The organism is Puribacter membranae (assembly GCF_055380425.1).
Window position 1 is genome coordinate 1,088,396 of record NZ_AP040167.1, and the last position, 57,671, is coordinate 1,146,066.

Consider the following 57,671-nt stretch of genomic DNA (forward strand, 5'->3'; position numbering starts at 1 on the left):
CGCGGTGATGTGCCAAACACCATTTGGCCATAATCGAGCCGCCGCGTGAAACAATCCCTGTCAAACGATTGGCCGTCATCGGTACATAAGCCAGACGCACACCCGCATGGATGGTGAAATAATCCACCCCCTGCTCGGCTTGCTCAATGAGCGTGTCGCGGAAAATCGCCCATGTCAATTCTTCCGCCTTACCATTCACCTTTTCCAAAGCCTGATAAATCGGAACCGTGCCAATCGGTACGGGGGAGTTACGAATAATCCATTCGCGTGTTTCGTGGATGTGTTTACCCGTGGACAAATCCATCACCGTATCCGCGCCCCAACGAATCGCCCAAGTCATTTTCTCCACTTCCTCGCCAATGGACGAGCTAAGCGCAGAATTACCAATATTGGCATTGACCTTAACTAAAAAATTACGGCCAATAATCATCGGCTCAATTTCGGGATGATTGATATTCGCCGGAATCACCGCTCGGCCGCGTGCGACCTCATCACGCACAAACTCAGGTGTCACCAACGAAGGCAAAGACGCGCCAAAACTCTGCCCTGCATGCTGGCGCCCCATCAGCTGTGCCAATTGCTCACCCTTAGCACCACTTCGGCGTAAGGTTTCCAAATAGACCTCACGCTGCTGATTTTCACGAATCGCGACAAACTCCATCTCCGGTGTAATGATGCCTCGACGCGCATAGTGCATTTGCGTCACATTGCAGCCCGAGCGCGCCCGTCGCGGCGGACGAATCAGGTTAAAACGCAAATGCGCGGTATTCGGATCCGACAAGCGCTCCTGACCATAAGCAGAAGAAGGTTGAGTTAATAATTCACTGTCATTGCGCTCCGCAATCCACGACGCACGCATGGCAGGCAAACCACAGCGAATATCAATCTGTGCCTGCGGGTCGCTATACGGACCGGATGTGTCATACACCGTTACCGGCGGATTGGCCTCAAAGCCGAACGACTCGGGCGTATCCGCCTGCGTAATTTGACGCATCGGCACACGAATATCATCGCGTGAGCCGGTGACATAAATTTTCTGAGAATTGGGGAAAGGTTGAACAGCATTTGCATCGACACGTGCGCTCTGCTCGGAAAAGACATTGGATTTGATACTCATGAAGGCTCCTTAGTATGTTGGCAATAGCCAAGAAGGAGACTTCAATGAAATGTAAAAGTCATGCCCAATCAATCAAAACCCATGAACACAAACCATACTCATTTCAACGCTTCCCTTCGTTGGCATTATCCAAATCAGGTTCGTAGGGTATTTCTCACCCGACCAAACAACGGTCAGGACCCCTAGCGTGAGGTACAACGGCATCATTCTAACACGTTAAAAATTTTATCGGCACTTACTGCTACTCGACACAGACAAAAAACAGCCCGCAAAAACCGAAATGCCGGCCTTTGCGGGCAAAGATAGTGATGAAGTAGCGATCAATAAATCGCAATCAAGACACGCGTACTTTCCCACCCATATTCAACAGCGCATACAAAGCCATCGCGCCAAAAGTCGCCACGCCAATGCCGTTCAAAGTCACGCCACCCAAGTTCACGGTCAAATCACCTGCACCGAGGATCAAGGTCACGGCGGCCACGATCAAATTACGACTTTGTGAGAAATCAACTTTATTATCCACCCAGATTTTCGCACCCGATACCGCGATCAAACCAAACACCACAATCGATACGCCGCCCAACACCGGCCCCGGAATCGTCTGAATCAGCGCACCCATTTTCGGAGAGAAGCCCAACGCAATTGCAAAAACTGCAGCGAAGACAAACACCAGCGTCGAGTAAATACGCGTCACCGCCATAACACCGATATTCTCGGCGTAAGTGGTCACACCCGTACCGCCGACACTGCCCGAAATCATGGTTGCCAAACCGTCGGCCATAAACGCACGTCCCATATACGGATTCATATCATGGCCGGTCATGCCCTGCACCGCACGCAAATGCCCCAAATTCTCCGCCACCAAAATCAGCGCCACCGGTGCGATCACCGAAATTGCCGAAACACTAAAGCTCGGGGATGAAAAATGCGGCAAACCAAACCAAGCGGCATGAGCCACTTTACTAAAATCCACCGGCAAAGCGCCGTGCTCACCGCCCACGCCCCAGCCCAGACCATTGGTCAATACCGCATACAGCACCGTTGCCACAATCACGCCGACCAAAATCAGCAAACGACGCATCAAGCCCGTACCCCAAACCGCCGTCAAGGCAATGACCAATACTGTCAACAGCATATACCACGCATTGGCATTCGAACCTTTCGCGCCGAGTACCGCGACACCGGCCAAGTTCAGCCCGATGACCGCAACCACCGCACCGGTAACGACTGGCGGCATCAGCTTTTCAATCCACTTCGTACCGGCAAATTGCACCAGCAGCCCGATTAAGAAATACACCAAACCACAGACAATAATCGCGCCCAAAGCCACACCGATATTCGCATTCGCACCCGAACCGGCATAGCCGGAGACCGCAATCACACCACCGATGAAAGCAAAACTGGAACCCAAATAGCTCGGCACGCGGCCACGCGTCATGACGTAGAACAACAGCGTACCGATCCCCGACATGAGGATGGCGACATTCGGGTCAAAACCCATCAACAGCGGCGCGAGAATCGTCGCACCAAACATCGCCACAACGTGCTGAACGCCCATTAAAACCGTCTGCGCCATCGGCAAACGCTCATCCGGCGCAATCGTCGTATCATGCGACTGCACCTTTTCGGTGTAGCGCGGGAAATAAGTTTCGGACATGAAAACTCCTTTGATTATCTGAGAAATACTGCTTATCTTATTCTGGTTCATCTGATTCATTAAGCGTCCGCCGCACAACATCAATGCAATCAAAACCCGCTTTTCTTCGCTACTGCTTTGGACTTATAATGACAGGCGCAATTATATGCGCTAACGAGACCGTAAAAATACTGATTTTCATGTTCAAATCAGTCAATGTTCGTTGGCCAGTCAGCCCATCTCTCCACTAAAAACGAGCGCTCTATGAAATCACACCCAGACTTTCCCAATCTTTTCGTCGTTGATCATCCGCTGGTCGCCCACAAACTCTCGCACATGCGCGATCAGGATTCGTCCACGCGCACATTTCGCTCGCTGTTGCGCGAATTGACCCTATTGATGGGCTACGAATTGACCCGCGATTTGCCATTGACCACCAAGCGCATTCAAACCCCCTTGGTCGAAATGGATGCGCCGGTGATTGCCGGTAAAAAAGTTGCGATTGTACCTGTGCTGCGCGCTGGTCTGGGTATGGCCGACGGCTTGTTGGACTTGATTCCGTCAGCGCGTCAGGGTCACATCGGTCTGTACCGCGATGAAAACCACAAACCGGTGGAGTATTTCGTGCGTCTGCCGGACACCGAAGGCCGCTTGTTTATTTTGTGTGACCCCATGCTCGCCACGGGCAACTCTGCGGTGTACGCCGCCGATGTCCTGCTCAAGCGCGGCGTGCCGCCGAGCAATATTCGCTTTTTATCCTTAGTCGCCGCACCCGAAGGCGTGCGCGTATTCCACGATGCGCATCCCGACATTCAAGTCTACGTCGCCTCGCTGGACGACCGTTTGAACGAACACGACTACATTGAACCGGGTTTGGGCGATGCAGGCGACCGAATTTTTGGTACCAAATAATTGTTCAGAACAACCCTTCTCAGAAAGTCCGCGTGATGGAGAAAAAACCATTCAAAGCCATTTTGTTCGATTTGGATGGCACGCTATTACACACCGCGCCCGATTTAACCGTGGCGGTGAACAATCTGCGCATCGAATACGGTTTGCCCGCCCTGCCTACCGATGAAGCCATCGCCATGGTTGGGCGCGGCGCCATCAATCTGGTGCGCCGCGCGTTACGCGAGGTCATCGATCAAACGACCAAACGCGGCGAATCATTCGACATTGATGCCGCCTACGCACGCTTTGCTACACACTACCATGCGGTCAATGGCAGCAATACCGTTGAATACGCGGGCGTCACCAACACGCTGCAACGATTGCACGCGCAAGGCATCCAATTGGCGATCGTGACCAATAAGCCATCCGAGTTTTCCGTACCGCTGGTGCGTCAATTCGGCTGGGACACGTTATTTGAGGCGGTGGTTTGCGGCGACACCACGCCATTTAAAAAGCCCAATCCGGCGCCGTTGGTATTTGCTCTGCAGCAATTGGCCGTTGACGCTGATGAGGCGCTGATGGTCGGTGATTCGATGAATGACGCTTTGGCGGCGCAGGCCGCAGGCTGCGCCTGTACCATTTTGAGCTATGGCTATAATGAAGGCATACCGATGCGCGACGCATTAAACGAACAGCAACTGAGCATCCCTGTATTTGATGAGTTTGCCCACGCGGTTCCAGCGTGAGTGACAACAAGTGAGAGAACCAGCCCGTCACAACTTCCCACGCATAAAATAAAAGGTCAACCGAACGTTGACTTTTTTATGCTAATTGCGCTCAATACAGCGCACGCGCACCTGTCGCAAACACCGCTGCGACAGGCCGCGGAATGAAGATAAGACAATTACTGATTATTTTTTGGTCAGCAGCTTATAAACACCAATTGTCGCTGCAATCGCAAAAATCACCAAAGCAATCACCACATATTGCATTGCGGGTGGCACATACATCCAAAAATCATGCAGAGCTTGCATCCTCAACTCCTTCATCAACCCCGCTCACAAAATGGATTCTACCAAGCGGGTATTGGTAGAATCGGTGTTTCAACACACCTCGGCTCGGGTAAGACGCCCACCGAATCAGGCGATCGCTACCCTAACGAGCTGGACATAATTCATCCACATTCGAGATAATAACCCAAAACCATTATTAAAAAATGGTTTTTAAGCCTAATTATAGGTAAAAGTTAGCAGGAGCTTGATTGACTATGGCATTTTTGTATATTTGCAACAGTTTTTTCAGTTATAACTGAAATACAAAAACATCTAAACGCCTCATGCACAAAAATCAAAAAGCGCCCCATCAGGAGCGCTTTTATCGGTCTCATTCCGCAAAAACTCGTGCTTAGAAACTCGGTTTGCGATTGGCGCGTGGCTTCGCACCATTTGCCGGACGGCCTGTCGGGCGACCGACAGGATGACCGATTGAGCGACCCGCCGAGCGTGTATCAGCAAACGGTTTGGCGAATGCGCGGGACTCGGCCTGCTTGCCACGGTGTTCGCGACGCGGACGATGCTCTTCACCAAAAGCAGGACGGGCGGCGCGCTCATTGCCAAAACTACCGGCTTCCGAGCGAGAGTCCGTACGACCATGACGTACTGCTGCGCGATCACCGCGATCAGCACGAGGTGCATCACCGCGTGGTTTGCCATGACCAAAGCCGCCTCGGAATTCACCACCCTCTGCCGAACGCGGCGCGCCTGAGCGTGCACCGTGACGTGGCGCACCTGAGCGTGAACCGTTTGGACGCGCGCCACCACGACCTTTGCTCGGTTTACCGGCTTTAAAGTCCTCATGCGTAAGCTGCGGCTCCAAACCTTTGATCTGCGTCACATTGATGCGGCTGTTGATGTAGCGTTCGATTTGACGAATTTTAAAGGCATCATTGCGCTGCGCGAACGTGACCGAAATCCCTTCGCGACCCGCACGGCCGGTACGGCCAATACGATGCACATAGTCTTCCGCCTTCATCGGCAAGCCGTAATTGAATACATGCGAAATCGTCGGTACGTCAATCCCACGCGCCGCCACGTCGGTCGCAACCAACACACGCACACGTCCTTTGCGTAAGGATTCGAGGCGGCGGTTGCGCACCATTTGCGGCATCGCGCCGTGCAATGAAGTTGCTGAAATGCCCAATTCGATCAACTCGTCGGCCAAACGCTCGGTTTCGATCTGAGTCGAGGCAAACACCACGGCTTGATCGAGTTCCGGATCAGCGAGCCAGTGCATCAGCATTTTGTGTTGGTGGTGCGAGTTGTCCGCCCATTGCAAATGTTGGGTGATGTTGGTGTGTTTTTCTTGCACGCTGGCCAACATAATTTGTTGCGGTTCGATCATCAGCGCCGCGGCCAACTTGGTTTCGCGCGGGGTAAATGTCGCAGAGAACATCAATGTCTGCTCGCGATGCTCGCACGCATCGGCAATCGCGTTGATCTCATCCGAGAAACCCAAATCGAGCATGCGATCGGCTTCGTCCAACACCAAGGTATGCAACTGCGACAGGTTAATTCCGCCTTGCTGTACCCAGTCCAGCAAACGACCGGGCGTGGCCACGACCAATTGCGCGCCTTTTAAACCTTGTTTTTGTTTGAAATACGAGGTGCCGCCGACGATGGTCGCTACGCGAATACCACGGGTATTTTTGACCAAATTGATCGCGTCCGACGATACCTGCTGCGCCAACTCACGGGTCGGACACAACACCAAGGTCATGGGCGCGTTCGACGGGTTGTTTTTGCCTGAGCCAATCGCATTCACAATCTGCTGCAATGCCGGTAATAAAAACGCTGCTGTTTTACCGCTGCCGGTTTGCGAAGCGACAATCCAGTCGCCCCCTTGCAATGCGGCGGGAACCAAAGCCGCCTGTACCGGTGTCGGCTGGGTGTAGCCCAAGGCGGTGATGCTGGTTAATAAAGATTCGGCCAAGCCCATGTCTGCAAAAGAAATTGGGCTGGTTTCGTGTTGTACTGTAGTCATAAAAATCCATGATGTGCCATGCGCGCGCAAAAATTGAGCCAACCGGCGCACGCAATCGTGGGCAAGCTGTCCAAATAAAAAGCAAAGTTAGAAAAAAGCTAACGCGCTGACGGGGTATAAAAAACATCGACCGTCAGAATAGACACTTCACTGAAATGAAGGAAAGAGCGACAGGATAAAGCTGTAATCGTCGCAAAAGACTGGGGGCGATGAGACAAAAATTGAAATCGATTCATGTGTGATTTCAAAGGTGGCGCATTATGCCACAAAATCAAATACTTGTGTTGAGAAAGCTCGAAACAATTCAAATCCGTCTGTTTTCTGAGAAAAATAGTCAACAATTGAGTGTGCGGCACGCATCCACATGATTCGTCATGCGCACCAATCCACCTATTGACCCATAAGCACAATAGCCTCATCGAGCCGACATCGCGTACAATACGCCTTAGTCAAAAATGAATACAACACAATCAACAATAAAGGAAAGGCGCATGAATCAAAACGCCCGCAAAGACATCAAAACCCTCACCGGCCACGAAATCAACGAGCTGGAACACATCACCATGACCAAGGCGCGCGAGTCGTGGCATATTTTTGGCATCATGTCCGAGTTTGTACACTCCGCCGAGCAGTTGGCGAATATTCGCCCTGCCGTGAGTATTTTCGGTTCCGCGCGCCTGCGTCCCGAAAATGCGTATTACCAAAAAACCGAGGAATTGGCGCGTCTGTTATCGAACGCGGGCTTCAGCGTGATCTCCGGCGGCGGCCCAGGCATTATGGAGGCGGCCAATAAAGGCGCCTTTGGCGGCAAGGGTCAATCAGTCGGGTTGAACATCGTCTTGCCGCACGAACAGATGGGCAATCCGTACCAAGACATTTCGATCAACTTTCGCCACTTTTTCTCGCGCAAAGTCGCATTCGTCAAATACGCCACCGCCTACGTCGTGCTACCGGGTGGCTTTGGTACGATGGACGAGCTATTTGAGGCGCTGACATTGGTGCAAACCGGTAAAAGCCGCCGTATGCCGATTTATCTCTACGGCTCGGAATTTTGGAATGGTCTGTGGGCCTGGGTGCGCGAGCAACTGCTGGGCAAAGGCATGATCAGTGAGCCGGATTTGGATTTGGTACAGATCACCGATGACCCGCAATTCATCGTCAACAGTATCTTTGACTTTTACGAAGAGCGCGGCTTCGCCCCAACCGACATTGAGCGCGCGCAAATGCTGCAACTGTAAGTGCCTTGGCTACGCCCTTGTGCACTCCACTTCATTAAGCGCAAGCCGTCAAAGATTCGAATCAGCCTGCAAACTTTGCTAAAATGCAGGCTGTTTGATTTTGTCCCCACAACCCCACAAAGACACACTATTTATGGCAGTTTTCACCCCCGTCACCCACGAAGAACTCGAACAATGGCTCGCACCGCTCCACTTGGGCGCACTGGTTGCGCACAAAGGCATCGCCAGCGGCATTGAAAACTCCAACTTTTTTGTCACTCTGGCGCGTGATGGCGTACATACCGATTATGTTTTAACGATATTTGAGGTGCTCAAGGCCGAACAACTGCCCTTTTATCTCGAATTGATGCAGCATTTGGCGCAAAAGGGCTTGCCTGTTCCACGCCCGTATGCGGACGAACACGGGGCATTGTTCCGCACGCTTGCGGGCAAACCAGCCAGTTTGGTCTCCAAGCTGGCGGGCAAAGACACCAGCGAACCAAGTCCGGCGCACTGCGCCAGCGTTGGCCGCACATTGGCGCAGATGCATTTGGCAGTGGCGGATTTCAAAGGCACGCAACCGAATCTGCGCGGTTTGAGCTGGTGGCTGGAGATGCAGGCTAAAGTGGCTGAATTCTTGCCCGAGCCGATCGCCGCACTGCTCCACGACGAGATCAAGCTGCAAAACGAATTTGCACAGACCGAGCTGTATCGCGCATTACCCACCGGCGCAGGACACTGCGATTTGTTCGTGGATAATGTGCTGTTTGCCGACGAGAATACACCGGCGTTCATCGATTTTTACTTTGCCGGTGTGGATCGTTTCCTGTTCGATCTGGCCGTGACGGCGAACGACTGGTGCATCAACCGCGCCAGCGGTGAGTTTTTGCCCGAGCAGTTGAGCGCATTATTACAGGCCTACCACTCAGTTAAGCCGTTGACCGAGGCCGATCATACGGCATGGCCGATGATGTTACGCGCGGCGGCCTTGCGTTTTTGGATTTCGCGCCTATATGACTATTATCGAACCCGTTCGGCGCAAATGCTCACACCGAAAGACCCGACCCATTTTGAACGCATTTTGACCCTGCGCCGCGCCATGCACAGCGACAACACCATTTGGATTTGAGAAAGCCCAGCGAATGACCCCGACACCCAAAGACACCGCCATCGTTCCACTCTCCATCATGCGTATGCCGATCTCGCATGCGTTTGTATGGATTAAAAACGCCATCACGCTGATTAAAGCGCAACCGCTGATTATCCTGTTAGCCAGCACGTGGATCATCTTTGTCGAAATGCTGCTCACCGGCATCTTACCAGGCGTGGGCATGGTGCTGTTTTTATTGATTGCACCCGCATTGGCATTTGGCATGGCCGATGTGTGCCAAAGCATCCGCATTCAAGAGAACACCTCACCTTTGGCCATTTTCAGCCCGCTGTTCAATAAAGTACGCAATCGTCTGCTCAGCCTCGGCCTGATTTACGCCACCATACTTTTTGGCGTGTTTCTCATCAGCCAAACCGCCATCGATCAAAACGCGCTCAATGAAACCTTCAAAAATGTACTCGCGCTGCAAGAAATCGACAATCTCGAAACCATGCGCACTCAATCCAAAGAAGTCTGGGCGCAACTGATGGAGCAAAAAGGCTTATTTCTGGCTTTCGGCATGATGATCGCCGGCTCCATGTTGATTCAAACCCTGCTGATGTATTCACCGCTGTTCACCGTTTGGCAAAACGCCCAGGCACCGCAGGCCGTTTGGCTCTCCATTCGCACCATCTTCATCAATATTTTGCCGATTGGCCTGACCATCGTTCTGATTTTCGGCGTATTTGCCACACTCAGCCTGATCATTTCGATCCTCGGAATGCGCACGCCTTCCCTGATGATGTTCATCATCATGGGGCTGTGGGTGCTGTTCAACGCTGTGGTCAACGCCGTTACCTATACCAGCTACTACGACATCATCCGTACCAGCCTGACCAACAGCGTACAAGGCAATATCGACCAAATTTTGGATGGTTCTGCCAAAGACCGCAATGCAGGCTAAAACACCGAAAAACTCAATCAACACAATAAAAATGCAAAATCCGTTAAATCCGTATTGACAAATCAATCAAACGCCCGCATAATGCGCAACTCAAGGCGAATTAGCTCAGTTGGTTAGAGCGACGGAATCATAATCCGCAGGTCCGGGGTTCGAGTCCCTGATTCGCCACCAAACATTAAAAAAGCCGCTTTTACAGCGGCTTTTTTCTCATGGTCGCGAATCGGGAAAATCCTCATGCCCACTCAAGAAATCGCTCAAAACTACCTTCGTGTGACGCAAAACGTCGCCGATGCCTGTGTGGCAGCGCAGCGTTCACCCGAGTCGGTATTGTTACTGGTGGTGAGCAAAACCCATCCGATGGCCAGCGTATTGGCAGCATACAACGCAGGTGCGCGCCATTTCGGTGAAAATTATGCTCAGGAAGGCACGGCGAAAATCGAAGCCTTGGATGAACACTTACCCGAAAATCAAGCCGTCTGGCATTTCATCGGCCCATTACAAAGCAATAAATCCCGCGCCGTCGCGGAATATTTCGACTGGGTACACTCGGTGGACCGTCTGAAAATCGCACAGCGTTTGAATGAACAACGCCCTGTTTCACGCGCGCCGTTGAATATTTGCCTACAAGTGAACATTGACGATGAGGCGAGCAAAAGCGGCTGCTCGCCCGAAGAAGCACCCGCGCTGGCGCTGGCCATTGCAGCCTTGCCCAATCTGCACCTGCGCGGCCTGATGGCCATTCCCAAAGCTATCGATCATGCCGCACCACACGCCGAGCAGTGTGCGCCCTTCGTCGCACTGAGCCAATTATTCAGCCAAATTCAATCGCAGTTACCCACAGCGCAGGCTGCGCATTTCGACACCCTATCCATGGGTATGTCCGATGATTATCAGCAAGCCATCTCATCCGGTAGTACCATGGTGCGCATCGGCACAGCCATTTTTGGCGCACGCGCGTATACTGCGCAGACCTCAACCACTCCAGATCCAAAAGGATAATCCATGCAGATTCCGACGCCTCATATCGCATTTTTGGGTGGTGGCAACATGGCCACCGCCATCATCACCGGCATGATTCAAAAAGGTGGGGTTTTGCCCAAGCAAATTTCCGTGATCGAGCACAACGAAGCACAACGCGACCGCCTGAGTAATGATTTGTCGGTGGTGTGCTACGAAAACACCGCATTTGCCCACGCGCAAATGCCGAGCGCGCCGGACATTTGGGTTCTGGCCGTGAAGCCGCAAAACATGCACGAAGCTTTGCAAGAATTATTACCTGCGCTCAAACCATCGCAGATGCTGTTAAGCATTGCCGCCGGTTTACCAATCGCCACCCTGTCTGCGTGGAGCCATCAGCATGAAAAAATCGTGCGCACCATGCCGAACACACCCGCCTTGGTCGGTCAAGGCATCACCGGCGTATTCGCACCTGCCATCAACGACACCGAGCGCAACTGGGTGAACGAGATTTTGCAATCCATCGGCCAAGTGGTTTGGCTCAACGAGGAGTCACAAATCGACGCCGTCACGGCGATTTCCGGCTCCGGCCCCGCATATGTATTCTACATGATGGAGCAATTAACGCAGGACGCACTGCAATTGGGCTTTGACCCGGCCACTGCCAAACAATTGGTCCAGGCAACCTTTGGCGGCGCCGTCGCATTGGCCGGTGAATCGACCGAGAGCATCGCGACCTTGCGCGAGCGCGTGACCAGCAAAGGCGGCACGACAGCGGCGGCTTTGGCTAAATTCGCCGAATGCGGCTTGGATCAGGCGATTCACGCAGGCGTTGCCGCATGCAAAGCCCGCGCCGAAGAATTGGCAAAAGAATTATCGGCATAACAACCATGGCAAAAAGTAAAAAAACCAAACCATTACCCATCGACAAAATCCTGCAACAGCAAGGCTTCGGCACGCGCGCCTACTGTCGCGCACTGATCGAAACTGGAGAGATACTGGTCAATCATGAGGTCTGCGACGATCCTGACGAACTGTTCGATTTGGATGGTTTGAGTTGGCAAATCGACGGGCAAACGTGGCACTACCGTGAACATGTATACCTGCTGATGAACAAGCCGGCGAACTACGAATGCTCGCAAAAACCACAGCACCACATGAGCGTGCTGTCGCTACTGCCCATACAACTGCGTAATCGCGACGTACAATGCGTCGGGCGACTGGATGTGGACACCACGGGATTATTATTGATTTCAGATGACGGGCAATTCATTCACAAAAACACCTCGCCCAAGAAAAACGTGGATAAAGTCTACCACGCGACCTGCCGCCATCCATTGACCGATGAAATGCTCCATGCATTGACCACAGGGGTTTTACTGCACGACGAGAACGAAACGCTCAAAGCCATTTCCGCGCGCGTATTGGACGCACAGCAGCCGAACGTATTGGAATTGGTGCTACGCGAAGGCAAATACCATCAAGTCAAACGCATGGTCGCCGCTGCGGGTAATCGCGTGGACGAATTGCACCGCGTGCGCGTGGGTGAGTTTGAGTTGCCCAACGACTTGCCCATCGGCGAGTGGATTTATTTAGACTGAAACGGAGCCAAACCCGTTACGTTTCATCTGCCAAACACAACATATCAAACGGCACATCAAACGCATTGGGTAAAAAATCAATCTGCGCCCACGCATCAGCCACACCCACCGTGATCGGTAGTTGCATGCCTTGCGCACGCCAGTTGGCCAATGTGCGGTCGTAAAAACCACCACCATAGCCCAAACGATAGCCCTGCGCATTAAAGCCAACGCATGGCGCGCACAATACGGCCAAATCATCAGGCTGCTCGCACAGTTCGTGTGCTTCGTACATCGGTTCCAAAATACCATACGCGCCGGTTTGCATCGAGGCCAATCCACGATACGGCGCGAATTTCAGCGGTGCTTTGGGCTGCTGCACAATCGGCAAATACACGCGACCGCCGCGCGCACGCCATTCATCCATCAACGCTTGCAGATCAATCTCCGCTCGAAACGCCCAATACAGCGCAATCGCGGCATTCGGCTCAACGCACTCGGTCAACCACGCCCACAACTCCCGCGTTAATTGCTGCGCGCGTCGTTGCCGCTGCTCGGGCGTCAGTGCCATGCGCTGCGCCAAGAGCGTACGGCGCAACGCCGCCTTATTTTCGCCGAGATTGTGTGTTTCAATACCGCTTTGTGCGGTCAAGTGGCAGACCTTGCCACTTTTTATCGGTACAATAGCCATACATTTTAATTATCGTTCAATCATTCCGCGCGTGAGCGACGGACTATTTGGGAGCATACATGTCGAGTTTAAACCAAATTCGCACAGGTGCGGTTGCTTTTACCGTATCGGCCATCCTCAGCAGCGCCACGATGACAGCGCTGGCACAAGAATCCACGCCCGTGGGCAATACCAGCGCTTACGGCTCGTTGACCTTTGGCCCGAATTCGCAAGACGAAACGTTTAAACAACTGCGCATCGCCTCGTTACGCAATGACGCGCCGCGCGCCGCGCAATTGGCCGACCAACTGTCCGGCTACCCGCTGGTATCTTACGTCGAATACTACCGTCTCAAACCACAGTTGTACAACAAAGACGGCACCGGCAATGTAAACGCGCCCGACGATCAAATCCGCGCGTTTATCCAGCGCTACGAAGGCCAAGCATTGGCCGACCGCATGCGCAACGACTATTTGCATGTATTGGGCGCACGTCGCGATTGGGACAATTTTAACCGCTACTATGCCCAATACGAAGTCAAAGACGACACCGCCGTTGAATGCTTTTATCAGCAAGGCAAACTCGATCGCGGCCTGAGCGCCAGCACCATCGCCAGCACGCTCAAACCTCTGCTGAACGACAGCCGCGCAGCCAACAGCAAAGCCTGCCAACAATTAACCGAGTCGCTCGCCGGTCGCGGTTTATCCGAAGAGGACACCAACTACTTCACCGCCCTGTCCGCATACAACAGCAGCGCGCAAGGCTCACGTTTGGCCGGTTACAGCAAAAATGCTGGTTCTGCGGCACGCATGGCCAGCCTGATTAACCAAGCGAACAACGACAGCACCGGTGCACTCGCGGGCACGGTAAACAACGCCAGCTCCGGCATGTCGCCGCAGCAAGGCGCCTTGACCCAAGCCTACTACGGCTACAGCCAAATTCGCCGCGCCAGCTCCGGAGCCGCATCGTTTTATCGCAACGCCTATCAGCAATACCCGAAATTGCAATTGCCCGATGATGTACTCGGCTGGCAAGCGCGCGCCGGTATGCGCGAAGGCAACTGGAGTCTGGTCGGCCAAGCGATTGACAAAATGAGTGATGGCGAGCGCAACACCAGCACATGGCAATACTGGCGTGGTCGCGCCTACGCCGAGCAAGGACAGAAAACCCAGGCATCCATGTTCTACGAACAAGCTGCTAAAAATTACGATTTTTATGGTATTTTGGCGCGTGAAGAGTTGGGACAAGCCATCACCTTGCCACCCAAAGCCACACCGACCGAAGCCGAAGTCGCCGCTGCGAGCAAAACACCCGGATTCGAGCGCGCGCGTAAATTCGCCGACATGGACATGATGCTCGAAATCAGCCGCGAGTGGAATTACCCGTTGCGTAGAATGGATGATCGTCAATTGCTCGCCGCCGCCGAATACGGTCGCCGCGTGGGTTTACTTGACCGCATGATCAACACCTCCGATCGCACCAAAACCCTATACAACTTCAACCAGCGCTATCCGACGCCCTACTTATCTACCTTGCAGCGTCATTCGGCCAACGCAGGGATTCCCGCAGCATGGGCGTACGGCATCATTCGTCAGGAGTCGCGCTTTGTGACGCTGGCCAAATCCTCCGCCAGTGCGCACGGCTTGATGCAAATCATCCCCGAAACTGCTCGGATACTGGCTCGCAAACAAGGCTTAAGCAACTTCCAGTTAAGCGATTTAGGCAATATCGATACCAACGTCCAACTTGGCACCGCCTATTTGGGACAAATCCGTGACCAATTCGGTGGCTCCATGCCGTTGGCCTCCGCCGGTTACAACGCCGGCCCTGGTCGTCCGGCGCAGTGGAAACGCAGCTTGACACAGAATGTCGATGGCGCGGTGTTTGCCGAAACCATCCCATTTTCTGAGACACGCGGCTACGTGAAAAACGTCATGGCCAACACCATCTGGTACTACCTGATGATGAACCAACGTCCGCCGAAATTAAAAGACTTAATGGGAACGGTCACACCGTATTGATATTGATTCATCTGAAAATAAGGGGCGCATCATGCGCCCCTTATTCATATCCGATCACTCCGCGTTTCAACGTTTCTTTAGCATAATCTCCGTCGGATCAGCGAGCGCCTGCCCATTCTGACCATCTGCATTACGGATATACGGAGCGATTGTCTGCCGCGCCGATTGATACGCCGCGTCTTTTTGCAAATCATTCCAGCCCAGCGCCACACCACGCGCGCGCAGGCCATTGATTCTGGAGGCCGCTACTTTACTCTGCGCCCGACGCAGATAAGCTTTCGGCAAACCATTCAACGCCACATCCAGATCATTCGGACGATTGCACACCATCGCCATATCACAGCCCGCATCCAGCGCAGCACGCACCCGCTGTACCACATCGGGGTAAATCATCGCCGCACCCGCCATGCTCAAATCATCGGTGACAATCGCGCCATGAAACTGCAACTGCTCGCGCAGTATACCCAGCCATTTTTTAGAAAATCCCGCTGGAGCAGCCTCTACTTTCGGGTAAATCACATGCGCCGGCATCACCGCGCCCAAATCCTGCGCCAAAGCCGCATACGGCACGGCATCGTCGGCCAAAATCCGCTTTAGGCCGCGCCGATCCACCGGCATATCGACGTGCGAATCTGCCACCACAAAGCCATGTCCGGGGAAGTGTTTGCCACAACCGACCATCCCCGCGCGCAGCATCCCATGCAGCAAAGCTTTTGCCAACGTCGCCACCACATCAGCAGATGGTGCAAACGCCCGATCGCCAATCACCGTGCTGCCACCGTAGTCTAAATCCAGCACCGGCGTATAGCTGTAATCCACGCCCACCGCGCGTAATTCCACCGCCAATACATAGCCCACCTGCGAGGCGACTTTCAACGCACGCAGCGGATTTTTCGCATACAGCTCGCCCAGCGTGCGCATGGATGGCAAATGCGCAAAACCATCGGTTTTAAAACGCTGCACACGCCCACCCTCATGATCCACGCTGATGATGATGTTCGGACGAATGGCGCGAATAGCGCGAATCAATTTCGTTACCTGCGCGCGATTTTTAAAATTACGCCCGAACAAAATCACGCCGCCAGTCATCGGATCCGCCAGACGACGATGATCCTCATCGGTCAAGGTCAACCCCGTCAAATCCACGATCATCGGACCCAAAGCCATATTGCGCTCCGCCATTCTTTTCCCCTATATTTTTTCCGCCACCACAAACGCACACACCATATCCGCCTCATCGGTCATGCTCACGTGGAACGACAGCCCGCGCTCGGCGCACCATGATTTCAGCGGCTCATTGAGCACCGCCTCCGGCTTGCCCGACGGCGCATTGACAAACTCCACTGCGCGCCAACTCATCGGCTGGCGCAGCCCCAAGCCAATCGCCTTGGAAAACGCCTCTTTCGCCGCAAAACGAGTTGAGAGGAACAGCAAACCGCGCTCGCGGTTACGCTCAAATCGGCGCTCAAAAATCGCCCACTCACGCTCGCCCAAAATACGTCGGGCAAAACGCATACCACGCACCTCAAACGCCGCATGAATGCGCGAGACGCGCAACAAATCCGTGCCAATGCCCACAATCATGCTTCGCCCCCACTCTGCGTTTTCACCGATACATCGGCCAACGCCCGCAGCTCGCGTGCCACCTGCCGCGTTAACAATGGCCGATCCAACACATACTGCGCCAACATCGCCTGAAACAACTGCTTGGCCTCATTCTGCGTGCGACTCGCCTGAAAATCACCCGCACGCAAATCCAAAATTGTTTGCCCCGAAACCTGAATCTGCGGATGAATATTCTGCTCGCCAGAGCGCGTCCAACGATGCGCCGCCACATCAAAATCATACAAAGCCATCGGCTCTGCCACATCAACCGAATCGAAATCGGGCGCAAAACCCAATTCACTCAACAACGCCAACTCAAACTGACGCAACACCTGCGCCTGCTCACTCGGCGAATGCGCCTGCAAACTCAACTGCGCCAAGCCCCGTTGATACGCATCAAACAAACCCGCATGCACATCCGCCTGCGCCAGCGCCCGCTGCAAACACTCATTCATATAATAACCGGAAATCAAGGCCGCGCCTTCGAGCATCGGAATGCCCCCCACCCACTCCGCATCCAGCAGCGTGCGCACCGAACCTTTGCCCGAAAAACCGATGGACAAAGTTTGAAACGTCTGAAAAATACTCGCCCGCCAGCGCGTATACGGACGTTTCGCCCCCTTCGCCACGATCAACAAACGCCCGTGACCTCGCGTAAACACATCCAGCACCAAACTCGTCTCCGACAACGGATAACTGTGCAAAATATACGCCGGCTGATGCAAAACCTTCGTCCCGGCGCGGGTGCTGTTACTCACGACCTTATTCAACGCCGCCGAAAGCGGCGCGTCAAGAGAAGAAATCGGAAGGTCGTTGATAGGAGGAGGCATAAATGAAAAGGGTAAAAATACACAGCGCCAATACAGCGAGATCAAGCATCTCATTGCGCTTATGTGTAGTAGCCACGACTTGACCTGACAGACAGTTATTAGGCTGTCGCTAAAACTGACTCGGTTGTCTGAAATGTCCGATTCAGTTGTTTCTCGATAGCGATATGTTTGCTATCTAAAAAAGTTTGCATGGGTGTTTTACCAAAGCAATGCTTCCCTGAGTGGGTTCGTTGCTCGTTGTAATCCAGCACCCATGCGTCCAAGTCGACTTGTAACTCTTCCAAACTGTTGTATATTTTACGCCGAAATGCGGTGGCGTAGAATTCGTTTTGTATGGTTTTGTGGAAACGTTCACAAATGCCATTGGTTTGCGGATGCTTGACCTTGGTACGCGTGTGCTCAATGTCCTCTAAGTCCAAATATAACTGATACTCATGCGTTTCTCGGTTGCCACAGTATTCACTGCCTCGGTCTGTAAGGATGCGTAACAGCGGTATGTCGTGCGCCTCATAGAACGGTATCACACGGTCATTAAGCAAATCAGCCGAAGTAATGGCGTGTTTTTGTTGATACAGTTTGACAATCGCCAGCTTGCAGTAAGTGTCGATGTAGGTTTGTTGATAAATCCGCCCCACGCCTTTAATCGTGCCGACGTAATAGGTGTCTTGCGAACCCAAATAGCCTGGATGTTCGGTTTCGATTTCACCATGCGCTTGTTTCTCTTCGCGAGCACGTTCGAGTGCAAACAGTTGGTCTTCTGTGAGTATGATGCCGTCTTGTGCGATTTTGGCTGATAATGCTTTGAGTCGCTTCTGGAAGGTTTCTAAGTCATGGCGTAACCAAATGGAACGAACGCCACCACCTGAAACAAATACGCCAACTTTGCGTAATTCATTGCTCACTCGGTGCTGTCCATACGCGGGTTTGTCTATGGCGAAGTTGACCACCGCTTCTTCTATTGACGGGTCGATACGGTTCTTGAGTATCGGTTTACGGCGACTGATTTCTTGTAACGCCGCCTCACCTCCGCGCTCATACAAATCTCTAAACCGATAGTAACTGTCTCGACTAAATCCCATCGTCTTGCAGGCTTTTGAGACACTGCCCAAAGTTTGGGCTAAATTGAGCAAACCTAATTTATTTTTGATAATCTTGTGACTTGATTGAGTGTTCATTTCTGACTCCTTTGTTTCCTATATGATAAACAAAACGTCAGATTAAGTCTTAACTAATACAGCTTATGCTCAAGCGAAGATTGTACCGAAAAATACGCTATCCGTGCGACTGCACAATGCCAGTCACACCCACAAATAAAAAATGGTGGGCAAATTAATTTGCCCACCCTACACCCAAACTATCCCAATGCTTAATACGAAGCTCGTCCATCCGTCGCTGTAACGCCAACGAACGCTGTCGTTTCATCGGTCGGTTTGTTGTCTGAGCGTTTGCTTGCAAACGCGAGTTTCAAACCGACCCAATCTTAAGCGTTCATTGCTTTGCGTTACCGCGAACTTGATTTTTTTGACTACTTTTTTGATCAAGCAAAAAAGTAGTCGCCTCGCGGCGGAGAGCGCGACGGTAATACCCCCTAAAAGGGCGGCATCTAAAAGTAGAATCAACACAAGTCCTGCGTTTAGTGCAGGACGCGTGAGTTTGTTAAAGCCATCATACGCGTTTGCGCTGGAGTGAATCCACCGAGCGACATATGAGGACGGTTGTTATTGTAACACCACAGCCACTGTGTCGCCTCGATTTGAGCGTGTTCGAGTGACTCAAATAATGTCTGATTGAGCAATTCATAGCGCATGGTTCGGTTAAAGCGTTCAATGTAGGCGTTCTGCTGTGGGTTTCCAGGTTGGATGTAGAGCAGTTTAATGTCGTGCTTTTGCGCCCATTGTTGGTAGTGGTGGCTGATGAATTCAGGGCCGTTGTCCGAGCGTATCGCTTGAGGTTTACCACGCCATTCAATGAGTTGGTCGAGATAGCGCGTCAGCGTGGTTGCGGGGATTGAGAAGTTGATTTCTGCCAACAACCCTTCTCGGTTGTGGTCGTCAATGACGTTGCATGAGCGGATGCTGCGCCCATCCTCGAGGTTGTCGTGGGTGAAGTCGATTGACCACGTCACATCCATTGCGTCGGGCACTTCGAGTGGTTGCGGTGTTTCTCGGTCAAGGCGTTTGTTGGGAATCAGGCGCAAGTTGAGCCCGAGTTTGCAGTAAATGCGGTAGATGCGTTTGTGGTTGTATTTCCAGCCCAAGACGTTGCGGATGTGCAGGTAGCATAATCGAAAGCCCCATGTGTTTTGTCCTTTGGTGGTGGTCAACTCGATCAGTTTAGCGGCTATCATGGCGTTGGCTTGCGCGCGCGTTGGGATGTGGCGAAAGCGTTTTTCTGAGATACTCATGAGTTCGCAGGACGCACGGATGCTGATGTTTTTATCGTTGTGCAGTTGTTGCGCCATCTCTTTACGAGATGACGCGCTTACTTTTTTGCAAGGCACTCCTTGAGGATGTCGGTGTGCAGCTGGGATTCGGCATAGAGTTTTTTCAGGCGCGTGTTCTCGGCTTCTAAGGCTTTGAGGCGGCTCATGAGGTTTGCGTCCATGCCTGCGTATTTGCTGCGCCATTTGTAGAAGGTGGCACTGCTGATGCCATGCTCACGACACAGTGCGGGTACGGGTACGCCTGACTCGGCTTGTTTTAGAATGCTGGCGATTTGGCTGTCGCTGAATTTGGATACTTTCATGTAAAACTCCTTTGGGTTAGTTTAAAGGGTTCTACTTTTAGGTGCTGGCTTTTTTAGGGGGTATTACCCGACCAACAAAACCTCTCGATAACACCAAAATTTCCTACTCTACACTCGGGGGATTATGTTCCTTATAATGCTTCAATAAGTCTTCATTTCCTGAGAGTACCTCTAACATCATCTGCATCATGATTATGGGACCCGGAGTAATTTTGTCTACATCAATATCTTTTCCATCAAAATCAGGGTTGGTGGGAATCTCAAACTCCACTATCCACCACACTTCAATTTTTCTCAGCAGATCGAACAGCTTTTGAAAGTTATCTTCAATTTTAAAATTTATACCTTGTAAAACTAATTTAGGTAAATTATGAGCAAGAGAGTTTCTAAGCTTCTTAAGAGCTTCAAATGATTCGAGATCTATTTGATTAATGGCACCTCGAGTCCGCAACCAACTAAGTGATGCATACAAAACACTATTATTTAATGAAAGTACTTTTAATTTATATTCACTGCCAATTATCTCTCCATCTTCAATATTCCAACCAACCATATAAAACGAACGAATTCGATCAATAATTGATTCTTTCAGAATCTCATAGGCAGTAAGAGGGAGGCAGAAATTAGCCGCTCTTGCATTACTTTAGGAGAAAGAAACCGTTCCCATTGCGTATAGACGGGCTCTTTGTCCATTATCACATACCCAATAAGCTATTCAACTTCACTCATACCCCAAATTCCGCAAACTCGCCTCATTATCCGCCCAGCCCGAGCGCACTTTGACAAACACTTCGAGAAACACTTTGCAGCCGAACAGTTTTTCCATATCCTGCCGCGATTCGGAGGCGATGCGTTTCATGCGTTCGCCGTCTTTACCAATGATCATGGCTTTGTGCGCGTCGCGCTCAACCAAAACTGCGGCGGCGATGCGGTAGAGGTTTTTTTCCTCGGTAAATAGTTCGATGGTGACGGTGCAGCCATACGGCACTTCGTCCCCCGACAGGCGGAAGATTTTTTCACGGATGATTTCGGTCGCCAAAAAGCGGGTTGGACGATCGGTGATGTCGTCTTCATCGAAAAACGGCGGGTTTTCGGGCAGCAGTGGTTTGATTTCGTCCAGCAGCACTTGCGTTTGCACGCCTTTTTTCGCGCTCACGGGAATGATATGTTTGAAGTTGAAGCGCTCGGAGATTTTTTGTAAAAACGGTAGTAAATCGTTTTTCTTTTCAATTTGATCGACTTTGTTCACGACCAAAATCACGGGGGTGGCTTCGGGCAAAATTTTGAGAACAGCTTCATCCTGCGGCGTGAATTTCATTGCTTCGATCACCCAAACCACGGCATCGACTTCGCCAAGTGCCTGCGAGACGTTGCGGTTCAGCACGCGATTGAGCGCGCCGCCGTGCTTGGTCTGAAAGCCGGGCGTGTCGACGAAGATGTATTGGGTGTTGTCTTGCGTGAGTACGCCGTTGATGCGGTGACGCGTGGTTTGAGCTTTTTTCGAGGTGATGGAGACTTTTTGCCCGATCAATGCGTTCATCAGCGTAGACTTGCCCACGTTGGGGCGCCCAATGATGGCGACAAAGCCGGTGCGAAAGTCGTCGGGGAATTCGGTCATATCGTTTTGAATGTCTTCTGACATGGTTGTTTCCTAAAGAATTGGGGATGTTAGATGGTTCGTGCGCGTTCTGCGGCAGCACACCGAAAAGAATGGTTTATTTTAGCCGTTTTTAGCTGCTTATGAACGTTTCGCCGATTTTGTGCCAGTCGGTGTGCCATCGTTCAGTTGTGCCATCGCCAAGCTGGCGGCGTGCTGTTCGGCCAATCGGCGGGTGCTGCCTTCGCCTTGTGTGCGAATCTGCAATGCGGGGATTTCGCATGAGACGGTAAATAGTTGCTCATGCGCCGCACCGTCAATCGCGACAATCTCGTATTTGGGCGTGGGCAGTTTTTGCCCCTGCAAACGCTCTTGCAACTGGGTTTTGGCATCTTTACCCGCAGTATTGGGATCGAGTTCGCGCAAAATCGGCGTGAACAATCGGGTCACGACTGCCTGCGCGGTAGCAAAATCGGCGTCGCAAAAAATCGCACCGAAAATGGCTTCGACCGCATCGGCAAGGATGGAGGGACGCTCCAAGCCGCCGCTTTTGAGTTCGCCTTCACCGAGGAAAATATAGCGTTGTAATTGTAGCTCTTGCGCGATCATCACCAAGGTTTCTTGTCGCACCAGATGCGCGCGGATGCGTGAGAGTTCGCCCTCTTTGAGCTGGGCGAACTGGTGATACAGGCAGTAGGCAATGGTGCAGTTGAGCACGCCATCACCTAAAAACTCCAGCCGTTCGTTGTGCTCGGCCGCGTAGCTGCGGTGGGTCAAGGCCTGTTGCAGGAGTTTTTTTTGCTTGAAGCGATAGCCCAGTTGCTCTTGCAATCGGTCTATCGGTGAGGTGCTGGTTCTCATATTGTCTGTTATTGAATCGAGTGACCGATGCGCGACATATGACCAAAGTTCATCCAAACAAAGTAGGCTTTGCCAATGATGTTTTGCTCGGGTACAAAGCCCCAGTAGCGGCTGTCGGTGCTGTTGTCACGATTATCGCCCATCATGAAATACTGACCTTGCGGTACTTTGCATTCAATGCCGGTGTTGTTCGGCAGATAAGTACAGGCCGAAGTATTGCCCGCGAAGGGGAACTGTTTGAGTTCGTTCGCATTGATCACCGGCTGCTTTTCGATGGTCAAAATATCGTGCGTCACCGCGCCTTCTTCGGACGCCTTGGACAGGATCAGACTCAAAATCGGCTGATTGCTATTCGGATAGGTCGGGTATTCGGCTGCCGGAATGTCGCCGGCTTTCGGGGTCAAATGGTAGGTTTGACCGTTGACCGTCAAAACTTTGTTTTCATAACGAATCACGTCGCCCGGCTCACCCACCACGCGCTTGATGTAGCTTTGCGATTTGTCCGGTGGAAATTGAAACACGACAACTTCACCTTTTTTCGGGTGATTCATCGGCACCACCACGTCGTTGGTGATCGGCATGCGCAGGCCGTAGGTGTATTTATTGACCAAAATGAAGTCGCCCACGTACAGATTCGGCAACATCGAGCCGGACGGAATGCGAAACGGCTCGACCACGAACGAGCGCAGTACGAACACCAAGGCAATCACACCGAACAAACCCGCGGTGTATTCGAGCCACGCGGGGCGTGCCAAAGCGGCGCGGACTGCATCGTCATATCCACCCGTCGCTTGGGCGCGGATCGCATCGGCGGCTTCACGACGTTTCGGTGCGAAAATGAATTTATCGAGCAGCCAAAAAATACCCGTAACAATAAACAGTACCAACAATAATGTGCCAAACCACATATTTGATTTCTCCCTTAGTCATCCACTCGTAGAATTGCCAAGAATGCTTCCTGCGGCACCTCGACCGAGCCGACTTGTTTCATGCGTTTTTTACCGGCTTTTTGTTTCTCTAACAATTTTTTCTTACGCGTGATGTCGCCGCCGTAACATTTGGCCAACACGTTTTTACGCATGGCTTTGACGTTTTCACGCGCAATGATCTGCGCACCAATCGCGGCCTGAATCGCCACATCGTACATCTGACGCGGGATCAATTCGCGCATTTTCGCCGCGACCTGACGACCGCGTGAAGCGGCGTTTGAGCGGTGAACGATGATGGAGAGTGCATCGACTTTTTCGCTGTTGATCAGCATATCGACCTTGACCACGTCTGCCGGACGGTATTCTTTGAACTCGTAATCCATCGATGCGTAGCCGCGCGAGGTGGATTTGAGTTTGTCAAAAAAGTCCATCACCACTTCGGCCATCGGCATCTCGTAGGTCAATTTCACCTGACGACTGTGGTAAGTCATGTCAATCTGCACGCCGCGTTTTTGCGTACACAGTGTGATCACACTGCCAACGTATTCCTGCGGCATGAATAAATGCACAGTGACAATCGGCTCGCGAATCTCGTTGATTTTCGACGGGTCGGGCATTTTCGATGGGTTTTCCATCTGTACCATCGTACCATCGCGCATTTCCACCTCATATACCACCGACGGTGCGGTGGTAATCAGGTCCATGTCAAATTCGCGCTCCAAGCGCTCCTGCACGATTTCCATGTGCAATAAACCGAGGAAACCGCAGCGGAAACCGAAGCCCAAAGCCTGCGATACTTCCGGCTCGTATTGCAAGGATGCGTCGTTGAGTTTCAATTTTTCCAGCGAGTCGCGCAAGGCGTCGTACTCGGACGATTCCACAGGGAACAAGCCTGCAAACACCTGCGGCTGAATTTCCTTAAAGCCGGGCAACGGTTTGTCCGCCGCCGGTTTGGCCTGCGAATTCACATGCGTGATGGTGTCACCCACTTTCGCAGCGGACAACTCTTTCAGGCCGGTAATGATGAAGCCCACTTGTCCGGCGGACAACTGCGGCAGATTTTTCGATTTCGGCGTGAAAACACCCAAATGCTCAACGCCGTGCTGCGCACCGGTCGCCATCATTTGAATTTTGTCTTTCGCTTTGAGCGTGCCATTGACCACGCGCACCAGCATGACTACGCCAACGTAGTTATCAAACCAGGAGTCAATAATCAAACACTGCAACGGCGCATTCGGATCGCCCTTCGGCGGCGGCACGCGCTCGATCAGGCGCTCCAACACCTCGTCCACGCCCAAGCCCGTTTTCGCCGAACACAACACCGCATCCTGCGCCTCAATGCCGATCACATCCTCAATCTCGGCAATCGCATTGGCTGGCTCGGCTGCGGGCAAGTCGATTTTATTCAGCACCGGCACAACCTCGACACCCAGCTCAATCGCGGTGTAGCAGTTCGCCACTGTTTGCGCTTCCACACCTTGCGACGCGTCCACCACCAACAGCGCGCCTTCGCACGCAGACAGCGAGCGCGACACTTCATACGAGAAGTCAACGTGTCCTGGGGTGTCAATCAGATTCAGATTGTAAATTTCACCATTTTTCGCTTTGTATTCGAGTGCGGCGGTTTGCGCCTTGATCGTAATCCCGCGCTCACGTTCAATATCCATCGAGTCCAGCACCTGCGATTCCATCTCGCGCTCGGACAAACCACCACACATGTGAATGATGCGGTCGGCCAAGGTCGATTTACCGTGGTCAATGTGGGCGATGATTGAGAAATTACGTATATTTTTCATGTAAATAACTTAAATAAATCCGATTCGAACCGCTCTCAAGACATAGCGGTGACAAAGTTTAATTAAAACGCGTTATTTTACTTGAAAGCGCAAGTTTTCGGGTGGCTTTCGGGCTTTTGCCCTCGAGCACGCACTCAGGACTCCAGTTCATCATCACCCAAAAAACCATCCCGTCGGAAGGTCAACACCAAAGTGTCTCGATGACCATGCTCATCGACCGGCTGAATCGGCGTGGACTCATGGATCACTTTTGCATCGTCCATCCACAGCAACGACCACGGCTCGGTCAAGGTAAACCGCTGCCCCTTTGGCCCGTCCGCCTCAAATACGCGGGTTTCAGCGCCCTTAATCCCAACGCGATCGAGCAAAAATACCATGACGAAATCAACCCCATCGCGGTGCGCGCCCTCAGGCGTTGGACGACCAATGCCGTCCGTGGTATCAATGCGAAACTGATGCGCCTCAATGTACCATTGATCCGCCCCCTCGCCAACTGGCGCAACCTCCGAGCACATCTGCGCCGCGCTCTGAATCAAACGTTGCCATGCCGGATGCGCAACCACGCCCTGCTCCATCGGCTCGAACCAACGCCGCATACCGCCGTGCAAAGCGTTGTACTCCACCGGCTGATAATGCGCGCGATGTTCGGTTTGCGACACTGCGCCATCACGCACGACAAAGCACGAATGCCGCCGCAAGCGATAACGTCCGCCGTCTTTGAGGTATTCATCGCGACACAGACGATCCCACGCAGGCGTGAGCGCGGCGAGCGCCTCCATAGGCACATCCACCGCCGCGCACACATCGGCCGCCCCCATCACCACCATCCCTTGCGCACGCATGGTTACAACACATTGATCAACAGGGATAACAGGTGGGGCAATCAGTAGGGACATGATGAAAATATTCAGGGTTGGGATAAAAACACATCGAGCAATTCAAAAAACCGTTCGATTTCGGATCGCGTATTGTAGTGCAAAAAGCCCAAACGATTCACGCCTCCTTGCTCCATCAACCCCAAAAGCGTGACCAAACCCTGCGCATAAAAATGCCCATCGCCGACGCACACATCGTATTGACCACAAAACTCACTGAATGCGCGCGGCGAACGCCCCGCAATCTGAAAAGCAAACGTCGGCGTGCGCCCCTGCACTTCGCGCCGTCCATACAAAGTAATCTGCGGATAAGCCGCCAGACGCTCCAAGAAATACGCCGACAAATCCTGCTCGTGCTGATGCATCCAAGCAAAACTGGCAACCAGCCGCTCGCGCAGCGTGGCCGTCGCAGCTGCATGCCCGGCCAATCCGACCATCGCAGCCATATCTGCCAAATATTCGACCGTTGCGCTCAACGCAGCCAAACCCTCAAAGCTCTGCGTGCCCTGCTCCCACTGATGCGGATTCACGCACGCGGCCGGCTCCACCTTATACGGCTGTAAACGCTCCAAATGCTCGGTTTTTGCGTACAAAGCCGCCACATGCGGCCCCGTGAATTTATACGCAGAAATCGCCAAAAAGTCGCAATCCAACGCCTGAACATCCACCAAATGATGCGGCGCGTAATGCACCGCATCCACGAAAGTCAATGCACCCACGCTTTTGGCCAAGGCAACCACGCGCGCCACATCCACAATCTGACCGCTGACATTCGAGGCATGAGTCACCGCGATCAATCGCGTACGCGCATTGAGCAAACGCGCCAAATGCGCATAATCCAAATCCAAGGTTTCGGGATCCAGGCGCACCTGATGCACCGTCACACCGCGATCCTGCGCGGCTCGCTGCCACGAGGACACATTGGAATAATGATCCAGCGCACTGACAATAATTTCATCGCCCGCCTGCCACGTTTGACTCAGCGCCCGCGAAAAACCAAACATCAAATTGGTCGCAGTCGGACCAAAGACGATATTCTCAGCCTGCGCATTAAGTAAAGCCGCCACCGACTCGCGTGCCTGCTGCATCACCGCGACGGTTTGCTGACTGGAAAAATACGGCGCGCCCAAATTCGCGTTATAGCGGGACAAATAGCCCGTCATCGCATCCAGCATCCGTTGCGTCACCTGCGCCCCACCGGGCGCATCAAAAAAAACCGGCGTGCGTCCGGAAGGGGCTATTTGTGACAAAGCAGGCAGCAGCGCACGCACGCGCGCTACCTGCGTCAAACTATCGTGAACGATCATAAAACTCCCTTATTCCGTTATTCCGGCTGACGTGCGGTCACAACGAACAAATCATAATTACCCGGGCGATCCGCGCGCGTGGCATGAATGTCGTTGGCATCGTGCCAAAACAGCGCGTCATTGAGCACAATGTACTCACCCTCTTGGAAACGGCGCTCGATAAAAGCCGGACTGTCTTTGGCCTGATGCACGCGGATTTCGCCGCCATTGAGGTCTTCATAATTGATCATGAACATCCCAATGCGATTAAAGCCATCCTGATGCACGCCCTCCGGTGCGACCTCGGCCATGCCGTTGGGTTGTGCAAAAATACGCAGTTGATGAATTTCGATTTCCACGCCCTCGGCCAGCTTCGCCTGCGCACAAAAGTGCGCCATCATTTCCTGAAAACCGGTACTGGCGCAGCATGCGTCCTCCATATCCTCGTACTCACGCACCACGCCGCCTTGAAAATGATTAGGGTCTTAGGAAGCAAACGCATTAAAATAAGCGCTAAGCTCTTGAGACCAAATGAAAAACAAGTACTTCAACCATTCAAAAATTAGCGAAGCAAAGTTTCGTCAGATTTTAAGGTATTTTGCTCTAGATTTAACAGCAACCGAATGTGCCGCATTAAGCGGTATATCCGTCCGTTCAATCAACAGCATATACCTCAAGATTCGTCGTCGCTTGGCGATTGTTTGCCAGCAAGCCTCACCGCTTAAAGGCGAATTAGAAGCCGACGAATCTTACTTTGGTCCGCATCGAGTACGTGGTAAACGCGGACGAGGAGCTTCAGGTAAAACCATCGTGTTTGGCTTACTCAAACGCGATGGAAACATCTACACTGAGATTGTGCCGAATGCTTCAAAAGCCAGTCTGCAAGCCATTATCCGCGGAAAAGCAGATATTAATAGTATCATTCACACCGATGGCTGGCGTGGTTATGATGGCTTGGTGGACATCGGCTTTGATAAACACTTTCGGGTCAATCACGGTGCAGATGAGTTTGTGAATGGTTCTAATCATGTAAATGGGATAGAATCATTCTGGAGTTATGCCAAACGTCGTTTGATGCAGTTTAACGGCGTTCCGAAAAACACTTTTTTACTACACTTGAAGGAAACTGAATTTAGGTTTAATCACCGTAAGACTGATTTATATAAAGTCATTCTTAAGTTACTTCGTGATCAACCTTTGTAGCATTCTGCTTCCTAAGACCCATGATTAATATCCTCCGACTGCGCAAAAGCTCGCTTGGGTAAGCGACGCACGCTGCCGTTTTCATAGACAAACGCACTGAAACGACGTTTGCGAAAGCCGCCGTCTTGATACGAATTTTCGGGAAGATTGTTGAAAAATGGCGCCAGATCAGCCAGCGCTGGCGCGGATAAAGCGCCCATGGACAAATAAAATGGATTGTGTGTTGGTGCATTCACATGCAACATGGTTGTCTCCTTCACTTGTGGTAAAGTGTAGTAGCCACGACTTGACCTGACAGACAGTTATTAGGCTGTCGCTAAAACTGACTCGGTTGTCTGAAATGTCCGATTCAGTTGTTTCTCGATAGCGATATGTTTGCTATCTAAAAAAGTTTGCATGGGTGTTTTACCAAAGCAATGCTTCCCTGAGTGGGTTCGTTGCTCGTTGTAATCCAGCACCCATGCGTCCAAGTCGACTTGTAACTCTTCCAAACTGTTGTATATTTTACGCCGAAATGCGGTGGCGTAGAATTCGTTTTGTATGGTTTTGTGGAAACGTTCACAAATGCCATTGGTTTGCGGATGCTTGACCTTGGTACGCGTGTGCTCAATGTCCTCTAAGTCCAAATATAACTGATACTCATGCGTTTCTCGGTTGCCACAGTATTCACTGCCTCGGTCTGTAAGGATGCGTAACAGCGGTATGTCGTGCGCCTCATAGAACGGTATCACACGGTCATTAAGCAAATCAGCCGAAGTAATGGCGTGTTTTTGTTGATACAGTTTGACAATCGCCAGCTTGCAGTAAGTGTCGATGTAGGTTTGTTGATAAATCCGCCCCACGCCTTTAATCGTGCCGACGTAATAGGTGTCTTGCGAACCCAAATAGCCTGGATGTTCGGTTTCGATTTCACCATGCGCTTGTTTCTCTTCGCGAGCACGTTCGAGTGCAAACAGTTGGTCTTCTGTGAGTATGATGCCGTCTTGTGCGATTTTGGCTGATAATGCTTTGAGTCGCTTCTGGAAGGTTTCTAAGTCATGGCGTAACCAAATGGAACGAACGCCACCACCTGAAACAAATACGCCAACTTTGCGTAATTCATTGCTCACTCGGTGCTGTCCATACGCGGGTTTGTCTATGGCGAAGTTGACCACCGCTTCTTCTATTGACGGGTCGATACGGTTCTTGAGTATCGGTTTACGGCGACTGATTTCTTGTAACGCCGCCTCACCTCCGCGCTCATACAAATCTCTAAACCGATAGTAACTGTCTCGACTAAATCCCATCGTCTTGCAGGCTTTTGAGACACTGCCCAAAGTTTGGGCTAAATTGAGCAAACCTAATTTATTTTTGATAATCTTGTGACTTGATTGAGTGTTCATTTCTGACTCCTTTGTTTCCTATATGATAAACAAAACGTCAGATTAAGTCTTAACTAATACAGGTAAAGACTGTCAAGTACTTTTCGGATAGAAAAGCCTTCACTTCGTTTTGATCGGGCAAAGCCACGGGGTTACCGTGACTGTTGCCCACCGATTGAACTTTTTTGAGCTCAATGGAGCATTACGATAAAAGCACTTACACAAACTTGCAACAAAAATTCTTATTTTTAAAAGAAAAAGACAACCGCTGATCCATTCCGTTAGATACAGCTATTTGAACCACGCCCGCACTTTTTGCGCCTGCGCGCGGACTTCAGCGATTTTGGCTGCGGTGGCTGGCGCAGCATTACATTTTTGAAATGCAGTGCTGTCAATTTTTTCGCAGAAGGTATTCCAATCAAAGTAAGTCACGCGCGAGCCATGATTGACCCAATCAACCCGCATCCCCGAATACATCAGAAGCTCACCTTTTGCCCCCCACTCCAGATCATCGACATGACCCACACATTGATTCGGGTCAGGATAACGACGCAGATAGCGAACCAGCTGCTGATCCACCCACAAAATCTGATACACCACATCATTGGAAAAGCACCCTTGCCCCTTACTTTCAGACTGTCGTCCTTCAATATTAATCAAGGTAATGTGCCGACCCTCCTTGCGCTGTTCAAACATCTGCGCTCTGTAAATATCCACCTGAGCCAGCGCGCTCGGATAAGGTTTTTTCAGCTCTTTCGCCGGCAGGTCAAATACATTCTGCGGATTAAAAATTTGAAAATACAAGGCATACGGATGCCGAGTTCGAAAGGTATAACGCCCTTTGGCCTCATCCCAGCCGACGCACTCGACGGGCAGCGATAAATTGCACCCAGGCATACCCGTAAACGAGCGCCCTTGCACATGCATCGTTCCTGTTAATAAATAAGCACCGCCATTCAAAACCACAGGAAAATGCGCACTTCCCTCACCCTCTGCACCCAAGGCAGCGGAAAACTCCAGCGTAAACGGATCACGCTCTCTGTTTAATTGAGTCCGCACAATCACGTGCTCTAACTGCGAAAATCCCCGTTCAGGAGAACGCTTAGGTAAAGCAAAATGCAGCACCTCACCCTCACGCCGTACCGCCGAGGCAGGTAAAGTAACGTTCTCTGTATCGGACTGAAGGCATGGGGTTGATAAAAATCCGCAGCGGCTCCAACTGGAATTCAACCCCATCGTCGTGGTTTTAGGATAATAAAGCGCTAACACACGCCACTCCTGCGCCAGCAAATCCTGTTTTTGTGCCGCAGACAGATCGCCGCTGGCGCTGTGCAAATCCATGGCAAACTCAATCATGTCATCCGCAGCCATCGCCGCGCCGCAGCCAAAACCTAAAAATCCACACAAAAACCAGCCAAACCACCGCGTCCTCATTTGGGTACTCCTTATATTGGGTTCGATGCTGTCATCGTTGTTTCATCGTTATTTCATTGTTGTTTTATGGCTTAACCCGACCACCTCATTATAAAGCCAGAATGATTATCATAATTTTTTACGCCTGCCCTTGAAATAATCACATTCAGCCATCATAATTAGCACTCAGAGGGTGAGAGTGCTAATTTCTCTCTGAAAACAGCACCACCCCAAGTTTTTTCAGCTTTATCTATTTGATTTTAAACCTATTTTGAGGATTAAGGAGCTTTCCATGAACATTCGTCCGTTACACGACCGAGTGATTGTTAAACGAGTTGAAGCCGAGCGCACCACAGCGTCTGGCATCGTAATTCCTGACAGCGCGACCGAAAAACCGGATCAAGGCGAAGTTTTGGCCGTCGGTCCAGGCAAACGCAATGACCAAGGCGTGCAAGTTGCTTTGGACGTCCAAGTAGGCGACCGCGTGTTGTTCGGCAAATACGCCGGCCAAACCGTAAAAGTGGACGGTAACGAAGTGCTCGTGATGCGCGAAGAAGACATCATGGGTGTGATCCAAAACTAATCGAAAAGTACGTACACAAGTACAACTACTTTTTATAGTCAAACATTTACGAAGGAAAAGTTATGCCAGCTAAACAAGTATTATTCGGTGATGCAGCCCGTGCAAAAATGGTTGAAGGCGTGAACGTCTTGGCCGATGCAGTAAAAGTAACCTTAGGCCCTAAAGGCCGTAACGTGGTTTTGGAACGCAGCTTCGGCGGCCCTACCGTGACCAAAGACGGTGTGTCTGTGGCCAAAGAAGTGGAATTGAAAGACAAATTCCAAAACATGGGCGCGCAAATGGTGAAAGAAGTGGCGTCACGCACCGCGGATAACGCCGGTGACGGAACCACTACTGCAACCGTATTGGCACAATCCGTCGTACGCGAAGGCATGAAATACGTTGCCGCCGGTATGAACCCAATGGATCTGAAACGCGGTATCGACAAAGCGGTTGCCGCTGCGATCGAAGAATTGCGCAAAATCTCTAAACCGACCTCTTCTAACAAAGAAATCGCTCAAGTCGCAACTATTTCTGCGAACTCAGACGAATCCATCGGCACCATCATCGCCGAAGCCATGGACAAAGTGGGCAAAGAAGGCGTGATTACCGTTGAAGACGGCAAATCATTGCAAAACGAATTGGACGTGGTTGAAGGGATGCAGTTTGATCGTGGCTACTTGTCACCGTACTTCATCAACAACGCGGAAAAACAAGTGGTTGAAATGGACAACCCATTTGTTTTGTTGTTCGACAAAAAAATCTCCAACATCCGTGACCTGTTGCCAGCGTTGGAACAAGTGGCCAAATCAGGCCGTCCACTGTTGATCATCGCCGAAGACGTTGACGGCGAAGCATTGGCGACTCTGGTTGTGAACAACATCCGTGGTATCCTGAAAACTGCCGCTGTAAAAGCCCCTGGCTTTGGCGACCGTCGTAAAGCCATGCTCGAAGACATCGCAATTTTGACCGGCGGTACCGTGATCGCTGAGGAAACCGGTTTGACTTTGGAACAAGTGACTTTGGAGCACTTGGGTCAAGCCAAACGCGTAGAAATCGCCAAAGAAAACACCACCATCATTGATGGCGCAGGTGTGTCTGCCAACATCGAAGCGCGTGTGAAACAAATCCGTGCACAATACGAAGAGTCTACCTCTGACTACGACCGCGAAAAATTGCAAGAACGCGTGGCCAAATTGGCCGGCGGTGTTGCGGTGATCAAAGTCGGCGCTGCTACCGAAGTTGAAATGAAAGAGAAAAAAGCCCGCGTAGAAGACGCATTGCACGCAACCCGTGCGGCTGTGGAAGAAGGCATTGTGCCGGGCGGTGGCGTTGCATTGCTGCGCGCGCGTGCGGCCATCGCTGGTTTGGCTGGCGCCAATGCTGAGCAAAACGCCGGTATCCAAATCGTACTGCGTGCGATGGAAGAGCCATTGCGTCAAATCGTGTTGAACGCCGGTGACGAGCCAAGCGTGATCGTCAACAAAGTGATGAGCAACACCGGTAACTACGGTTACAACGCTGCAACTGGCGAATACGGTGATCTGGTTGAGCAAGGCGTTTTGGATCCAACCAAAGTGACCCGCACTGCGTTGCAAAACGCCGCATCGGTTGCCGGTTTGGTCTTGACCACCGACTGCATGATCGCTGAAATTCCAGAAGAAAAACCAGCAATGCCTGATATGGGTGGCATGGGCGGTATGGGTGGTATGGGCGGCATGATGTAATTGCCCAACCGCTTAACTTAGCAATACAAAATCCCCAGCCCTTGGCTGGGGATTTTTCATGCATCAATCTGACGGTAAATCCTCATTAATATTCGGATAATCTCCATGTTTACTTCATGAAATGAATATAAGCATTTGAGAAATAAGATAATTTCGCCCGCTCACAGCACAATCAATAGAATTAAACTACAATGTCAACCCAGCACACTCCGAGTGTGTTGTTGCTCATGACGCTGAACCGTCAACGACACTCGTCATGATGGTAAAACCCAGCAGAATCCATTGATAAGGAGATTTATATGAAAAAAGTATTACTGACTTCCGTTGTGATCGGCGCGCTGGCTCTGCAAGGTTGTGCAACAGGTAACATGAACCCTCCTGGTTCCGCTGCTTCCGCAGGCATTGGCGCATTGGCCGGTGCAGCTGCAGGCGCCATCATCGGCTCAACCACGGGCAGTGATAAAGTCGGTCGTGATGCAGCCATCGGGGCGGCAGTCGGTGCATTGGGCGGCTATGTTTGGAATAACCAAATGGAAAAACAACGCGCGGCGATGGAAACCGCCACCGCCGGCACAGGTATTGATGTGACCCGCACGGCGGACAATCAATTGAAACTCGACATTCCGGCCGACGCAGGCTTCGCGGTCAATCAAGCGAATATTCAGCCGCGTTTGCAAACGGTATTGAATACCTTTGCGACCACGCTCAACACGAACAACACCACGACCGTACGCATTGTTGGTCACACCGATAACACTGGCTCGGACGCGATTAACTATCCGCTGTCACAACGCCGCGCCGACAGCACCAAAAACTACTTGGTTGCCAAAGGCGTGAACGCTGGCCGCATCAGCACCGAAGGTAAAGGCTCGGTTCAACCGGTCGCCAGCAATGCGACTGAAGCAGGCCGTGCGCAAAACCGTCGTGTGGAAGTGTTTGTCGGTCAGCCTGCCGCACAGTAATTCAAATGTTGATTGATTTTCAACCCCGCCTCTGGCGGGGTTGTTTTTTATCGAACGAGCATTCTTTTTCAATAAAATCTTAAAAAATAAAAAATAACTCTATAAAAAAGCCATAAAAATATATTTTTTAACAAAATTTACATAAAAATAACAAACACATTTCATCCATAAATGGTAAATTAGCGCCCTGCTTCGGTTCATTTAATCTCATATTGCCCATCATTGAATTCAATGCACCAAAATTGATCCTTCAAAAGCAGTACTCCGTTATTAAAATAAAACCATAATTGCCGTTTCATCCACAAAGGAGAAATACATGCAGACACTGCACAATATTATTAACGCCATCAACGATGTCCTTTGGGGCTATGTATTGATTTATCTGCTGCTCGCGGTGGGAATCTATTTCACCGTGCGCTTTGGCTTCGTACAGTTTCGTGCACTCAAACGCGCGACACAGGTCACATTCGCCAAACCCGAAGACCCGAATCAGATCAGTTCGTTCCAAGCATTTGCCACCGGTTTGGCCAGTCGCGTCGGCACGGGCAATATCGCGGGTGTCGCCACGGCCATCAGCATTGGCGGGCCGGGCGCGGTCTTTTGGATGTGGGTGACGGCATGGCTGGGCATGGCCTCGGCCTTTGTCGAAGCGACATTGGCACAAATTTTTAAAGTCAAAAATGACGACGGTACCTATCGCGGTGGCCCAGCCTACTACATTCAGCAAGGCTTAGGCTCGCGTCCATTGGGCATTGCCTTTGCCCTGAGTTTGTTGCTGGCCTTTGGTTTGGTGTTTAACGCCGTACAAAGCAATTCAATCAGCGATGCGCTATACAACGGCTTTGGTCTGGACAAAACCTTGACCGGCATCATCACCGTTACCTTATCCGGCGTGGTGATCTTCGGCGGGGTTAAACGGATTGGTCGCGTCGCGGAAATTTTGGTTCCGGTCATGGCTATTGCCTATTTGCTAATTGCCTTTTATGCCTTGATCGTAAATTTTTCGCACCTGCCGGGCGTGATCAGCACAATTTTGAGCCACGCGTTCACCGGTGAAGCCGCTCTTGGTGGTGCCGCCGGTTCAGGTATTAAAAAAGCGATGGAGATGGGCATCAAACGCGGTCTGTTCTCGAACGAAGCCGGTATGGGTTCCGCGCCCAACGCGGCCGCATCCGCCTCCACACCGCACCCTGTGAATCAAGGTCTGTTGCAAATGCTCGGTGTATTCATCGACACCATCGTGATCTGTACCGCCACCGCATTCATCATTTTGCTCTCTGATGCCTATGTACCGGGCACCGGTGCGAAAGGCGCGGCTCTGACCCAAGCGGCAGTTGACTACCACATGGGTGGTAACGGCGGCGCAGGCTTTATGGGCATCGCGGTATTCCTGTTCGCCTTCACCTCGATCATTGGTAACTACGCCTATGCCGAGAGCAACATCAAATTCATCAAGGAGAACAAAACCGTGGTGATGATTTTCCGCCTGATGGTGCTGGGCATGGTGATGTTCGGCGCGACCGGCAGCTTGCCACTGGTCTGGGATATGGCTGATGCGTCCATGGGTTTTATGGCGCTGATTAACTTGGTTGCGATTTTACTGCTGTCCAAATACGCCATTGCCGCATGGAAAGATTACAGCGCGCAGCTCAAATCCGGCTCGGATAATCCTGTGTTCAAAAGCCGTACCATCAGCGGTTTGAGCGATAAACTGGATAATGATTGCTGGAAGTAATCGCAGTATCTACCATACAAAAAGAGGCGTTTAAAACGCCTCTTTTTTATGCCTATCAGTCAGTTTAACCCACCCAGCGGCGCGCGTTTTGGAACAACTGCATCCACGGCGAGGTGTTCAAATTTGCCCAATCCTGCGGTTTCCATGAGAAGAGTTCGTTACGGAACACGCGCTCAGGATGCGGCATCATAATCAACACGCGACCATCGGTGGTGGTAAAGCCATTCAATCCCAGCGGCGCGCCGTTTGGATTTTGCGGATAGACTTCGGTCGCTTGATGCGCCGCATCTACATAGCGCAAAGCCACTTTATTCTGCGCCTGCACCGCGGTCAAATCCGCCGCATCGGCATAGCTCGCGCGCCCTTCGCCGTGGGAAATCACCACCGGCAGCACACTTCCCGCCATACCCTGCAATAAAATCGACGGTGATTCGGTGATCTCGACCTGCACCAAACGCGCCTCGTACTGCTCCGAGGTGTTGCGCACGAATTTCGGCCAATGTTCCGCCCCCGGAATGATGCCTTTCAGATTGCTCATCATTTGGCAGCCATTGCACACGCCCAAGCTGAAGGTATCGGGACGCGCGAAATACTCGGCGAACTGATCGCGCAGCGCATCGTGATACAAAATGGTTTTCGCCCAGCCTTCGCCCGCACCCAGCACGTCACCATAGGAGAAGCCGCCACACGCCGCCAATCCTTTAAAGTCCTGCAAATGCACGCGCCCCGCGAGCAAATCGCTCATGTGCACGTCCACCGCTTCAAAACCGGCCGCCGTGAATGCCGCCGCCATCTCGACGTGACCATTCACGCCCTGTTCGCGCAAAACGGCGACTTTCGGCTTCGCACTCATCGCCAAATACGGCGCAGAAACGGCCGCATCCGGTGTGAAGGTTAATTTCGGGGTCAAGGCCTGTGGCGCGCGTCCGTACTCCTGCTCAACACAGGCCGGATTGTCACGCAGCTTGGCAATATGGAACGAAGTTTCCTGCCATGCGGCATGCATCACGCCCAGCGGCAGTTGCAGTTTCGCCTCGCCGTCTTGCCACACCGAGAATTCCGCTTTTTCCTGCGCCACATCCATCACCTGACCGACGATATGGCTGTGTGCGCCCAAACCATGCGCGCGCAAAATATCCATCACCGCGGTGGTGTCGTCTTTGCGAATTTGTAGAACCATGCCCAACTCTTCGTTGAACAAGGCTTTCATCAACGCCTCATCACGCTGAACCGCGATTTGCACGCCATTGATTTTGAAATCGCCTGCATCAGCGGAGTTTGGATCAACGGTCAACAGGTCGACATTCAACGCCACCGAAGTTTGTGCGGCAAACGCCATTTCCGCCGCCGCTGCGAACAAGCCCCCGTCCGATTTATCGTGATAGGCCAAGACATGACCCGCCGCGCGCAAAGCCTGCAAAGCGGCAAACGCATTTTTCAGCATCTGCGCATCGTCCAAATCCGGCACATCATTCGCCGCGCCGACCTGCCCGCTCACCTGCGCGAGAATCGACTGCGCCATGCGCTGTTTGCCCGCCGCGATATCAATGAGTAACAAGCGCGTGGTTTCATCGGACTTTTGCAACTGCGGCGTGAGCGTCGCGTTCACATCTGTTACGGGTGCAAAAGCGGTCACAATCAACGACACTGGCGATTTCACGGTTTTGCTCGCGCCCGCGTCCGACCAAGTGGTTTTCATCGACAACGAATCTTTACCAACCGGAATCGAAATGCCCAATTCAGGACACAGCTCCATACCCACGGCTTTGACCGTGTCGTACAGCTTCGCGTCTTCACCCGCCACGCCACAAGCCGCCATCCAGTTGGCCGAGAGTTTGATTTGGCTGATTTTCTCAATCGGCGCAGCAGCGATATTGGTAATCGCTTCGGCAATCGCCATGCGTCCCGACGCAGGCGCATCCAGCACCGCCAGCGGCGTACGCTCACCCATGGCCATCGCTTCACCGAGCGTACCCGCGTAGTCGCGCAGCGACACGGCGCAGTCGGCCACCGGAATCTGATACGGCCCGACCATCTGATCGCGCGCGGTCAAGCCACCGACGGTACGATCACCAATGGTAATCAGGAAGTTTTTATTCGCCACGGTTGGATGGCGCAATACGTTCAGCGCGACCTCGTTCAAATCCAAACCGACCACATCCACCGGCGTGCTGTTCTGCGTCACGCGCTGTACATCACGGGTCATTTTGGGTGGTTTGCCGAGCAAAACTTCCATCGGCATTTGCACGGGATCTTGCGGATTGACCACGCCCTCGCGTGTGTCCAAAACTTGCAATTGCCGCTCGGCGGTGGCCGTGCCAATAACCGCAAACGGGCAGCGCTCACGTTCGCACATCTGCGCAAACAAATCCAAATGCTGCGGCAAAATCGCCAGCACATAGCGCTCCTGCGCCTCATTGCTCCAGATTTCACGTGGCGACAGGCCGGATTCTTCCAACTGAACTTTCGCCAAATCAAAAATCGCACCTTTTTTCGCGCCATCAACAATCTCAGGGAAGGCATTGGAAATACCGCCCGCGCCGACATCGTGGATCGACAGAATCGGGTTGTCCGCGCCGAGTTGCCAGCAGCGGTCGATGACCTCTTGCGCACGGCGTTGGATTTCAGGGTTGCCGCGTTGCACCGAATCAAAATCGAGCTTCGCGCTGTTCGCACCCGCGTTCATGGACGAAGCCGCGCCACCGCCGAGACCGATTTTCATGCCCGGGCCACCGAGTTGAATCAGCAATGCACCTTCGGGCAAATCGCGCTTGCCAACGTGCTGCGCATCAATATTGCCCATACCGCCCGCGATCATGATGGGCTTGTGATAGCCGTAGACCTCATCGCCGACCTGCTGCTCAAATGTGCGGAAATAGCCGGTCAGATTCGGACGGCCGAATTCATTGTTAAACGCCGCGCCGCCAATCGGCCCAGCCAACATGATTTGCAACGGACTGGCGGTGTGCTCCGGCTTGCCATATTTTTGCTCCCACGGACGTGGCGCGTCGGGCAAATGCAGATGGGACACAGTAAAACCGGTCAAGCCGGATTTCGGCTTACTGCCCTGTCCGGTCGCGCCCTCGTCGCGAATTTCCCCGCCCGAACCCGTCGCCGCTCCGGCGAACGGTTCAATCGCGGTCGGGTGATTGTGCGTTTCCACCTTCATCAAGGTATGGGTCAACGCGGTATTGCTGCGGTACACACCGTTCGCGTCGGGGTAAAAACGTTCCACCACCGCGCCCTGCATCACCGCCGCATTGTCGTCATACGCCACCACGTCGCCCTCAGGGTGTAGCTGGTGTGTGTTGCGAATCATTTTGAACAGGCTCATCGGCTGCTGTTCGCAATCAATGATGAAGTCCGCGTTAAAAATTTTGTGGCGGCAATGCTCCGAGTTCGCCTGCGCGAACATCATCAATTCCACATCGGTCGGGTCGCGCTGAACTTTTTGGTACGCATCGACCAGATAATCCATTTCATCCTCGGACAGCGCCAAACCCAATTCAACATTGGCCTCAGCCAGCGCCGATTTACCGTTTTTCAACAGAGGAATCGTTTGCAACGGCTGATTTGGCAATTCGAGGAACAACTCATGCCCGTCATACTCGCCCGCGAACCACGACTCAGTCATGCGGTCGTGCATGCTCTGCGCCACTGCCGCCAGCTCATCTGCACTCAAGGCTTTTTTGCCACCGAGCAAACCCTTGCCCAGTACCAAGCCATACTCAATCCCGCGCTCGATGCGACGAATGTGCGTCAGACCCGCGTTGTGTGCAATGTCCGTGGCTTTACTCGCCCACGGCGAAATCGTGCCGATGCGCGGCACCACGGTCAAGCTCACCTCGTCAAATGCGTTGCTTTGGTGCGCTTCACCATACGCCAGCAAGCCGTGCAAAATGGTCAAGTCCTCTTCAGACAAAGCCGCATCCGACCACACATAGTGGACAAAACGTGACTGAATATCCTCGATTTGCGGGAACTGCGGTGCGATTTTACCCAGCAGATTGGACACACGAAAACCAGAGAGCGCACGCGAACCGTGCAAAAGCGTAATCACAGACATGAGATTTCCTAAGAAATACGGGTGAAAGGGCAATTTGAATAGTCGTTATTATACGTTTTGTGAGGGCTTATCGCCTTGATTTTTTTGAGTAAAAGCGAGCAAACCCCGAAATGCACCCTAGAAAACGCAATCCGTATTTTTGAGGTATTCACCGGTTATCTGGTTTTAACTGTAGGGTGTGCAAAAATTGATTTGTGCGCCATTATTTTTTGAAACATGGGGCGGGCAATCGAGTTTACCCACCCTACCTTCTGGATAGAAGAGTTACGTTTATCGTAAGAAGGGAGCTTTATTATTGCCACACCACTGCAGCAAACCTTGTTGAACAATTTGTGTGCTAGAAAGAGTACCTTCTATCACCGAGAATACCCCAAAAAGTGCCTGAATTGAATCAATACCTTTTACACGATAGGTTGAGTCATTCAGTTCGGCGATGCCTGAAATACTGTAACTACACGACCATGCACTGTCATTATCTTCAACTGGCTTTCCGATCAGTATCGTAGCTACTGCGACAAGCTCTCCGCGATCATTACATATATCTAAATCACGCGACAAAAAACAATTATCCCGATTTAATTTCGTATTGTTCATTGTAAAAACCCTCAGTTTATTAAGATTTTTATGGTTCCTCTATGCGTCAAAACGTTAGCGCCGCACGCAAAGGCTCGGCCAAGTGCGGCGGCTGGACTTTACCTAAAGCAATACGCTCACATTGCTGAAACCGCGCAAATTCATGGATTGCCTCGACAAACGCATTGAGTAGCGCATCTTCTTCCAGCTCATGCCACTCAAAATACAGGGCTTTGACTTCCAAACAGCGTTCTTTTCGATGCGCCTTGCAATCAACCCGCCCGACAAACGCATCGCGGTAGAGTAACGGCAGGCAGAAGTAACCATATTGACGTTTGGCTTCCGGCACATAGCACTCAATTTGATAATCGTAGTCAAACAAAGTCTTAAGCCGATCGCGTTGAATCACACTGTTATCAAATGGCGAGAGTATGCGCATGCGGTTGCTCACTTTGGGCAGCGGACGCTCAAACGCTCCTGTCGGCGCAATCAACACCTCGCCACTGCTCAATTGTATCTGTTCCACTGTGCGCTGCGCCAAGCGCTCATTAACCGAATGTTTGATTGCCTCACGCAGCGCTGTTCTGCGCCGCAGATAGCTCAAACCTTTGAGTGAAATCACGCCATGACAGCGCAGTTGCTGATCAATCATGTGTTCGGCAAATTCGGCCATAGTGGGCATACGGGTGTCCACATCCGCAGGCAATACACGCTCGGTCAAATCATAGACTTTTTGGAATCCCTCACGACGACTGACCATCAAGTCACCTTCCATGTACAACTGCTCCAGCGCTTTTTTGGCTGGCTTCCAGTCCCACCAACCACTGCTTTTGGAACGACTGCTCTCAACGTCTCGCGAGCGAATCGGGCCGTCGGAACGAATACGCGCCAATAATTCATGCATCAATTGCGTATTACGGGTTCGATACCAATGGGTTTGACCACTTTTGATCGCCTGTTTGTATGGCAAGGAAAAACGAAAATCCGTCATGGGCAAAAATGCCGCCGCATGCGCCCAATACTCAAAAACATCACCCTCCTGCAAGACCTGATTGATCATGCCAACGTCAAAATCGGGCACGCGCGAGTACAACACATGGTGATGCGCGCGCTCGACCACCGATATGGTGTCAATCTGCACATAGCCGATGTGCTGGATCGCTTGACGCACGCCCACTAAGCCGCGACCGTAGGGCTGTTTTTGGAGCAAACCCTGTGCCGATAAAGCCAAACGGCGCAAACGTTTCATATCCTGTGGGCTTTTAACTTGAATCATGATCGCGCTCGCCTCAATACAATGAATGCATGATCGGAATCACTCAATGCGCCGCTTCCCAGTTATCGCCCACGCCCACTTCAGCCACCAGCGGCACGGAGAGTTGCGCGACATTGGCCATGCATTCGGGGATCAGTTTTTTGAGCAATTCGACCTCGGCTTCCGGCACTTCGAGCACGAGTTCATCATGCACCTGCATGATGAGTTTCGCGCCGAGTTTGCGCTCGTCCAATTCACGCTGCACGCGCACCATGGCGAGTTTAATCAGATCGGCAGACGTACCCTGCATCGGCGCATTGATCGCGGCGCGTTCAGCGCCTTGGCGTTTGCCCGCATTGCGATTGTGAATATCGGGCAGATACAGGCGGCGGCCAAAATGCGTCTGCACATAGCCATGCTCGCGCGCGAACTGTTTGGTGGTTTCCATGAATTGCAGCACGGATGGGTACTGGATGAAGTATTGATCCATATACTGCTGCGCAGCGGTGCGTGAAATACCGAGGTTATTCGCCAAGCCAAACGCGCTCATGCCGTAAATCAGGCCGAAGTTAATCACTTTGGCCATGCGCCGCTGGTCAAACGAAACGTCTTTCAGCTCAACGCCAAAAATCTGCGCGGCGGTACGCGCGTGTACGTCGTCGCCATCTCGAAATGCGTCCAGCAGCCCGGGGTCTTGCGACAAATGCGCGAGGATGCGCAGTTCGATCTGCGAGTAGTCGGCCGACATCATGACACTATTCGGCGGCGCGATAAAGGCGGTGCGGATTTTACGCCCCAGCTCGGTGCGCACAGGGATGTTTTGCAAATTCGGTTCGTTCGAGGACAAGCGTCCGGTCACTGCGACCGCTTGCGCATAATTGGTATGCACCCGCCCCGTGCTCGGCTCGATCATGCTCGGCAGCGTGTCGGTGTAGGTGGATTTGAGTTTGGACAGGCCGCGGTATTCGAGCATGGCTTTGGGCAGCGGATAGTCCTCGGCGAGTTTTTGCAGCACTTCTTCGTCGGTGCTCGGCGCGCCTTTACTGGTTTTTTTCACCACGGGCATGCCGAGTTTTTCGAAGAATATTTCGCCGATTTGTTTCGGACTGTTGAGGTTAAACGGCTGTCCGGCCAATTCGTGTGCGGTGTGTTCCAATGCCAACAATGCCTGTCCCAGATGGTGCGACTGCGCATGCAATTCGTTCACATCGAGTAACACACCGTTGCGCTCCATGCGGTACAGCACCTCGGCGGTAGGCAGCTCGATGGTTTCGTACACGGTTTTCAATCCCGCATCCGCCGCGATCTGCGGGTACATAATGGCGTGCAGTGCAATGCACAGAGCCGCATCCTCAACCGCGTAGCGTGCGGCTTTGTCAATCTCTACCTGCGCAAACGGAATCTGGCTCGCGCCTTTGCCACACATATCCTCATACGACAGACTGGAGACGTGCATATAGCGCGCGGCAATCGCATCCAGACGATGCTGCGCCGTGGAGTCGAGCACATAGGATTCGAGCAGCGTGTCGTGTACCACGCCGTTGAGCACAATGCCGTGATTGGCAAACACATGACGGTCGTATTTCAAATGCTGGCCGATTTTGTGCTGATCGGGATTTTCCAGCCACGGCTTGAGTTTCGCCAAAACAGTATCCAAATCCAACTGCGCCACCGATTGCATGCCCTCATGCGCCACCGGCACGTACCAACCCGCATCGCCCGTGACCGCAAATGATAGGCCGACCAAGCGCGCTTTGAATGAATTGAGCGAAGTGGTTTCGGTATCGAGCGCGACCAAATCGGCTTGAGTAATCTGTGTCAGCAATTCATCGAGCAGCTCGGGCGTATTCACAATCGTGACCTGAGCGTGAAACGGCGTCAATTCAGCAGGTTCGCTTGGCTCGCTGGGTTTTGTTGGCAATGTTTGTGTCGCTTTGCCGGATGGTGTAGATGGTGCGGATGACTCAGATGGCTCGGCGAATAAATCATCGTGGTGCGTGTTGTTTTTGACCTCATTCGATACAGGCGCATCCTCCAACTCTTTCAACCACGTTCTGAATCCCGAGCGCGTGTAAATCGCTTTGAGCGCGGCGGTGTCCGCGCCGTTGTAGCGCACATTTTGCCAATCGGGCAAGGACGGCGATAAATCCAAATCGCGCACCACGGTCACGAGGCGTTTGGCCTGTGGAATCCAGTCCAGCGCCGCGCGCAGATTTTCGCCGACTTTGCCTTTGACGGTGTCCGCTTGCGCAATGATATTGTCCAAAGTGCCGTATTCGGTAAGCCATTTCACCGCAGTTTTCGGACCAACTTTGTCCACGCCGGGGACGTTATCCACCGAGTCGCCCACCAACGTCAGGTAGTCAATCATGCGCTCCGGCGGCACACCGAATTTCGCCGTCACGCCCGCCTCGTCCAGCGCGTCGCCGCTCATGGTATTGAACCACAGCACTTCGGCGTTGACCAACTGGGTCAAATCCTTGTCCCCCGTCGCCATCACCGTGCGCCAGCCCGCCTGCTGCGCGCGCTCGGCCAATGTGCCGATCACATCATCGGCCTCTACACCGTCCTGAATCACCACCGGCCAACCCAGCGCACGCACCGCCTGCTCGATCGGCTCAATTTGCGCCACCAAATCATCGGGCATTTTCGCGCGATTCGCTTTGTATTCAGGGTACCAATCGTCGCGGAAGGTTTTGCCTTTCGCATCAAAGACGCACACGGCGTGCTCGGTCGGCACGATGTGGCGCAGGCGTTTGAGCATCGCAATCATGCCGTACAGCGCGCCGGTCGGCTCGCCCGTCGGGCTGCGCAAATCGGGCAGGCCGTGATAAGCGCGGTATAAAAAGCTCGAACCATCCACCACCAGCAAGGTGTTTTGCGGATGATCCAAAAATTTATTCAAGGTACTCATAAGCGTGCTCACATCAGTCTGAAAATAGCGAAGAATACCGAATGATACCGTAAAGCAGATGGATGCTTGCGCTATAATTGCCTCAGTTTTTAGCCCAAAGGTTTGAGGAAACCCTATGAACGAAGCCGAACTCGCCGCACTGAATCAGCGTTTTGCCATCGCACACGCACACACACAATTGCACATCGAAAACGGCCTCGGCGAGCTGCCGATCATTCACCTGCACAATGCGCATGCAACTGCGAAAATCAGCCTCTACGGTGGGCAAATACTATCCTACCGCCCCCACGATACGACCCATGAATTGATGTTTCTCAGCGACAAAGCCTTTTATCAAAAAGGCAAAGCCATTCGCGGCGGTGCTCCGCTGTGCTGGCCATGGTTCGGTGCTGATCCTGAAAACCAAGGCCGTCCATCGCACGGATTCGCGCGCACCCGCCTGTGGCAACTGCACACAACCGAATCATTGAGTGATGGCGCAACGCGCGTGGTACTCGGATTGAATGATAGCCCCGACACATTGACGCTCTGGCCGCATCGGTTCGCGCTCGAATTGGAGATTATTATCGGTAAAACGCTCAAACTCACCCTCAGCACGCACAATCTGAGCGAGCAGCCGATGAGCATTTCACAAGCGATTCACAGCTATTTCGCAGTCGGTGACATCGCGCGGACGGAGGTCGTTGGTTTGGAACAACTGCGCTATATCGACAAATCCAAAGCCGGACAAAACACCCTACGCACGCAAGACGGAAGCATTCAAGTTGAGCAAGAAGTGGATCGCATTTATCTCAATAGTTCAGGTGAAGTTCAGATACACGATCACGCATGGCAACGGCGCATCCGGATTCGCAGCACAGGCAGCCAATCAACCGTGGTATGGAATCCGTGGATAGAGATTGCCGCGCAGATGGCCGATTTAAATGACGACGATTACCAACGCTTTATTTGCGTCGAAACCGCCAATGTCGCAGACAATACCATCAAAATCGCCGCACAAGATCAGCACCGCATGGGGGTCGAATACACGATTGAACCACTGTCATGAAAGCATAAAACCACTTCTCTTCGAAGTGGTTTTATCATCCCTATTAGACGGCGTCTCATATTTTGTCTCATCTCGCCCAAATAAAAACGGCTCACATCGCTGTGAGCCGTATCAATTCTGGTGGCCTGGGGCAGAATCGAACTGCCGACACGCGGATTTTCAATCCGCTGCTCTACCAACTGAGCTACCTGGCCAAACACTTGTTTTTCTTTTGAAAAATCAAGAATTGAAATTATACAAGGCGTTTTGAATTTGGTCAATCATTCCGTTGAAATTTTTTATCAAAGAATGATTGACCGTACATCAACATCATCGTTAAGCCAAAGCACTGTTGCGATTCATCGCCGCAACAAAGGCGAGGAAGGACGCAGTGACAATGTTCGAATGCAAGCCCACACCGTAAGTCGGCGCTTGGTCCGGATGCGCAACCTGCACATAACACACGGCCTCTTGCGACGTATTACCCACTTCTGGGTGAATGTCGTGTTGCGAGTATTGCGTCACGGAGAATTTCGTACCCAATGCTTGGTTCAACGCAGAGGCGAACGCGGATAACGGTCCATTGCCTTGACCCGTGATAACTTTTTCTTCGCCATTAACCACGATGGTGGCGGAAATGGTTTCCACGCCGTCTTGGTGTTCAATGCTGTGTTTGACGTAACGCACTTTATCCGATGGCTCCACGAAGGTTTTGTTAAACACGCCATAGATTTGTTCGCTGGTCAATTCTTTACCCGTTTCGTCGGCCAAAACCTGTACCGCACGCGCGACTTCAACCTGCAACAAACGCGGCAGTTCAAAGCCGTAATCGCGCTCAAGCAGGTAGGCCATGCCGCCTTTGCCTGACTGCGCGTTCACACGAATCACTGCGTCGTAACCACGACCGAGGTCAGCCGGGTCAATCGGCAAATACGGTACTTCCCACATCACCGTTTCGTTACCGGCTGTGCTTTGGCGCTCTTTCTGACGGGTCAGACCTTTTTTAATTGCGTCTTGGTGCGAGCCAGAGAAGGCGGTGAACACGAGTTCACCCGCCCACGGATGACGCGGGCTGACCGGCAGTTGTGTGCATTCCTCGACCACTTGCACCACTTCCATAATGTTGGAGAAGTCCACGCCTGGGTGAATGCCTTGCGACCAGAGGTTGACCGCGAGATTGGCCAAGCAGACGTTGCCCGTGCGCTCACCGTTACCAAACAAACAGCCTTCCACGCGGTCGGCGCCTGCGAGCATACCCAATTCGGCGCACGCCGTACCTGTACCACGGTCATTGTGCGGGTGCAGACTGATCAACACGCTGTCGCGATTCGGCAGGTTTTTGTGAAAGTATTCCACTTGGTCGGCGTAAACGTTCGGGGTAGAAACTTCGATGGTCGCCGGCAAGTTGAAAATCATTTTGTTTTGCGGTGTCGCGCCCCAGCGCTCCATCACCGCCGCGCAAATTTCCACCGCGAAATCAGCCTCGGTCATGCTGAAAGTTTCCGGTGAATATTCGAGCTTCCACTCGGTTTGCGGGTATTGCTTGACCGCAGCCTTGATGTCGTCCACTGCTTTGAGCGCGAGATCAATGGTTTCTTGGCGATTTTTGCCAAATACTACTTCGCGGAACAACGGGCTGGTCGCGTTGTACACATGCACAATCGCGGTTTTCGCGCCTGCCATAGCTTCAACGGTGCGATTAATCAGATCGGTACGACCTTGGGTCAATGCCTGAATCGTCACACCCTCAGGGATGCGGTTCTCTTCGATCAGGCGGCGCACGAAGTCAAATTCGATTTGCGATGCAGACGGGAAACCGATTTCGATTTCTTTATAACCCAGACGCACCAGCAAATCCCACAAACGCAATTTTTTATCAATGTCCATCGGGTCGATCAAGGCTTGATTGCCGTCGCGCAAATCGGTAGACAACCAGATCGGCGGATGGGTCAATGTATTGTTCGGCCACTGGCGATTCTCCAGTTTAATTTGCGGATATGGGCGGTACTTCTTTGCCGGGTCTAAAGTTCGAAATGTGTCGTTCATTTTGCACCTGTCTCTTTAATTAACTAAAAAATATTGCAAACACCATAACAAAAAACCTCGGCACAGCGTTTGCTGAAAATTTGCCGAGGTTTGATAAACTTTGGATACTGAACAATTCTAAATAAATTCCTGTATCCTCAATTCGTACGCGCAAACAACGGCTGGCATCTTAGCAACAAAGAAGCCAGCAATCGCAACGAGAAGAGGGGAGTGAAAAATTCAGTCATGCGCAAGACTATAGCCTAAAAAATTTTATCCGTCAAACAAGAATATGTAGTATTTATGATGAAATATCGCTATCGAGACAATAGAGAAAATCAATCTCACACATGTTCACGCAAGGTCGGATACGCCGCTTTCAAATACACCACCATGGAAATCACGGTCAATGCGGCGGCAATGTAGATCAACCAAGTGCCCACCAGACGGGTATCTATGCCAAAAAATACACTGTTGAACAACAGCATCGGCAAAGCAACCATCTGCACCGCTGTTTTCCATTTGCCCAACTGATTCACCGCCACCGCCGTGCGTGCGCCGATGCTGGCCATCCATTCGCGCAAGGCGGAAATGGTGATCTCACGACCAATGATAATCAATGCAATCAGGCCATGCACACGCTGATCGTGCACCAGTACAATCAAACACGCCGCGACCAACAATTTATCCGCGACCGGATCGAGAAACGCACCAAACGCACTGGTTTGGTTCCACTTGCGCGCCAAATAACCGTCCAACCAATCGGTCACGGCGGCAACCACAAACAGCACCGTCGCCAGCACATCGCGCATCATGGCGTAGTCACTGAAAGGCGCGTAATAAATCGCCACCAGTAAAGGAATCGCGATCACCCGCGCCCACGTGAGAATAATAGGAACATTCATTGACATAAATGGCAAACTTTCTAATTGAAATATCAATCATTAAAAATAAAATTGGATAACTGAATTTTAATCGCTTCGTCCGTCATCGTGTAGCTGTTTGTAGATTTCTTGTGCTAATTTTTCGGAAATTCCGTCAACTTGCGCCAAATCCTGCACACTGGCGTTTTTGACACCGGCCAAACCGCCAAAACGTTTGAGCAAGGCCGAGCGGCGTTTCGCCCCCACGCCTTCAACCTCTTCGAGCCGCGACACATTGCGCGCTTTCGCGCGCGCCGCGCGCATTCCCGTGATCGCAAAACGATGCGCCTCATCACGAATCTGCGCGATCAACATCAACGCGGGCGACAGCTTGCCAAGTTTCACCTCGGCTCGCCCGTCGGCAAAAACCAAAGTTTCCAAGCCGACGCGCCGCCCTTCACCTTTGGCCACACCGACCAAAACACTCAAATCTAGCCCCAAACCTTCGAATACCTCACGCGCCACGGACAACTGCCCCTTACCGCCATCGACCAGCACTACATCCGGCATGTGTTTGGCAAACTCGTCATTATCCTCGCTTTGCAGCAACGCAATTTTTTCGTAGCGTCGCTGTAGCACCTGTTTCATCGCAGCGTAATCATCGCCGGCGGTGATGTTTTTGATGTTGTAGCGGCGGTATTCATTATTCTGCATGGCGTGGTTGTGATAAACCACGCAGGCGGCTTGTGCCGCCTCGCCCGAGGTGTGGCTGATGTCGAAACACTCCACACGAAAATCGGATTTTTCTTCGTCGGATTCCAGTGCCATCTGCAAAACTTTGAGTAAATCCTCGGTACGCGCCTTGGCGCTGGCGGATTCTTGCAGGCGGCGCAACAGTGCCAATTGCGCATTATTGAGCGCCATTTCCAGCCAAATTTTGCGCTGTCCGCGCGGCTGTTTGACCCAAATCAATTGCCGCTCAATGCTTTCATGCAGCAATTCGCGCACACTCGCCGACGGTAAAATCGCGCTGATGATCACGCGCGGCGCGGCACTGCTCAGATAATGTTGGCTGATGAAGGCGTCCAATACATCCTGCTCGCTGCAGTCCTGCGTGTGCTGTGGGAAAAAGGCTTTGTCGCCCAAATGCCGCCCGCCACGCACCATCGCCAAATTGACGCAGTAGCGCGCATCTGACTGTGCCACGGCGATGATGTCGGCGTCGGTGTCATCGCCGGTAGATTCCACGGCCTGCTGCTTCATCATGTTGGACAACGCCGCAATTTTGTCGCGGTACAGCGCGGCGGATTCAAAGTTCAATTCGCCCGCCGCCGTTTGCATTTTTGCCTGCAAATCATGCAGTACCTCATCCGACTCGCCCCGCAAAAATTTCACGCTGTCGGCCACGTCTTCGGCATAGCGTTTCGCGTCAATCAACCCGACGCACGGCGCGCTGCATCGATCGATTTGATACAGCATACATGGGCGCGAGCGGTTGCGATACACAGTTTCGTCGCAGGTACGCAGGCGAAACACCTTTTGTAGCAATTTGATGCTTTCTTTAACCGCGTAGCCATTGGGAAACGGCCCGAAATACTGATGCACCTTGTCCACTGCACCACGGTAATAAACCATGCGCGGGAATTCGTGCCGCGTCATTTTGAGAAACGGATAGGATTTATCGTCACGAAACAGAATGTTGTAGCGCGGTGTCAGCGTTTTGATCAAATTGTTTTCAAGCAGCAAGGCTTCGGTCTCGGTACGCGTGACCGTGACCTCAACGCGCACCACCTTTTGCAGCATCAGCGCGATGCGTGGCGACAGTCCGGTACGGTTTTGAAAATAGCTCGAAACACGCTTTTTCAAATCCTTGGCTTTACCCACATACAAAACCTCACCATTCGCACCGATGTGACGATACACGCCGGGCAAATGCGGCAAAGAGGCCAGCAATTCACTCGGATCAAACGCCTGAGCCACGCTCGCTGACTCGGTGGATGATGCCTTGGCTTGTTCGTTTTCTGTCATACAATCATCATTCAAAGTAGGAGGCACATTATTTGGCTCACGCTTGGAAATCATTCATGCGCCAACGGCGTTTTACGCCCGTAACCCCATTCCAAACCGTTTCTATATACTTAAGGAAGCACGGAACAACCCAAACCAGTCTGCGTTCTGAGCAAAAACATTCAGAACGCGGCGCAGGATAGGGGTCGTAGTCGCTCTACGACAGCCCCTATTCTGCAACAAAGTTCTGGGTGTTTTTGCCAGAACCCTTCGGGCTGAAGATGGGCGCGTGATTAGCTTTGTTGTGACGCTTGTCTATGAAATGACCATAGACTGCGCCCCACGCCTCGTTACTCATCACGCCCATCGCCAGCGCAGACGGTAGGGGTTATTCCGTGCTTCCTTATGTAACCGCTTTCACAGCCATCATGGAAAACCTCGGTTCAGCTCAAAATCTTTTGTGTTTTGAGCAACAAACCCCCGTATTTCCGCGCAAATCCCATCCGAAGAGGAATTTCCTCAGTTAAAATGGCGACAAATTACAAATTTGTGACAAATATGAATGCGTCATCAAATCAACCTGCGTTTTTCTAACGTTTCACTTTACTCAACGAACTATCTACGAATAAAGGTTTTACCATGTTTAATCGTTTTATGCCGAAAGAAGGTAAATTCTTCACGCTCTTTAACCAACATGCCTCATTGATGACCGCCACTGCCAAAGAAATGGTGACATTGTTTCAGGACATCGAGAACGCCGAAGTACACATCCAAAGCATCCGTGAAAAAGAGAAAAAAGCGGATCGTTTGACTTACGAAACAGTCGATTTATTACACAAAACCTTCATCACGCCACTGGATCGCGACGTCATTCTCAAACTCGTGACCAACCTGGACGACGTTATCGACATGATGGAAGACGTCTCCGAGTGCGTTTCATTGTATCACGTCACCCAAACTTCCGAAAACGCCCAAAAGCTCTGCGAAATCATTCTCGCCTGCTGCGAACGCCTTGAACTGGCCGTTAACTATTTGGAAGACACCAAGAACACCACTGAAGTCATCCGTCTGGCCTCTGAAATCGAGCGCCTCGAATCAGAAGCCGATCGCGTCATGCGCACCGCACTCTCGCGTCTGTTCCGCGAGGAAACCGACGCCATCAGCGTGGTCAAATACAAAGCGATTTATGAATTGCTCGAATCCATCACCGACAAATGCGAAGACGTCAGCAATATCCTGCAAGGAATCATGGTTGAAAACGCGTAAGCGCCTCCATCCGTTTTCACTCAACCATTTTTCAGAGGTTAACTATGTCTAACTCGCTACACATCGGACTGGGCATGATGATTTTTCTCATCGCTCTGGCACTGATATTCGACTTCATGAACGGTTTTCACGACTCGGCCAACTCGATTGCCACCGTCGTTTCCACCGGCGTTCTAAAGCCGCACCACGCAGTCATCATGGCTGCCACATTCAACTTCATCGCGTTTTACGTTTTACCCCACAAAGTGGCCGCCACCATTGGTAAAGGCATCATCCAAACCTCGGTGGTGGATCAATATGTCATTCTCGGCGCGCTCATGGGTGCCATCATATGGAATGTCATCACCTGGTATTACGGCATCCCATCCTCTTCATCACATGCCTTGATGGGCGGTTTGATTGGCTCGGCAGTGGCCAAAAGCGGCTTTAGCGTGCTCATCGCCGACAAAATTTTACAAACCGTTTTGTTTATTTTCTTATCACCGGCCTTGGGGCTGTTACTGGGTTCAACCTTGATGCTGATTGTGTCGTGGCTGTTTTTCCGAACGGCACCGGCCAAAGTGGATCGCTGGTTCCGTCGTTTGCAACTGTTCTCTGCGGCCATGTACAGCTTGGGGCACGGCGGTAACGACGCGCAAAAAACCATGGGCATCATCTGGCTGATTTTATTGGCGGGCGGCGCCTTGACCGTCAACGATCCTCTGCCGCTGTGGGTCGGCTACTCGTGTTTCGGCGCGATTGCCTTTGGTACTATGTTCGGTGGCTGGCGTATCGTTAAAACCATGGGACAAAAACTGGCCAAACTCAAGCCGGTCAGTGGCTTCTGTGCGGAAACCGGCGGTGCGATCACCCTGTTTACCGCCACCGCCATGGGCGTTCCGGTCTCCACCACCCACACCATCACCGGTGCGATTTTGGGTGCAGGCTCCACCATGAAGGCGTCATCTGTGCGTTGGGGTTTGGCAGGCAATATCGTTTGGGCATGGATTTTGACCATCCCCGCGTCCGCTTTTATCGCCGCGATTTCCTGGGCGATTGCCGCGAAATTCTTGGGCTGAAATACCCGTCAAAATATAAAAAGCAAGTCGTACCGACTTGCTTTTTTATTGCCAAAATCACGCTTCCATCAGCATTTTTGCTGACGCACCATCTCAAATAGACACACGGCTGTCGCCGCCGCCACGTTCAAGGATTCGCCCAGAGCCATCGGAATGGTCACACGCGCATCGGCCTGCGCCAGTAATGCCTCGCTCAATCCCGCGCCTTCATTGCCCATCAGCCATGCGATGGAGCGGTTCAGATCATGCACATAAATGCTTTGCGTTGTATGCGAGCTGGTGGCGCACACATGGATATGGGCTTGTTTGAGTTGCGCAACCGCCGCCCGCAAATCAATGCGTTCGCGAATCGTTAAACCAAAATGCGCCCCCACACCGGCGCGCAGCACTTTGGCCGAATACGGATTGACGCAATGCTCACTCAGCCAAATTTCGCTCAGACCCGCAGCCGCACAACTGCGAATGATGGAACCCATATTGCCGGGGTCTTGAATACCGTCGAGCAACATCACATTACCGGTCACAGCCTCAGTCGGTAGCGCAAACTGTTGCGGTCTACTCACCTCAAAAATCAAGGAGACGCCCTGCTCCAAACTGCTGATGTCGCGAAATACCGCGTTGGCCAATTCAATCACCGGAGCGCCTTGTACCGACACCACACGCAGCAATTGCTGCACCTCTGTATTATCCAGCGCCGAGCTGCCGACCCAGACGCGTGCGATTGAACTGGCTCCAGCCTCTGCGCTTTGATGCTTGAGCAATAGTTGGCAGGCATGCACGCCCTCGACCGCCATCAAGGTGTCCGTGCGTTTGGGCTGATGAATCAGACGTTTGAGTGCTTTGACTTGCGGATTGTCTTTGGATGAAATCAACATATTATTTGCTCTTAAATTGCAAGGTGCGCACCGGCGCGAAACTCATACGATGCTCCGGCGTCACGCCGTGACGTTGCAAGGCCTGCAAATGCACCGCCGTCGGATAGCCTTTGTGCTGATCAAAACCATATTCAGGATAAAGCGCATGCAGCCGCAGACAATCGGTGTCACGCGCCACTTTCGCCAGAATCGAGGCGGCGGAAATACACGCTTCCTTAGCATCGCCTTTGATCATCGCCTGACCGGCATAACGCGCTGCCGACAGACCTTTCGGATAATGATTACCATCCACCCAAACCCAGTCGGGCTGGATATTCAGACCTTTGACGGCGCGCGTCATCGCCAGCATACTGGCCTGTAAAATATTCAATTCGTCAATTTCCGCGACGCTGGCACTGGCCACCGACCACGCGGCCGACTGCGCGCGAATCTGATCCGCCAAATACGCGCGCCGTTTCGCACTCAGTTTTTTTGAGTCAGCCAAACCTGCAATCGGCTCATTCAGAACCACTGCTGCGGCAAACACGGCTCCGGCCAACGGGCCGCGCCCTGCTTCGTCCACGCCGCAAATGACGCGTGTTTGCCCGACTGAGTCCCATTCAGAAACCACCACCGAAAACAGTTCACTCTGCATCACGCCATCCATCACGCTTGCGTTGAGCGACTTTGGCGACGCACGGTTTCGATTGCCTGCGCGCACAGATTCGGCGTATCAGCGATCAGCGAATGGTGCAAATCGAGCAAGCGCTCGTGAATCGTCGCGTTCACCGCGTAGCGATTGACCTCGTGCAACAACGCATCGGCCAAATGCTCGGCGGTCGCGTCGTCTTGCAAAATTTCGGGGATGAAGGATTCTTGCATGAGGATATTCGGCAAGCCAATCCACGGCTGCAAGGCCACTTTCGGGTAAATTTGCGCCGACAACCATGACGTTTTGTACGAAATAATCGATGGTTTTTTGTACAAAGCAACTTCCAAACTGGCCGTGCCACTGGCCACGATGGTCGCATCCGCCGCCTCCATCACACTGCGCGCCTGCCCGTCAAACCAGCGTATCGATAGATTCGGCGCGCATTCGCGAGCAATTCGCTCCAACTCAGGACGCAAATTGGTATGCGCCACCGGGACCAAACACTGCACCTCCTGCGCCGTACCCGCACGCTGCGCAATCAACTGAGCGGCTTTGAAAAAATTCGGCGCGTTGTAGCTGACTTCCGATGCGCGCGAACCAGGCAATAACGCCAGACAAAAACTTTCTTGAGACACATTCAACAAATCACGTGCCGCAGCGGTATCAGCCTGCAACGGAATTTGCTTGGCAAACGGGTGACCGACATAGGTTGCGGGAATACCCGCCTCATCATAAATTTTTTGCTCGAACGGAAAAATCAGCAGCATATGATCGACCGCTTGGCGAATTTTTTCAATGCGTTTCGGACGCCATGCCCAAATGGACGGGCTGACATAGTGCATAGTGGGTACGCCTTTGGCGCGCACCGTTTTTTCTACGCCCAAATTGAAATCCGGCGCGTCAATGCCGATAAACACATCTGGACGCTGGCTCACCACGCGCTCAATCAATTCGCTTCGCATCTTCAGAATTCGAGGCAAATGGCGAATCGGCTCAAAGTAGCCGCGCACCGCCAAAGACTGCGATGGCCACCATGACTGCGCGCCCTGCTTTTGCATGGCCTCGCCCACAATGCCCGCGCTGTTGACCTGCGCGTAGTTGGCCTGCGCGCCTTGCAGCAGCACCGCCGCCAACTGATCGCCCGAAGACTCACCCGCCACCAAAACCAAGTTCACCGTTTCTGCGTACATGACACCCATTCATTCAATATCAAAAATTCGGCGGGCACTGCCCGCCATATTCATCATTTCTCGCCACGCCCACGATCGGCCGCTTTTTTTGACTCAGCCTATGTTTTAACTCAGCCAATGCGTTGAGCCATCACCCTCATCGGGTAATTCCACGATCGGAAATGCGTAAAAAATCAGACATCACACGCATCACCGCCGCATTGTCGGGGTCGGCCAGCGCTGCCGCATCAATGGCTTCAACCGCCTGCTCGGTGGTTAAATCTTGACGAAATACCATTTTATACGCACGTTTGATCGCAGAAATTTGCTCCGGCGTATAGCCACGGCGTTTCAGACCTTCCGAGTTAATGCCAAAGGCTGCACTCGGACTGCCGCCGATCATGACATACGGCGCCACATCCTTGAGCAAAATACTGCCGCCGCCCACCATTGCATGTGCGCCAATTTTTACAAACTGATGTACGCCGGTCATGCCACCAATGATCGCCCAATCCTGCACATAAACATGACCTGCCAATTGCGCATTACTGGCCAAAATGGTGTGGTTGCCCACACGGCAATCGTGCGCCAGGTGCACATAGCCCATGATCCAGTTGTCATTGCCAACAATGGTGACGCCTTCATCCTGAGCCGTGCCCAAGTGAAAACTGCAAAACTCGCGAATCGTATTGCGATCGCCAATCACCAATCGGGTCGGCTCGCCCGCGTATTTTTTATCCTGCGGTACACCACCGAGTAGAATGTGATGGCCGATGACGTTATCCGTGCCAATCGTGGTGTGTCCCTCGATGATCGTATGCGAGCCAATCTGCGTTCCTGCACCGATGACCACATTCGGTCCGATCACGCTGTACGCACCAACGCTCACACCCTCGGCCAATTGTGCTTTCGGGTCAACCAATGCGGTTGCATGGATTTGTGTGCTCATAATTAACCGTTTATTTTTAATTAAATGTTAGCTATTGGATGCAGGCGCTTCAATTCGGTAGGTACAAATCAAATCGGCTTCTGCCGCAACCACGCCGTCTACTTTCGCGCACGTCGAAAAATACGCGAAGCTACGCGCCACTTTGGTCAAGCGCGATTCCAACACCAATTGATCGCCCGGCTCAACCTGACGCTTGAAGCGGACATTGTTCATACCCACGAAATAGTACATGGCATCCGGATGCAATTCGTTCACCCAAAGCAATGCAGACGCCTGCGCCAATGCCTCCATGATCAGAACGCCCGGCATCACCGGCCGTTTCGG

Annotated in this window: 48 protein-coding genes, 2 tRNA genes, 2 pseudogenes and 1 riboswitch (2 of these 53 running past the window's edge); of the genes and pseudogenes, 18 read left to right on the forward strand and 34 right to left on the reverse strand. The window is 52.2% G+C overall.

Annotated features, from left to right (window positions below):
* Positions 1-1,117: the 5' portion of a phosphomethylpyrimidine synthase ThiC gene (gene thiC / locus ACZ41M_RS05365; RefSeq protein ID WP_464729947.1), read on the reverse strand. It extends 800 nt beyond the left edge of the window; only the first 1,117 of its 1,917 coding nucleotides appear in the window; the start codon lies at positions 1,115-1,117; its stop codon lies off the left edge, out of view.
* 94 nt (positions 1,118-1,211) lie between these two features.
* Positions 1,212-1,311: riboswitch (TPP riboswitch) on the reverse strand.
* Positions 1,312-1,451: 140 nt separating this feature from the next.
* Positions 1,452-2,774, reverse strand: coding sequence for a solute carrier family 23 protein (locus ACZ41M_RS05370; RefSeq protein WP_464729946.1), 1,323 nt, complete (start codon positions 2,772-2,774; stop codon positions 1,452-1,454).
* A gap of 243 nt (positions 2,775-3,017) precedes the next feature.
* Between ACZ41M_RS05370 and upp the strand changes: the two genes are divergently transcribed.
* Entirely contained in the window at positions 3,018-3,665 is a 648-nt protein-coding gene (gene upp / locus ACZ41M_RS05375; protein WP_464729945.1) for a uracil phosphoribosyltransferase, read from the forward strand.
* Between the two features lie 35 nt (positions 3,666-3,700).
* Complete coding sequence (gene gph, locus ACZ41M_RS05380; protein ID WP_464729944.1) at positions 3,701-4,390, forward strand: phosphoglycolate phosphatase; 690 nt, start codon at positions 3,701-3,703, stop codon at positions 4,388-4,390.
* A gap of 165 nt (positions 4,391-4,555) precedes the next feature.
* Here gph and ACZ41M_RS05385 read toward each other — a convergent pair whose 3' ends face one another.
* The gene (locus tag ACZ41M_RS05385; protein ID WP_464729943.1) at positions 4,556-4,678 is read right to left on the reverse strand and encodes a hypothetical protein; all 123 of its coding nucleotides are present in this window, start codon (positions 4,676-4,678) and stop codon (positions 4,556-4,558) included.
* 370 nt (positions 4,679-5,048) lie between these two features.
* Positions 5,049-6,683 (reverse strand): DEAD/DEAH box helicase, encoded by a 1,635-nt coding sequence (locus ACZ41M_RS05390; protein ID WP_464729942.1) that lies wholly within the window; start codon positions 6,681-6,683, stop codon positions 5,049-5,051.
* A gap of 491 nt (positions 6,684-7,174) precedes the next feature.
* Between ACZ41M_RS05390 and ACZ41M_RS05395 the strand changes: the two genes are divergently transcribed.
* From ACZ41M_RS05395 to ACZ41M_RS05425, 7 genes are all read left to right on the forward strand, one after another.
* A complete protein-coding gene (locus ACZ41M_RS05395) occupies positions 7,175-7,921 on the forward strand; it encodes an LOG family protein (RefSeq protein ID WP_464729941.1) in 747 nt (248 codons plus the stop codon).
* 133 nt (positions 7,922-8,054) lie between these two features.
* Positions 8,055-9,029, forward strand: a complete 975-nt coding sequence (locus tag ACZ41M_RS05400; protein ID WP_464729940.1) for a homoserine kinase — start codon at positions 8,055-8,057, stop codon at positions 9,027-9,029.
* Between the two features lie 13 nt (positions 9,030-9,042).
* Positions 9,043-9,954: a BPSS1780 family membrane protein gene (locus ACZ41M_RS05405; protein ID WP_464729939.1), complete on the forward strand. Its 912-nt coding sequence runs from the start codon at positions 9,043-9,045 to the stop codon at positions 9,952-9,954.
* Between the two features lie 94 nt (positions 9,955-10,048).
* Positions 10,049-10,125, forward strand: a tRNA-Met gene (locus tag ACZ41M_RS05410).
* Positions 10,126-10,188: 63 nt separating this feature from the next.
* Positions 10,189-10,953: a YggS family pyridoxal phosphate-dependent enzyme gene (locus ACZ41M_RS05415; RefSeq protein ID WP_464729938.1), complete on the forward strand. Its 765-nt coding sequence runs from the start codon at positions 10,189-10,191 to the stop codon at positions 10,951-10,953.
* A 3-nt stretch (positions 10,954-10,956) separates the two neighbouring features.
* Positions 10,957-11,796: a pyrroline-5-carboxylate reductase gene (proC, locus tag ACZ41M_RS05420; RefSeq protein WP_464729937.1), complete on the forward strand. Its 840-nt coding sequence runs from the start codon at positions 10,957-10,959 to the stop codon at positions 11,794-11,796.
* Between the two features lie 5 nt (positions 11,797-11,801).
* Positions 11,802-12,512 carry a pseudouridine synthase gene (locus tag ACZ41M_RS05425; protein ID WP_464729936.1) on the forward strand — a complete coding sequence of 237 codons (711 nt, stop codon included), beginning with the start codon at positions 11,802-11,804 and terminating at the stop codon, positions 12,510-12,512.
* 16 nt (positions 12,513-12,528) lie between these two features.
* Here the strand turns inward: ACZ41M_RS05425 and ACZ41M_RS05430 are convergent, their stop codons facing one another.
* On the reverse strand, positions 12,529-13,143 hold the full coding sequence (locus ACZ41M_RS05430; RefSeq protein ID WP_464729935.1) for a 5-formyltetrahydrofolate cyclo-ligase: 615 nt from the start codon (positions 13,141-13,143) through the stop codon (positions 12,529-12,531).
* Positions 13,144-13,241: 98 nt separating this feature from the next.
* On the opposite strand from ACZ41M_RS05430, the gene ACZ41M_RS05435 reads away from it, so the two are divergent.
* A complete protein-coding gene (locus ACZ41M_RS05435; protein ID WP_464729934.1) occupies positions 13,242-15,182 on the forward strand; it encodes a lytic transglycosylase domain-containing protein in 1,941 nt (646 codons plus the stop codon).
* A 66-nt stretch (positions 15,183-15,248) separates the two neighbouring features.
* On the opposite strand, the gene nagZ is transcribed toward ACZ41M_RS05435, so the two are convergent.
* The 13 genes and pseudogenes from nagZ to ACZ41M_RS05500 form a co-directional block, all read right to left on the reverse strand.
* Entirely contained in the window at positions 15,249-16,364 is a 1,116-nt protein-coding gene (gene nagZ / locus ACZ41M_RS05440) for a beta-N-acetylhexosaminidase (protein WP_464729933.1), read from the reverse strand.
* 9 nt (positions 16,365-16,373) lie between these two features.
* A complete protein-coding gene (acpS, locus tag ACZ41M_RS05445) occupies positions 16,374-16,766 on the reverse strand; it encodes a holo-ACP synthase (RefSeq protein WP_464729932.1) in 393 nt (130 codons plus the stop codon).
* Positions 16,763-17,545, reverse strand: coding sequence for a DNA repair protein RecO (recO, locus tag ACZ41M_RS05450; protein WP_464729931.1), 783 nt, complete (start codon positions 17,543-17,545; stop codon positions 16,763-16,765). The genes acpS and recO overlap by 4 nt, the downstream gene beginning before the upstream one ends.
* A gap of 170 nt (positions 17,546-17,715) precedes the next feature.
* The gene (locus ACZ41M_RS05455) at positions 17,716-18,792 is read right to left on the reverse strand and encodes an IS481 family transposase (RefSeq protein WP_464729930.1); all 1,077 of its coding nucleotides are present in this window, start codon (positions 18,790-18,792) and stop codon (positions 17,716-17,718) included.
* A gap of 458 nt (positions 18,793-19,250) precedes the next feature.
* Positions 19,251-20,362, reverse strand: a pseudogene (locus ACZ41M_RS05460) (IS3 family transposase).
* Between the two features lie 103 nt (positions 20,363-20,465).
* Positions 20,466-20,915 carry a hypothetical protein gene (locus ACZ41M_RS05465; protein WP_464729929.1) on the reverse strand — a complete coding sequence of 150 codons (450 nt, stop codon included), beginning with the start codon at positions 20,913-20,915 and terminating at the stop codon, positions 20,466-20,468.
* Positions 20,916-21,083: 168 nt separating this feature from the next.
* A complete protein-coding gene (era, locus tag ACZ41M_RS05470) occupies positions 21,084-22,004 on the reverse strand; it encodes a GTPase Era (protein WP_464729928.1) in 921 nt (306 codons plus the stop codon).
* Between the two features lie 96 nt (positions 22,005-22,100).
* Entirely contained in the window at positions 22,101-22,820 is a 720-nt protein-coding gene (gene rnc / locus ACZ41M_RS05475) for a ribonuclease III (RefSeq protein WP_464729927.1), read from the reverse strand.
* Positions 22,821-22,828: 8 nt separating this feature from the next.
* Positions 22,829-23,728, reverse strand: a complete 900-nt coding sequence (gene lepB, locus ACZ41M_RS05480) for a signal peptidase I (RefSeq protein ID WP_464729926.1) — start codon at positions 23,726-23,728, stop codon at positions 22,829-22,831.
* Positions 23,729-23,742: 14 nt separating this feature from the next.
* Positions 23,743-25,545, reverse strand: a complete 1,803-nt coding sequence (gene lepA, locus ACZ41M_RS05485) for a translation elongation factor 4 (RefSeq protein ID WP_464729925.1) — start codon at positions 25,543-25,545, stop codon at positions 23,743-23,745.
* A gap of 134 nt (positions 25,546-25,679) precedes the next feature.
* Entirely contained in the window at positions 25,680-26,387 is a 708-nt protein-coding gene (locus tag ACZ41M_RS05490) for a 2OG-Fe dioxygenase family protein (protein ID WP_464737484.1), read from the reverse strand.
* A gap of 65 nt (positions 26,388-26,452) precedes the next feature.
* A complete protein-coding gene (locus ACZ41M_RS05495) occupies positions 26,453-27,727 on the reverse strand; it encodes a cysteine desulfurase-like protein (protein WP_464732117.1) in 1,275 nt (424 codons plus the stop codon).
* A gap of 17 nt (positions 27,728-27,744) precedes the next feature.
* Positions 27,745-28,173, reverse strand: a pseudogene (locus ACZ41M_RS05500) (2OG-Fe dioxygenase family protein); the annotation flags it as partial.
* A gap of 64 nt (positions 28,174-28,237) precedes the next feature.
* Here ACZ41M_RS05500 and ACZ41M_RS05505 point away from each other — a divergent pair.
* Positions 28,238-28,909 (forward strand): IS1595 family transposase, encoded by a 672-nt coding sequence (locus ACZ41M_RS05505; protein WP_464729991.1) that lies wholly within the window; start codon positions 28,238-28,240, stop codon positions 28,907-28,909.
* Positions 28,910-28,920: 11 nt separating this feature from the next.
* Here the strand turns inward: ACZ41M_RS05505 and ACZ41M_RS05510 are convergent, their stop codons facing one another.
* The 3 genes from ACZ41M_RS05510 to ACZ41M_RS05520 form a co-directional block, all read right to left on the reverse strand.
* Entirely contained in the window at positions 28,921-29,154 is a 234-nt protein-coding gene (locus ACZ41M_RS05510) for a 2OG-Fe dioxygenase family protein (protein ID WP_464732116.1), read from the reverse strand.
* A gap of 60 nt (positions 29,155-29,214) precedes the next feature.
* Positions 29,215-30,291: an IS481 family transposase gene (locus tag ACZ41M_RS05515; RefSeq protein ID WP_464729930.1), complete on the reverse strand. Its 1,077-nt coding sequence runs from the start codon at positions 30,289-30,291 to the stop codon at positions 29,215-29,217.
* Positions 30,292-30,561: 270 nt separating this feature from the next.
* Positions 30,562-31,704, reverse strand: a complete 1,143-nt coding sequence (locus ACZ41M_RS05520) for a hypothetical protein (RefSeq protein WP_464732115.1) — start codon at positions 31,702-31,704, stop codon at positions 30,562-30,564.
* 271 nt (positions 31,705-31,975) lie between these two features.
* Between ACZ41M_RS05520 and ACZ41M_RS05525 the strand changes: the two genes are divergently transcribed.
* The 4 genes from ACZ41M_RS05525 to ACZ41M_RS05540 all read left to right on the forward strand — a co-directional run bounded on the left by ACZ41M_RS05525 (position 31,976) and on the right by ACZ41M_RS05540 (position 36,669).
* On the forward strand, positions 31,976-32,266 hold the full coding sequence (locus tag ACZ41M_RS05525) for a co-chaperone GroES (RefSeq protein WP_464732114.1): 291 nt from the start codon (positions 31,976-31,978) through the stop codon (positions 32,264-32,266).
* 62 nt (positions 32,267-32,328) lie between these two features.
* Complete coding sequence (gene groL, locus ACZ41M_RS05530; protein WP_464732113.1) at positions 32,329-33,972, forward strand: chaperonin GroEL; 1,644 nt, start codon at positions 32,329-32,331, stop codon at positions 33,970-33,972.
* A gap of 299 nt (positions 33,973-34,271) precedes the next feature.
* A complete protein-coding gene (locus ACZ41M_RS05535; protein ID WP_464732112.1) occupies positions 34,272-34,934 on the forward strand; it encodes a YiaD family glycine zipper/OmpA-like lipoprotein in 663 nt (220 codons plus the stop codon).
* Between the two features lie 316 nt (positions 34,935-35,250).
* Positions 35,251-36,669, forward strand: coding sequence for an alanine/glycine:cation symporter family protein (locus ACZ41M_RS05540; protein ID WP_464737485.1), 1,419 nt, complete (start codon positions 35,251-35,253; stop codon positions 36,667-36,669).
* Between the two features lie 64 nt (positions 36,670-36,733).
* On the opposite strand, the gene purL is transcribed toward ACZ41M_RS05540, so the two are convergent.
* The 4 genes from purL to polA all read right to left on the reverse strand — a co-directional run bounded on the left by purL (position 36,734) and on the right by polA (position 45,456).
* A complete protein-coding gene (purL, locus tag ACZ41M_RS05545; RefSeq protein WP_464732111.1) occupies positions 36,734-40,735 on the reverse strand; it encodes a phosphoribosylformylglycinamidine synthase in 4,002 nt (1,333 codons plus the stop codon).
* A gap of 270 nt (positions 40,736-41,005) precedes the next feature.
* Positions 41,006-41,329, reverse strand: a complete 324-nt coding sequence (locus ACZ41M_RS05550) for a DUF6968 family protein (protein ID WP_464732110.1) — start codon at positions 41,327-41,329, stop codon at positions 41,006-41,008.
* Between the two features lie 46 nt (positions 41,330-41,375).
* A complete protein-coding gene (locus tag ACZ41M_RS05555; RefSeq protein WP_464732109.1) occupies positions 41,376-42,584 on the reverse strand; it encodes a winged helix-turn-helix domain-containing protein in 1,209 nt (402 codons plus the stop codon).
* Positions 42,585-42,627: 43 nt separating this feature from the next.
* Positions 42,628-45,456 carry a DNA polymerase I gene (gene polA / locus ACZ41M_RS05560; protein WP_464732192.1) on the reverse strand — a complete coding sequence of 943 codons (2,829 nt, stop codon included), beginning with the start codon at positions 45,454-45,456 and terminating at the stop codon, positions 42,628-42,630.
* A gap of 136 nt (positions 45,457-45,592) precedes the next feature.
* On the opposite strand from polA, the gene ACZ41M_RS05565 reads away from it, so the two are divergent.
* Complete coding sequence (locus ACZ41M_RS05565) at positions 45,593-46,525, forward strand: D-hexose-6-phosphate mutarotase (protein WP_464732108.1); 933 nt, start codon at positions 45,593-45,595, stop codon at positions 46,523-46,525.
* 118 nt (positions 46,526-46,643) lie between these two features.
* Here the strand turns inward: ACZ41M_RS05565 and ACZ41M_RS05570 are convergent.
* The 4 genes from ACZ41M_RS05570 to uvrC form a co-directional block, all read right to left on the reverse strand.
* A tRNA-Phe gene (locus ACZ41M_RS05570) sits at positions 46,644-46,719 on the reverse strand.
* A 121-nt stretch (positions 46,720-46,840) separates the two neighbouring features.
* Positions 46,841-48,550 carry a 2-isopropylmalate synthase gene (gene leuA, locus ACZ41M_RS05575; RefSeq protein WP_464732107.1) on the reverse strand — a complete coding sequence of 570 codons (1,710 nt, stop codon included), beginning with the start codon at positions 48,548-48,550 and terminating at the stop codon, positions 46,841-46,843.
* 323 nt (positions 48,551-48,873) lie between these two features.
* Entirely contained in the window at positions 48,874-49,440 is a 567-nt protein-coding gene (gene pgsA, locus ACZ41M_RS05580; RefSeq protein ID WP_464732106.1) for a CDP-diacylglycerol--glycerol-3-phosphate 3-phosphatidyltransferase, read from the reverse strand.
* Between the two features lie 60 nt (positions 49,441-49,500).
* On the reverse strand, positions 49,501-51,420 hold the full coding sequence (uvrC, locus tag ACZ41M_RS05585; RefSeq protein ID WP_464732105.1) for an excinuclease ABC subunit UvrC: 1,920 nt from the start codon (positions 51,418-51,420) through the stop codon (positions 49,501-49,503).
* A 618-nt stretch (positions 51,421-52,038) separates the two neighbouring features.
* Between uvrC and ACZ41M_RS05590 the strand changes: the two genes are divergently transcribed.
* Together ACZ41M_RS05590 and ACZ41M_RS05595 are read left to right on the forward strand one after the other, a co-directional pair.
* Positions 52,039-52,665 (forward strand): DUF47 domain-containing protein, encoded by a 627-nt coding sequence (locus ACZ41M_RS05590; RefSeq protein WP_464732104.1) that lies wholly within the window; start codon positions 52,039-52,041, stop codon positions 52,663-52,665.
* Positions 52,666-52,709: 44 nt separating this feature from the next.
* The gene (locus ACZ41M_RS05595; protein WP_464732103.1) at positions 52,710-53,723 is read left to right on the forward strand and encodes an anion permease; all 1,014 of its coding nucleotides are present in this window, start codon (positions 52,710-52,712) and stop codon (positions 53,721-53,723) included.
* 68 nt (positions 53,724-53,791) lie between these two features.
* Here the strand turns inward: ACZ41M_RS05595 and ACZ41M_RS05600 are convergent, their stop codons facing one another.
* From ACZ41M_RS05600 to fabZ, 5 genes are all read right to left on the reverse strand, one after another.
* On the reverse strand, positions 53,792-54,598 hold the full coding sequence (locus ACZ41M_RS05600; RefSeq protein ID WP_464732102.1) for a TrmH family RNA methyltransferase: 807 nt from the start codon (positions 54,596-54,598) through the stop codon (positions 53,792-53,794).
* A gap of 1 nt (position 54,599) precedes the next feature.
* Complete coding sequence (rnhB, locus tag ACZ41M_RS05605; RefSeq protein ID WP_464732101.1) at positions 54,600-55,232, reverse strand: ribonuclease HII; 633 nt, start codon at positions 55,230-55,232, stop codon at positions 54,600-54,602.
* A gap of 11 nt (positions 55,233-55,243) precedes the next feature.
* On the reverse strand, positions 55,244-56,419 hold the full coding sequence (lpxB, locus tag ACZ41M_RS05610; RefSeq protein ID WP_464732100.1) for a lipid-A-disaccharide synthase: 1,176 nt from the start codon (positions 56,417-56,419) through the stop codon (positions 55,244-55,246).
* Positions 56,420-56,555: 136 nt separating this feature from the next.
* A complete protein-coding gene (gene lpxA / locus ACZ41M_RS05615; RefSeq protein WP_464732099.1) occupies positions 56,556-57,347 on the reverse strand; it encodes an acyl-ACP--UDP-N-acetylglucosamine O-acyltransferase in 792 nt (263 codons plus the stop codon).
* 27 nt (positions 57,348-57,374) lie between these two features.
* Positions 57,375-57,671 carry the 3' portion of a 3-hydroxyacyl-ACP dehydratase FabZ gene (fabZ, locus tag ACZ41M_RS05620; RefSeq protein WP_464732191.1) on the reverse strand. Its footprint extends 165 nt past the window's final position, so the window shows 297 of its 462 coding nt (coding positions 166-462); its start codon lies beyond the right edge, outside the window; the stop codon is at positions 57,375-57,377.

Coding starts and splice junctions, on each gene's coding strand:
- ACZ41M_RS05370 (WP_464729946.1), bottom strand. CDS start 2,774: ATGTCCGAAACTTATTTCCCGCGCTACACCGAAAAGGTGCAGTCGCAT.
- upp (WP_464729945.1), top strand. CDS start 3,018: ATGAAATCACACCCAGACTTTCCCAATCTTTTCGTCGTTGATCATCCG.
- gph (WP_464729944.1), top strand. CDS start 3,701: ATGGAGAAAAAACCATTCAAAGCCATTTTGTTCGATTTGGATGGCACG.
- ACZ41M_RS05385 (WP_464729943.1), bottom strand. CDS start 4,678: ATGCAAGCTCTGCATGATTTTTGGATGTATGTGCCACCCGCAATGCAA.
- ACZ41M_RS05390 (WP_464729942.1), bottom strand. CDS start 6,683: ATGACTACAGTACAACACGAAACCAGCCCAATTTCTTTTGCAGACATG.
- ACZ41M_RS05395 (WP_464729941.1), top strand. CDS start 7,175: ATGAATCAAAACGCCCGCAAAGACATCAAAACCCTCACCGGCCACGAA.
- ACZ41M_RS05400 (WP_464729940.1), top strand. CDS start 8,055: ATGGCAGTTTTCACCCCCGTCACCCACGAAGAACTCGAACAATGGCTC.
- ACZ41M_RS05405 (WP_464729939.1), top strand. CDS start 9,043: ATGACCCCGACACCCAAAGACACCGCCATCGTTCCACTCTCCATCATG.
- ACZ41M_RS05415 (WP_464729938.1), top strand. CDS start 10,189: ATGCCCACTCAAGAAATCGCTCAAAACTACCTTCGTGTGACGCAAAAC.
- proC (WP_464729937.1), top strand. CDS start 10,957: ATGCAGATTCCGACGCCTCATATCGCATTTTTGGGTGGTGGCAACATG.
- ACZ41M_RS05425 (WP_464729936.1), top strand. CDS start 11,802: ATGGCAAAAAGTAAAAAAACCAAACCATTACCCATCGACAAAATCCTG.
- ACZ41M_RS05435 (WP_464729934.1), top strand. CDS start 13,242: ATGTCGAGTTTAAACCAAATTCGCACAGGTGCGGTTGCTTTTACCGTA.
- nagZ (WP_464729933.1), bottom strand. CDS start 16,364: ATGGCGGAGCGCAATATGGCTTTGGGTCCGATGATCGTGGATTTGACG.
- acpS (WP_464729932.1), bottom strand. CDS start 16,766: ATGATTGTGGGCATTGGCACGGATTTGTTGCGCGTCTCGCGCATTCAT.
- ACZ41M_RS05455 (WP_464729930.1), bottom strand. CDS start 18,792: ATGAACACTCAATCAAGTCACAAGATTATCAAAAATAAATTAGGTTTG.
- ACZ41M_RS05465 (WP_464729929.1), bottom strand. CDS start 20,915: ATGGTTGGTTGGAATATTGAAGATGGAGAGATAATTGGCAGTGAATAT.
- era (WP_464729928.1), bottom strand. CDS start 22,004: ATGTCAGAAGACATTCAAAACGATATGACCGAATTCCCCGACGACTTT.
- rnc (WP_464729927.1), bottom strand. CDS start 22,820: ATGAGAACCAGCACCTCACCGATAGACCGATTGCAAGAGCAACTGGGC.
- lepB (WP_464729926.1), bottom strand. CDS start 23,728: ATGTGGTTTGGCACATTATTGTTGGTACTGTTTATTGTTACGGGTATT.
- lepA (WP_464729925.1), bottom strand. CDS start 25,545: ATGAAAAATATACGTAATTTCTCAATCATCGCCCACATTGACCACGGT.
- ACZ41M_RS05490 (WP_464737484.1), bottom strand. CDS start 26,387: ATGCGTGCGCAAGGGATGGTGGTGATGGGGGCGGCCGATGTGTGCGCG.
- ACZ41M_RS05495 (WP_464732117.1), bottom strand. CDS start 27,727: ATGATCGTTCACGATAGTTTGACGCAGGTAGCGCGCGTGCGTGCGCTG.
- ACZ41M_RS05505 (WP_464729991.1), top strand. CDS start 28,238: ATGAAAAACAAGTACTTCAACCATTCAAAAATTAGCGAAGCAAAGTTT.
- ACZ41M_RS05510 (WP_464732116.1), bottom strand. CDS start 29,154: ATGTTGCATGTGAATGCACCAACACACAATCCATTTTATTTGTCCATG.
- ACZ41M_RS05515 (WP_464729930.1), bottom strand. CDS start 30,291: ATGAACACTCAATCAAGTCACAAGATTATCAAAAATAAATTAGGTTTG.
- ACZ41M_RS05520 (WP_464732115.1), bottom strand. CDS start 31,704: ATGAGGACGCGGTGGTTTGGCTGGTTTTTGTGTGGATTTTTAGGTTTT.
- ACZ41M_RS05525 (WP_464732114.1), top strand. CDS start 31,976: ATGAACATTCGTCCGTTACACGACCGAGTGATTGTTAAACGAGTTGAA.
- groL (WP_464732113.1), top strand. CDS start 32,329: ATGCCAGCTAAACAAGTATTATTCGGTGATGCAGCCCGTGCAAAAATG.
- ACZ41M_RS05535 (WP_464732112.1), top strand. CDS start 34,272: ATGAAAAAAGTATTACTGACTTCCGTTGTGATCGGCGCGCTGGCTCTG.
- ACZ41M_RS05540 (WP_464737485.1), top strand. CDS start 35,251: ATGCAGACACTGCACAATATTATTAACGCCATCAACGATGTCCTTTGG.
- purL (WP_464732111.1), bottom strand. CDS start 40,735: ATGTCTGTGATTACGCTTTTGCACGGTTCGCGTGCGCTCTCTGGTTTT.
- ACZ41M_RS05550 (WP_464732110.1), bottom strand. CDS start 41,329: ATGAACAATACGAAATTAAATCGGGATAATTGTTTTTTGTCGCGTGAT.
- ACZ41M_RS05555 (WP_464732109.1), bottom strand. CDS start 42,584: ATGATTCAAGTTAAAAGCCCACAGGATATGAAACGTTTGCGCCGTTTG.
- ACZ41M_RS05565 (WP_464732108.1), top strand. CDS start 45,593: ATGAACGAAGCCGAACTCGCCGCACTGAATCAGCGTTTTGCCATCGCA.
- leuA (WP_464732107.1), bottom strand. CDS start 48,550: ATGAACGACACATTTCGAACTTTAGACCCGGCAAAGAAGTACCGCCCA.
- pgsA (WP_464732106.1), bottom strand. CDS start 49,440: ATGTCAATGAATGTTCCTATTATTCTCACGTGGGCGCGGGTGATCGCG.
- uvrC (WP_464732105.1), bottom strand. CDS start 51,420: ATGACAGAAAACGAACAAGCCAAGGCATCATCCACCGAGTCAGCGAGC.
- ACZ41M_RS05590 (WP_464732104.1), top strand. CDS start 52,039: ATGTTTAATCGTTTTATGCCGAAAGAAGGTAAATTCTTCACGCTCTTT.
- ACZ41M_RS05595 (WP_464732103.1), top strand. CDS start 52,710: ATGTCTAACTCGCTACACATCGGACTGGGCATGATGATTTTTCTCATC.
- ACZ41M_RS05600 (WP_464732102.1), bottom strand. CDS start 54,598: ATGTTGATTTCATCCAAAGACAATCCGCAAGTCAAAGCACTCAAACGT.
- rnhB (WP_464732101.1), bottom strand. CDS start 55,232: ATGCAGAGTGAACTGTTTTCGGTGGTGGTTTCTGAATGGGACTCAGTC.
- lpxB (WP_464732100.1), bottom strand. CDS start 56,419: ATGTACGCAGAAACGGTGAACTTGGTTTTGGTGGCGGGTGAGTCTTCG.
- lpxA (WP_464732099.1), bottom strand. CDS start 57,347: ATGAGCACACAAATCCATGCAACCGCATTGGTTGACCCGAAAGCACAA.